The organism is Ectopseudomonas composti (assembly GCF_001567565.1).
Classification (GTDB): Bacteria; Pseudomonadota; Gammaproteobacteria; order Pseudomonadales; family Pseudomonadaceae; genus Aquipseudomonas; species Aquipseudomonas composti_A.
On record NZ_LSSW01000026.1, the window covers coordinates 1 to 54,430 of the forward strand.

Below are 54,430 nucleotides of genomic sequence, written 5' to 3' on the forward strand. Positions count from 1 at the left end.
GCACGTGGGCGACGAAGGCAAAGCGATCGCGGCTGAAGCCGCTCCTACGAGGTAGGTGGAGGGGTGCCGGGCCGCTGCAGTCATTTCCACAGAAGGCGTTGCCGGCTGTATTTGCGTAGCCCGGATGAAATCCGGGGGCGAGCGTCGAATCACTCTGGATCGCATGCGGTAGAGCTATCGCGGCTGAAGCGAAATGCCGCCCGGCCGCTTCAGCAGAGGTTCACCTGTCCCGTAGGAGCGGCTTCAGCCGCGATGCTTTTGGGTAGCCGCCGATGACCCCGGATTGCATCCGGCTACGAAGCAGGGGCTCATTCAGTGTCGATGACTTCGACCAGTTGATTCCGAAGAGGCATCCGGCTTGCTTGGTCGATGTCAAGAGCAATGCCGCTGCCCGCTTTTGTCGATTTCCTTTGCATTGATTCCTGTCAATTTGCTGACAAACAGCTCTAAAACGGGGCTGTGGTCTTTTGTCGCACCCCTGCGATTCTTTGCAGGGTTCTGCCGCAAAATGTTTCAAATCTTTGCGTAAATGTTTCGAAACATGTCGCGAGGGGGCTGTAAGTCCGCTCATAAGTAGGCCGCTAATGAATTGTATGAGGCTCTTCTAGCCGGCAACATCGGCGATTCCCACGGTTTTACCGCTTCGCTTGCATGGATGCTCAAGCTCTGAGTTTCCGCTGCCGGCCTTTTACTCGATGGGCCGCACGGCAACTGAAGCCGAATGTGGGACATCACTCAGTTGAAGGTCGTGACATGAAAGAAGAGAAATACCATCGTGGTGTGCGCTGGTTGCTGATGGCGATTGCCTGCTCAGCGCTCGGTGGATGTGACTGGGCACTGTTCAACTCGAAAGGGCAGATCGGTGTCGAGCAGGGCAATCTCATCCTGATCTCCATTGGCCTCATGCTGATCGTGGTGATCCCCGTGATCATCATGACGTTCTGGTTTGGCTGGCGTTATCGCGAGTCGAACGAGAAGGCCACCTACACCCCCGACTGGGCGCACTCGCACAAGGTCGAACTGGTCGTCTGGGGCGTGCCCCTGATCATCGTCGCGGTTCTGGCGGTGATCATCTGGAAAACCTCGCATTCGCTCGACCCCTATCGCCCGATCGAATCGGACAAGCCGGCGCTGAATATCGAGGTCGTCTCGCTCGACTGGAAATGGCTGTTCATCTACCCGGATCAAGGCGTGGCCGTGGTCAATGAGCTGGTGATTCCGGAGAAGACCCCGGTGACCTTCCACATCACCTCCGACACGGTGATGAACGCGCTGTCGATTCCGCAGCTCGGCGGGATGATCTACGCCATGGGCGGCCAGCGCACCCAGCTCAACCTGATCGCCAACGAGCAGGGCGAGTTCTTCGGCCAGTCCGGCAACTTCAGCGGTGCAGGCTTCTCGGCCATGCGCTTCACCACCCACTCAGTCAGCGACGACGCGTTCGCCAAGTGGGTCGACAAGGTCAAGCAGTCGCCCGAGGTCATGGACTTCGCCGCCTTCAAGCAGGTGGGCGAGCCGGGCGAGATGGTCAACCACCGCTACCCGATCTACCCGATTCGTTACTTCGGTCAGGTTGAACCCAACCTGTTCAACAAGGTACTCGGCCAGTACGTGACCCTGAAAGATTCCCACAGCACGGCCATGCGCGATTCAGCGGAGGTGCAGGAGTGAATATGTTTGGAAAACTGACTCTGGACGCGATTCCGTACCACGAGCCAATCATCATGATCACCCTGGCCATCGTGGCGCTGGGTGGTCTGGCCGTGTTTGCGGGCGTGACCTACTTCAAGAAGTGGGGCTACCTGTGGCGCGAGTGGCTCACCTCGGTGGACCACAAGAAAATCGGCGTGATGTACATCCTCGTCGGTCTGGTCATGCTGGTGCGCGGTTTCGCCGACGCCATCATGATGCGTACCCACCTGGCGATGGCCCATGGTGACGGCCAGGGCTACCTGCCGCCCGAGCACTACGACCAGATCTTCACCGCGCACGGCATCATCATGCTGATCTTCGTGGCCATGCCACTGGTCACCGGCCTGATGAACATCGTCGTGCCGCTGCAGATCGGCGCGCGTGACGTGGCCTTCCCCTACCTGAACTCGCTGAGCTTCTGGCTGTTCGTCGGTGGCGCGCTGCTGATCAACCTGTCGCTGGGCCTGGGCGAGTTCGCCAAGACCGGCTGGGTGGCTTATCCGCCGTTATCAGGGATTCAGTACAGTCCCGGCGTGGGGATGGATTACTACATATGGAGCATGCAGCTATCAGGCTTGGGGACGACCCTGACCGGGGTCAACTTCATCGCCACCATCCTCAAGATGCGTGCGCCGGGCATGAGCCTGATGAAGATGCCGATCTTCACCTGGACCATCCTGGTGACCTGCGTGCTGATCTGCGGCGCCTTCCCTCCGCTGACCGCCACCCTGGCGATGCTGTCGCTGGACCGCTACCTGGATTTCCACTTCTTCACCAATGAACTGGGCGGCAACCCGATGATGTACGCCAACCTGTTCTGGATCTGGGGTCACCCGGAGGTGTACATCCTGATCCTGCCGGCGTTCGGCGTGTTCTCCGAAGTGGTGGCGACCTTCTCGCGCAAGACCCTGTTCGGTTATGCCTCGATGGTCTGGGCGACTGCGGCCATCGGCATTCTGTCGTTCGTGGTGTGGCTGCACCACTTCTTCACCATGGGCTCGGGGGCCAACGTCAACGCCTTCTTCGGCATCATGACCTCGATCATCGCCATCCCCACCGGGGTGAAGATCTTCACCTGGCTGTTCACCATCTTCCGTGGCCGTCTGCAACTCAACGCCATGACCTGGATGACCCTGGGCTTTCTGGTGACCTTCTCCATCGGCGGCATGACCGGTGTGCTGATGGCGGTACCGGCGGCGGACTTCGTGCTGCACAACAGCCTGTTTTTGATCGCCCACTTCCACAACGTGATCATCGGTGGTGCGGTGTTCGGCTACCTGGCCGGCATCATCTACTGGTTCCCGAAAGCCTTCGGTTACAAGCTGATCGACCGCTTCGGCCGTTACTCCTTCTGGTGCTGGTTGCTCGGCTTCTACTTCGCCTTCATGCCGCTGTACGTGCTGGGCTTCATGGGCATGACCCGTCGTCTGAACCACTTCGACAACCCGGCCTGGGTGCCGTGGATTCAGGTGGCCGTGGTCGGCGCTGTGCTGATCGGTATCGGCATCGTGTTCACCGTGGTGCAGTTCGTCACCAGCTACATCAAGCGCAAGGAAAACCGCGATGTGAGCGGCGACCCCTGGGATGGCCGCACCCTGGAATGGGCGACTTCCTCGCCGCCTCCGTTCTACAACTTCGCGGTCATCCCGACGGCGGACAAGATCGACGCCTTCTACGAGGCGAAGAAGAACGGTGTGGAGCTGATGCCGGTGCCTGAGCACTACGAGCCGATCCACATGCCGAAGAACACCGGTAACGGTGTGGTGGTGGCAGGTTTCATCATCGCGTTCGGTTTCGCCATGATCTGGCACATCTGGTGGCTCGCCATCGTTGGCCTGGTCGGCGCCGTGGTCAGCTTCATCGTGCGTTCCTACGACGAAGACATCGACTACTACGTGCAGCCCGAAGAGATCGCGCGGATCGAGCAGGCGCATCACCAAACCAAAGCCACCGCAGTCGTACAGGCCTAACCATGACCGCTTACGAACCCCACTACTCACATGACGCTCATGGCCACGATGGCCATGAGCACCACCACGACACCAGTGGCATCAAGCTGTTCGGCTTCTGGGTTTACCTGATGACCGACCTGCTGATCTTCGCCACGGTGTTCGCCACCTTCGCGGTGCTGAGCAATTCCTTCGCCGGTGGTCCCACCGCCAAGGAAATGCTCAGGCCCGGCCTGCATCTGGTGCTGGTGGAAACCTTCGCCCTGCTGTTCTCCAGCATCACCTACGGCATGGCCATGCTCGCTACCTATCGGGGCGACAAGGCCGCCGTGCTGCGCTGGCTGGGCATCACCTTCCTGTTCGGGGTGAGCTTCATCAGCATCGAGCTGTACGAGTTCCGTCACCTGATCCATGAAGGTGCAGGCCCGCAGACCAGCGCCTACTGGTCGGCGTTCTTCACCCTGGTCGGCACCCACGGCCTGCACGTCAGTGCCGGCTTGCTGTGGATGCTGGTGCTGATGCTGCAGGTCGGTACTCGCGGCCTGACCGACACCAACAAGACGCGCGTGGGGCTGCTCAGCCTGTTCTGGCACTTCCTCGACGTGGTGTGGATCTGCGTGTTTACCGTCGTCTACCTGATGGGGGTGCTGTAAATGGCTCACCAAGACAATCACGCCGCCCACGCCGTGGGTTTCAAGGATTACCTGACCGGTTTCATCCTGTCGGTGATCCTCACCGTGATCCCTTTCATGCTGGTCATGCATCCTGACGTGCTGGGCCTGAGCCGTGGCGCGACCCTGATCACCGTGGTGCTGTTCGGCCTGGCGCAGGTGCTCGTCCACCTCGTGTACTTCCTGCACATGAAGACCGATGAAGAAGGCCGCTGGAACGTGATTTCGATGATCTTCACCGTGCTGGTCATCGCGTTCGTGGTCGGCCTGTCGGTCTGGATCATGTGGAGCATGCACTATCACATGATGATCAACTGATGCTGGCGCTCCTGAAGCAGTACCTCAACCTCGCCAAGCCGGGCATCGTCTTCGGGAATCTGATTTCCGTCACGGGCGGTTTCTTCCTGGCTTCGCGCGGCGATGCCGACCTGGCGCTGTTTTTCGCGACAGCGCTGGGCGTTTCACTGGTGATCGCCTCAGGCTGCGTGTTCAACAACTACATCGACAGAGACATCGACCAGAAGATGGAGCGGACCCGCAACCGGGTCCTGGCGCAGGGGCTGGTATCGCCTGCGCACGCCATCGTCTATGCCTGCGTGCTCGGGGTGGCGGGGGTGGCCGTGCTGTACGCCGCCACCAACCCCCTGGCGGTGATGCTGGTGCTGATGGGCTTCGTGGTCTACGTCGGCCTCTACAGCCTGTGGCTCAAGCGTGGCTCGGTGTACGGCACCCTGGTCGGCAGCCTGTCCGGGGCGGCTCCGCCCGTGGTCGGCTACTGCGCGGTGAGCAACGAGTTCGATGCCGGCGCCGCCATCCTGTTGTTGATCTTCAGCCTGTGGCAGATGCCGCATTCCTATGCCATCGCCATCTTCCGTTTCAATGACTACCAGGCCGCGAACATCCCGGTGCTGCCGGTCATCAAGGGCATCTCGGCTGCCAAGCGGCAGATCGTGCTGTACATCGCCGCCTTCGTGGTCGCGACCCTGATGCTGACCTTGAGCGGTTACGCCGGCTACAGCTACTTCGTGGTCGCCGCGCTGAGCGGTGCCTACTGGTTGTGGATGGGCGTGTCGGGCTACAAGGCCGTGGATGACCGAGTGTGGGCGCGCAAGCTGTTCACCTTCTCGATCGTCACCATCACCATGCTCAGCGTGATGATGTCGGTGGACTTCATCTCCTCGCCCGAGCAGGTATTGGTGACCTCCATCAATCACCTGTGCAGCCAGTTCGCCGATTCCGCGCAGGGCATCTGTGCGGTGGTCGCCGGTATCTGACCGGTTTTGTGGGAGAGGCGTAGGGTGGATGTCGCTCTTTACATCCACCCGCGGGTGGACATGTGGACATTTAGCCTGCCTGGTTAGAGCACTGCGAAACCCGGGTAATCCGCTCCCGGTTTTCGCTGCGCTCTACCCAGGCTACGCCAGCTTTGTAGGAGCGGCTTTCGGCTCTGGCATCCTGCTTCGCTCTACCTCCTGCATCCATGCAGTCGCAGCCGCGATTGTCGCCGCTGAAGCGCCTCCCACGGTGTTTGCACCGTCGGGTGGATCACGCTTCATCGATCCACCGGCTGGTGGATGAAAAAAGCGTCATCCACCCTACGGCAGCACCTTCAATTTCGGCCAGGTGGCCAGCCAGTTCTTGCTGCGCAATCGTTCCTGGTAGATCGGCTGTTTCTTGTCCTTGAACCTTCCGGCCGGGCGCACGATAAGGTTGAACAGATCCTCCAGGCCAAGTGGTGCGGCGACATGTATTCCATCCTGCTCGTCCAGCCGCACGGCCACCGCCGTCGCAGTCTCCGGCCAATGCCGCATCGCTTCGGTCGCCGAGGCGTAAGGCGCATCACCGTTGCGCAGATGCATGCGTGCCTGGTTCTTCACCGACCATTGCAGAGAGTCGTCCCGGTGGCGCAGCATCGCCTCCAGCTCCGCGTCGCGAGCAGGGGCGGTTTGGCTGCGCTCGAACCAGATCACGTCGATGTCTGTTGGCAGCGGCGAGCCTGAGCGTTGGTGCAGATGATCCCAGACCGCACTGCGCACGAAACCGGCGGCTACCCAGCAATCGGGCAGGTCCAGTTCGCGCACCTGTTGCAGGATGCGCAGGCGCCTTGGGTCGGTGCTGATGATGGTCCGGAGTCGAGCGGCGAGATTCATGTGCTCAGCCTATCAGTGGTGCCCACCGGCTGCCTGCTCAGTTGATCGGGTACATCAGCGTTGTTTCCGGTGTTGATCGCACGGCACCAATGCTGGCCTGGAAGGTCTCAAGCGCTTGGCGGCTGAGGGGCGTCTGTTTGTGTGCTCGTTCATGGCAAAACGGGCTGCATTGTTCCAAGCTCCGCAGCTGATTCAAATCTACATAGGGAACATGTGATGGAAATGAAAATACTGGCCAGCGGCATCGGCGCGGCCATCCCCAAGACCAGCATTGGCTTCAATCTATTCAGTGGCGTCTACATACAGATTCGGCGCTCACGTAGCGAGAAGCCTCAGGTGTTCGGTATCGCCACCGGGCCAGAGATCGGTGGCAACAGCGGTACGCTGATCGCCGGTCATATCGAGACCTCCTGGATGAATATCGACGCGAGCAAGCATGCCTGGTTGTGCAGTCGTTCGTCGCTGGTCGGCAAGCTGGGGGAAATCGAGCTCAAAGGGACGCTGCTGTTCGGTGGCAGCGTGGACGTCGCGTTCACCATCTATGACGCCAACAACGAAGCCAGTTTTTCGCTGAGCCGCGTGCAGGTCGAGTCGAGTGGTGGACAGCTGGCCGACACCAAGGTGCGCGGTGTGATCAAGGACATGATGGGGCAAACCCAGAATGGGAGCCTGCTCTGTGGCTAACCGTGATCCCGGTCGTTTCCCGCGCCTGAAAACGCTATGCAACCTGGCATTGCTGCTGCTGCAGCTGATCACTGTGGCAGCATACTGGGGCATGGTCGGCGCCAGGCCCAGCTATATGGCGATCAGCCAGGAGCTCTACCCGGGCAGCGAGCGACTGATGAACAGCTGGCTTGCCGACATGCTGGTCTCCATGCCAGCCATGTTGGTGGTAGGGGCCATCTTCGTGTCGAGTGTCGCCAAGGAGTTTGCCGGCCTGGGCAAAGTGCGGCGGATTCAACTCAATGGGCTGATCCTGGGCGCGCTGCTGGCCCTGCTGTATCTGGCTGCCTCGCCGCTCTACGTAGCAGCCGCCTGATCAGGCGGCTGCTCCACCGCGTAGGAGCGGCTTGAGCCGCGATTGTCGCCGCTCAAGCGCTTCCCACGGTTCAGATGCTGCGTTGATTGACCCGCTGCGACAGCGCCTCGGCCGATTCCTTGCGTTCGGAGTAGCGATCCACCAGCTCGGGGTGGTCGCGTAGCAGCCAGGTGAAGCGCACCAGCTCTTCCATCACGTCCACCAGGCGGTCGTAATAGGGCGAGGGCTGCATGCGGTCATCGTCGCCGAATTCGAGAAAAGCCTTGGGCACCGATGACTGGTTGGGGATGGTGAACATGCGCATCCAGCGGCCGAGCACGCGCAACTGATTGACCACGTTGAACGACTGCGAGCCGCCGCAGACCTGCATCACCGCCAGGGTCTTGCCCTGGGTCGGGCGCACCGCGCCCATGGCCAGCGGCACCCAGTCGATCTGCGCCTTGAACACCGCCGACATGGCGCCGTGGCGTTCCGGCGAACACCACACCTGGCCTTCGGACCACTGCATCAGATCGCGCAGTTCCTGCACTTTTGGGTGCTCCACGGGGGCGTCGTCCGGCAGCGGCAGGCCGGACGGGTCGAAGATGCGCGTCTCGCAGCCCAGATGCTGCAGCAGGCGCGCTGCTTCCTGCACCAGCAGGCGGCTGAATGAGCGCGGCCGGGTGGAGCCGTACAGCAGCAGGATGCGCGGCGCCGTGGCCGAGTCGTTAGGTTGGGCCGGCAGCAGGTCTAGGTCGAGATTGGGCAGGTCTTCATTCATGTGCGTGTCCTCACTCTTGGCCGATACGGTTGAGCGCCTGCTGCAGTTCGTCGCGGCTCATGTCCGCCAGGGGCAGGGCGAGGAAGGCGCGGCAGCGTGCTTCGATATGCGCCAGGGTGGCGTGAAAGGCGGCGTTGATGGTGGCCTCGTCGCCTTCCACGTGGGACGGATCTTCCAGGCCCCAGTGGGCTTTCAGCGCCGGGCCGAAGTACACCGGGCAAGCCTCGCCGGCCGCTTTGTCGCAGACGGTGATGACGATATCCGGCGGGCAGCCTTCGAAGGCGTCGTTGCCCTTGCTGCTCAGACCCTCGGTGGCGATGCCGGCTTCACGCAGGGTGACCAGGGTCCGCGGCAGCACCTCGCCGCGCGGAAAACTGCCGGAGCTCACCGCCTGGTGCTCGCTCGGCGCCAGGTGGTTGAACAGGGCTTCGGAGAGGATGCTGCGGCAACTGTTGGCCGTGCACATGAACAGGACTTTCATCTTGAAGGCTCCAGATTAGACGCTCAGGCGCAGAGCCAGGGCCGAAAGGGTGAGCAGCAGTACCGGCAGCGTGAGCACGATGCCGACCTTGAAGTAGTAACCCCAGGTCACGCGAATGCCTTTGCGCGCCAGCACATGCAGCCAGAGCAGGGTGGCCAGGCTGCCGATGGGGGTGATCTTCGGCCCCAGGTCGCAGCCGATCACGTTGGCGTAGATCATCGCCTCACGCACCGCGCCGCTGGCCTGGCTGGCGTCGATGGCCAGCGCCCCGATCAGCACGCTGGGCATGTTGTTCATCAAGGACGACAGCAGCGCGCTGAGCAGACCGGTGCCCAGCGCCGCGCCCCAGATGCCATAGCCGGCGAAGGCGTCGAGCAGGCGCGTCAGCTCGGCGGTCAGGCCGGCGTTACTGAGGCCGTAGACCACCAGGTACATGCCGAGGGAGAAGATCACCACCTGCCAGGGCGCCTCGCGCAGCACCTTGCCGGTGGCGATGCGTTTGCCCCGTGCAGCGACGGCGAACAGCAACGCGGCGCAGGCCGCGGCCACGGCGCTGATGGGGATGCCCAGCGGCTCCAGGGCGAACAGCCCGACCAGCAGCGCTAGCAGCACTGCCCAGCCGACCTTGAAGGTAGCGATGTCGCGGATCGCCTGGTTGGGCGCCTGCAGCGCCGCCACCTCGTAGCGCGCCGGAATGTCGCGACGGAAGAACAGCCACAGCACCAGCAGGGTGGCGGCGACACTGACCATATTCACCGGCACCATCACCGCCGCGTAGGCGCCAAAGCCGATGCCGAAGTAGTCGGCCGAGACGATGTTGACCAGGTTCGACACCACCAGCGGCAGGCTGGCGGTATCAGCGATAAAGCCGGCGGCCATGACGAAGGCCAGGGTCGAGGCCGGCGAGAAGCGCAGCGCCAGCAGCATGGAAATGACGATGGGGGTGAGGATCAGCGCCGCGCCGTCGTTGGCGAACAGTGCCGACACCGCCGCGCCGAGCAGGATGCTGAAGGCGAACAGGCGCGTGCCGCTGCCGTTTGCCCAGCGCGCTACATGCAGCGCCGCCCACTCGAAGAAGCCGGCTTCATCGAGCAGCAGGCTGATGATGATCACAGCGATGAAGGTCGCCGTGGCGTTCCACACGATGCCCCATACGGTGGGGATGTCGGCGAAGCTGACCACACCGGCAGCCAGGGCCAGCACGGCGCCGAGCGAGGCGCTCCAGCCGACGCCCAGGCCTCGCGGCTGCCAGATGACCAGAATCAGGGTGAACAGGAAGATGGCGACGGCGATCAGCATGCGGTGTTCTCAGCAGCAGGTGGCGAGGCGGGCAGGGCGCTCGCCCATGTTGGCGAGGCGGCTGGCGTCCTGCTCCAGCCAGGTGCGGTTGGCGGCCAGGGTGGCGGCCAGTACGTCGCGCACCCATTGCGGCAGGTCCGGCGCCAGGCGGTAGTAGACCCATTGGCCCTGACGACGGTCCTGCAACAGGCCGCTGGTGCGCAGCTGCGCCAGGTGGCGGGAGATCTTCGGCTGGCTGTCGCCCAGTGCGCAGACCAGCTCGCACACGCACAGCTCGCCCTGGTCGGCAATCAGCAGCACGGCGCGGGCGCGGGTTTCGTCGGCCAGGGATTTGAACAGCTCGGGTGGGGACAACGCGTCGGACATGGGGTGAGTCCATATATACGGATTGGCGAATATACGGATATCCATATGTATAAGGCAACCCTGTGGTGGTTGAGGGCTGCTTTGCACTAAAGTCCCCATGCCGGTTGCCGGGACGGATTTTCCCGGGCAGATAACTTCGAGGGAGGCGCTTGATGCGTTTACCGCGCATGCGCAACGTGATGGCCTGGACGCTGGTGGTGGTGTTGTTGATCGTGGTGGCCTTGCTCGGCATTCGTATCGCCGGGCTGGCATCCTTGCCCGAGCTGGAGCCCTGGCACCGGCTGGTGCCGCAGGAGCTGGAAGTCAGCGAGCTGGACGAGAGCGACTGGCAGGCCTATCTGGCCGCCGAGGCTACCTTGTTCGAACGCCTGCGGCGCGAGCTGATCGAGCCGGTCACGGCTTCCGGCAAGGCACCATACAGCCGTTACGCCAGCGTCAGCCCGGTGTACCCCGGTAACCTGGCACGCGACTGGAACCGCTCCTTCATCCTGCAGCCATCAGGCCCGCCACGCGGCGTGGTGGTGTTGCTGCATGGCCTGACCGACTCGCCCTACAGCCTGCGCCATATCGCCCAGCACCTGAGCGAGCAGGGCCTGCTTGCCGTGGTGCCGCGTATGCCCGGCCACGGCACGGTGCCGGCGGCGCTCACCGCTGCGCATTGGGAGCAATGGCTGGCAACCACGCGGCTGGCCGTGCGTGAAGCGCGGCGCCAGGTGCCGGACGGGCCTTTGTATCTGGTCGGCTACTCCAATGGCGGCGCGCTGGCGCTGCGCTACAGCCTGGCAGCACTGGAAGACGAACGCCTGGCCATGCCGCAACGCCTGGTACTGATTTCGCCGATGATCGGTGTCACCAGCTACGCCCGCTATGCCGGGCTGGCGGCTTTGCCGGCGGTGCTGCCGCCCTTCGCCAAGTCGGCCTGGATGAACGTGCTGCCGGAGTTCAATCCGTTCAAGTACAACTCCTTCCCAGTGCAGGCGGCGCGGCAGACCTACGAGCTGACCCGCGAGGTACAGAACGCCTTCGATGTTGCCGAGGCCGATGGCCGGCTGGCGCGACTGCCACCGGTGCTGGCCCTGCAATCACTGGCCGACAGCACCGTGAGCACGCCGGCAGTGGTGCGCCAGTTGTTCGCACGCCTGCCGGCCAACGGAAGCGAGCTGGTGGTGTTCGACATCAACCGGTCGCAGGCGGCCAGCTCCCTGCTGCGCACCGACATGAGCGGTTTGCTGGAACAGTTGCTGCCACCGGCCGCACGTGACTACGACCTGACCGTGGTCGGCGTGGCGCCGGAGCAGGGCCGCGCGGTCGAGGCCCGGCGCATCGCCCCTGGCGGCCAGCAGGTGCAGCGCGTGCCGCTGGGCGTGGATTATCCGGCGCAGCTGTTTTCGCTGTCGCACGTGGCCTTGCCATTCCCGCCCAGCGATCCGCTGTATGGCAGTGATCCGGTAGCGGGCGAAGACTACGGCGTGGCACTCGGCACCCTGGCGCCGCGCGGCGAGCACGGCGTATTGGTGGTGGGGTTGGACAGCCTGCAACGGGCGACGTCCAATCCCTTCTATGACTACCTGCTGCAGCGCATCGACGCGGATCTGCGCTGAGTCAGTGGACGGCCCTCGCGGCGCCTACCCCGACTACAGGCGGAAGCGGTTCACCAGCCCGTCCAGCTGGGTCGAGAGCGCCTGCAGATCGCTGCTGGCCTGGTTGAGCTGATCGGCGATATGGGTGGTGCCGACGGTCAGCTCGTTGATATCGACGATGTTGCGGTTGATGTCTTCGACCACACTGGACTGCTCCTCGGTGGCGGTGGCGACCTGGATGTTCTGATCGCTGATCTGGCCGATATGGCCGTTGATCTGCTCCAGTGCCGCCGAAGCCTTGCTCGCGTATTCCACCACCAGTGCGCTCTGCCGTTGGCCCTTGGCCATGGCCTCCACAGCCGAGCGTGATTCGTTCTGCAGGCGGTCGATGACCTGCTGGATTTCCTCGGTGGAGGCGCCGGAACGGCTGGCCAGGGTGCGTACCTCGTCGGCCACCACGGCGAAGCCGCGGCCCTGTTCACCGGCGCGAGCAGCCTCGATGGCGGCGTTGAGGGCCAGCAGGTTGGTCTGCTCGGAGATGCTGCGGATGGTGTTGAGCGTGGTGCTGATGGCGTCGGTCTGCGCAGCCAGAGCGCCAATGACTTTGGCGGCCTGTTCCAGCTCGCCGTTGAGGGCGTCGACCTGCTGCTGTGCCTGGCCGACTACCGTGCCGCCATCCTTGGCATGCTGGGTCGCTTCGCGGGCCACGTCGGCGGCATTCTCGGCATTGCGGGCGATCTCGTTGACGGTCGAACCCAGCTCGTTGATGGCGGTGGCCACCTGTACCGTGCGGTCGCTTTGCGCAGCGCAGTTGCTCTGGGTCAGGCGCGCGCGTTCGGCCACCTCGCGCGCCATGCCCGAGAGCTGGCGCGAGTTGTCGGCGAGCTGGCGCATGGCGCCGTGCACCTTGTCGATGAACTGGTTGAAGCTGCGGGCGATTTCGTTCAACTCGTCCTGGCCGGATAGATCGATGCGAGTGTCCAGCGCCAGGTTGTCGGCGGCCTGGCCCAGGCTGTTCTGCAGCACGGCAACGCGGCGGCGCAGCTGGATGACGATCAGCCAGGAAATGAAGATCGATACCAGCAGGCCGGTGGCGATGATGGTGATCTGGCGGGTCAGGCCCGCTTCGTAGCTCTGTGCACTGTGCAGGTTCTGCTGCTCGGCCTGTTGCAACAGGACGTCGAGCAGGTCATTGGCGCCCTGGCGCATCACCCCGTAGGTCTTGGCGTACTGGTCGCGATAGATCTGCTGGGCCTTGGCCATATCGCCGGCGTCGAAGGCGGCGAGCATCGGGGTCAGTTCGTTGCTGACCATCGCTTCGAACTGGTCGAGCAGTTTCTGCGCCTGGGCCTTGCGTTCCGGGTTGACCTGGGCGGCCACGGCCTGGCGCATCGCTTCGCGCATGCCGGGGATGTCTTCGTTGCGGGCGTCCTGCACGCGCGATTTCACGCCACGCTCGTCACGCAGCGGGGTTTCCTGCAGCAGCATCATGTCGATGCCCACGCGCATGCGCGGAATGCGCGAGGCGACCTCGGCCATGGCACGCATCGGTGCCGCGGTATTCAGATAGAGCACCTCCGTATTCCGGTGCAGGCTGGACATGCTGCTCAGGCTGGTAAGTGCCACCAGCAACAAGGCGATGCAGGGGATGGCGACCGCCACGATCAGGCGGGTTTTCAGGGAGAAGGCGTCGAGACGCATGGACAGGCTCCGGTTCGAGGACAGATGCGGCGCGCCAGCATGCCTGGCCGGCGTTACCGTTGCTATATCGGCAGCACCCACTCGGAGCATGAGGCGTGACCTCGCATAAATCCGCTGTATGCCTCGGGGCTTGTCGAACTCAGCACTCGTTCAGGCGGCAGCGGCATAGCGCGATTGCCGCAGCGTCATGCGCCGCAAGCGGGGGCTTGCGGCGCATTCCGTCTCAGGCTTGCAGCAGTGCATCCAACTTACCGCCACGTTCCAGTGCCGCCAGGTCATCGAAGCCACCGACGTGGCGTTCACCGATGAAGATCTGCGGCACGCTGCGGCGCTTGCTGCGCTGCAGCATTTCCGCCAGCCGCTGCGGTGAATGGCCCACGTCGACTTCCTCGAACGCGACGCCTTTGCGTGTCAGCAGGCTCTTGGCGTTGACGCAGTAGGGGCAATGCCCGGTGGTATAGAGGGTAACGGCTTGCATGGTGCACCTCCTGCGTCTTCAGACGGCTACCGGTGGAAAGTCGACAGCGGTTTCGGCCAGGTTGTTGAGGTAGTTGGTCAGCGTCATCAGGGCGACGTTGGCCACCACTTCGACGATCGCGGCCTCGCTCAACCCGGCCTCGCGTGCGGCCTGTAGCTGCGCATCGCTGAGGCGGCCGCGGCTGTCGATGATCTGCCGGCTCAGGCGCGCCACGGCATCCAACTCGCCGTCGCGGGCGCTGCGAATATCCGCTTCGCTCAGGCCAGCCTTGCCGGCGAACAGGGTGTGTGCGGCCAGGCAGTATTCGCAGCCGTTGACCTGCGAGCTGGCCAGCGCCACCACTTCGCGCGCCTTGGCATTCAGCGTGCCCTTGCCGAGGGCCTGGGACAGCGCCAGGTAGCCGCTCAGCGCGGCCGGGGCGTGGGCCAGGGTGGCGAAGGTGTTGGGAATGAAGCCGAGGCCCTTGCGGATGCCTTCCAGTTGCGCCTGGGCGCTGGCAGCGGTTTGTTCGAAGGGCAGTGCGGTGATGCGAGTCATGCTGATTCTCCAGTCTTGGGTGGGGGCTTGTCGTTCAAGCCTGGAGCCATGCTAGGGAAACGAACTGGCTTTTCGGATTCAGATCGTCGATGTTATGCGACAGATCGTCCAAGAGTGCCAGATGACCATGGATCGCCTGTCCAGCCTGTTGCATCACTTCAACCTGCATGCCAGTACCTTTCACCGGGGCGGGTTCTGCGGCACCAGCAGCCATGGCGAACATGAGCCGCATGGCTACATCCATCTGCTGCGTGCCGGGCGCATGAGCTTTCGCGAGGGCGATGGTCGTGAGCTGCGCCTGGAAGAACCGAGCCTGATGCTGGTGGCCAGGCCGCGCCTGCACCAGATGAGCGCCAGTGAGGCCGACGGCGCCGAGTTGGTCTGCGCCACGCTGGTCTTCGATGGCGGTATCGACAATCCGCTGTCGCGCTCACTGCCGGGCGCTATCGTCAAACCCCTGCGCGAGCTGCCGAGCCTGAGCGGCTGCCTGGACTGGCTGTTCGCCGAGGCGGCTGGGGAGGATTGCGGGCGCGAGCTGGTACTCAACCGCCTGTTCGAGTTGATGGTGATCCAGTTGTTGCGGCATTTGATGAGCAGTCGCGAGCTGGCCTCGGGGATGATGGCGGGCCTGGCCGAGCCACGCTTGGCGCGCGCGCTCAATCAACTGCACGAGAAGCCGCAGCATGGCTGGTCGGTGGCCGAGCTGGCGGCGCTGGCCGGTATGTCGCGCGCCAGTTTCGCCGCGCATTTTCACCAAGTGGTCGGTGCCACTCCGGCCGATTACCTGGTGGGCTGGCGCGTCAGCCTGGCGCAGAAGCGTTTACGTGAAGGCCGGCCCATGGCGTTGATCGCCGACGAGGTGGGCTATGAAAGCCCGTCGGCCCTGGCGCGCGCCTTTCGCCGCAAGGTGGGGGCGAGCCCCAGCGAGTGGCTACGCCAGGTCGCTCAGTAGGCGAAATGGGCGATGGCTTGCCTGACTCTGTTCAGCGCGTCTTCCAGTTGCGCCGCGTGGCGCTGGTTGGACACCTGGCGGGAGCTATGACAGCGCTTGTCCCTAGGGCACAGGCGATACGGATTCGTGCCGCATGGGCGAGCTGTCGTACCATCGCGCACTGACCCCGCTACGAGCTTTCGCGCATGTTCGAAATTCAAGCCATCGACCCGGTCCATTACCGTCAGCAGACTCGCCGCAGCACCGCCTTGATAGCGGTTATCTTCGTGGCACTGGCCATGCTCTGCGCCACGCTGAGCACGCAGGTGTTCGGCACGCCTGGTGGCGACAACTTCAAGTGGAACCTGCTCGGTGTGGCGGCGGGGCTGGGCTTGAGCATCGCCCTGGTGCGCCAGCAACTCTGGTCGCGGCCATTCATGGCTCCGGCGGTTTACGGTTGGCGGCTCAAGCGCAGCCTGATGCGCGTCACCAATGTCATGCATCACGTCAAGGCGGGCGTGACGCAGGGGGACGAAAGCGCGATGAAGCTGCTGCGCTTCTACCACCAGGGGGTGACCCAGATGCATCAGCTCGATGGCAACTCCAGCGAGCTGAGCCAGATGGTGCGCGAGATCGACAGCCATCGCGAGGCTATGGAGCAGCAGGGGCTGGACGTCGAGCAGACGCGGCTCGACCTGGCCTGGCTGGAGCGGGTGAAGGCGTTCAAAGAGGCCTGATCAGTCGCCCAGCGACAGCGCCACGGTCTGACCCTGCCAGATACCCTGGCGGCGCCGCGCGATCACCAGGCAGTCGCCTGTGCCGGTTGCGCTGACCACCAGTCGTCCGCCGGGCGCCCAGAACGCGCTGCGCCCTGCGCAGGCCCAACCGCCGGAAGGGCCGCCGTGGTTGGCCATCAATACCCCGAGGGCCAGTTCGCTGGCATAGCCTTTGAGTAGTTCGCTGTCGTGCGGGTAGCCGTTTTCGCTGATCAGCACGCTGGTCGCGTAGATCCCTGCGCCGTCCTCGGCCGCGGCCCGTGCATGGCTGGCGTGAGTGAAGTCTGCGCAGATCGACAGAGCAATACGTTCGTCGCCGATATGTAGCGGTGCACCGCCAGTGCCTGGGCTGAACACCTGTTCTTCACCCGCATGCAGATGCTGTTTGGTGTAGACCCTTTGTGCGCCATCGGCGCCGAACAGTAGGGCGCCGATCAGGATCGCGTCGCTGGCTTGCGTCCGCAGCGGCAGCCCGACCAGGGTGGTCATGCGCAATTGCCTGGCCAGTTCGCGCAGCGGCTGCAGCCTTGCAGCATCCACCGTTTGTGCCAGTCCCTGTGCCAGCGAAGGCTCGTAGCCGGTCAATGACAGCTCGGGGAACAGCAGAAAGTCGATGCGTTGCTCGGCAGCGAGCCGCATGACCTGCAGGTGGCGATCGAGGTTGGCGTCGAGGTCTCCGGCGATGGAGCAGTACTGGGCGGCGCAGATAGCGAGGTCTGTCATGGCGTCTGGTGTCCCGTGAGTGGCGCCAGTAGAGCATGGATTGCCGTCGCAAGGGCTCGAAGTGGCTCGCACTCGCGAGGTAGTGGCGATTTTGAGATGGACGTCTTGATGACCTGTCAGCGGCCTCTATAACCGCATTGGCCAGGATTGGCTGGTGGACAAGGGCTATACGCTGCATTGAGCAAGGTCGTGGCAGCGTCGCAGCTGCCCCGGTTTCGTGACATATGTACTGACACTTGCCCGGTTGTGCGTTCGCCGCTTAAAGGTTTTTGAAAGGTTCGCCTCTTAGCCTCCGCACGCGCCTTTCGCGTGCTTTACAAGAAAAAGAGGAGAAAGCGGTTTGTTGACCCTGATTGGCCTGTTGACCATCTGCAGCCTGGTTGTGCTGCTACTCATCGGGCGCATGTCGCCTGTTCTGCCGTTGATCGTGGTGCCACTGCTGGGTGCTCTGGCTGCGGGCTTTGGGCCTGAGGCCATATCCGGTTTCTTCACTGATGGCGTCGGCCGTGTGACGGCGATTGCCACCATGTTCGTTTTTGCCATTACCTTTTTCGGCGTGCTGCAGGACACCGGGCTGTTCCGCCCGCTGATCGGCGGCATGGTGCGGCTGACTCGCGGCAACGTGATTGCCGTGACCGTGGCCACGGCGGTGATCGGCATGCTGGCGCATCTCGACGGAGCCGGCGCCACCACCTTCCTGCTCACCGTTCCTGCCTTGCTGCCGCTGTACAAGCAACTGCGCATGAGCCCTTATCTGATGCTGCTCTTACTGGCGCTCGGTGCCGGCATCTTCAACATGCTGCCCTGGGCCGGTCCGCTGGGCCGTGCCTCGGCGGTGACCGGTATCGAGGTCACCGAGCTGTGGCGTCCGTTGATCACCATTCAGGGCATCGGCGTGGTGCTGCTGGTTGCGCTGGCGGCGCTGCTGGGCTGGCGTGAGCAGCGTCGTATCGCTGCCGGCAAGGCCGACGACGAGGGCGTGTTGGTGGAAACCAGCAGCGACCTGCACGAGCCGAGCGCCGAGGAACTCGCATTGGAGCGCCCGCGTCTGCTTTGGGCCAACGCCGCGCTGTTCCTGGGGGTGCTGGTGTCGCTGTTCTCCGGCGTACTGCCGGCGGGCTACATCTTCATGATCGGCCTGTGCCTGGCGCTGCTGATCAACTATCCGGGCGGCAAGGCGCAGATGCAGCGTATCTCGGCGCACGCTCCGGCGGCGCTGAGCATGGGCATGATTATCCTGGCCGCTGGTTCGATGCTCGGTATCTTCACCGGCACCGGCATGCTCACCTCTATCGCGCAAGATCTGGCTGGCGTGCTGCCGGCGTCGCTGGTAGGACAGATGCACATCGTGCTCGGCCTGTTCGGCCTGCCGATGGAGCTGATGCTGAGCACTGACGCCTACTACTTCGGCCTGCTGCCGGTGACGCTGGAAGTGGTCGGCGCCCAGGGTGTCGAGCCGGCCAGCGTGGTCTATGCACTGACCATCGGCAACATCATCGGTACCTTCATCAGCCCGTTCTCTCCAGCACTGTGGCTGGCGCTGGGCCTGGCCGGGCTGGACCTGGGTCGGCACATCCGCTACTCGCTGTGGTGGATGTGGGGCTTCTCGCTGGTGCTGTTCGGCGCGGCCTGGGCTCTGGGCTTGTTCTGACAGGCCCTGCCATCACCGCATCTCACGCCCGGGCTTGCCCGGGCGTGTTGCATCTGGGGCGTGCTTAGCTGATTTCCACCTGATAGCGGAAGTTCTGCGCGGCGGCGCGTGACAGGCGATATTCCAGCGGCGTGCGGTCGTAGCCCAATGCGGTACGTTCGATGATCACGCTCGGGCTGGCCTCGGTTACATCGAGAAGGGCCGCGAGTTCGGCATCGATGGCGGAGACGGTGAGGGTTTCCTGGGCCGAGGCGATGCGCTGGCCGCAGTGCTGCTCGTAGAAGGGGTAGAGCAGTGGCGGAAAGTCGGCGGGGGCGATCTCCAGCAGGGCGCCGAAGCGCTCGGCTGGCAGCCAGATTCGCTCATGGAACAGCGGGCGGCCGTCGATCAGGCGCAGGCGCTGGAGGAAGATGCAGGGTTCGCCTTCGTCCAGCTTCAGAGCCTGGCTGACGGCCGCATCGGCAGATACCTGGCGGCACTCGAGGATGCGGCTTTGTGGTACCTGGGACTGGCCGCTGGCGCTGACCTGGCGGAAGAAGCGAAACAGCGAGCCATCGAAGTTCGGCCGGCGCACGAAGGTGCCACGCCCCTGAGCGCGCAGCAGCAGGCCTTCCGCGACCAGCGTTTCCACGGCCTTGCGCACGGTGCCCACGGCCACGCCGTACTGGCGGGTCAGTTCCGCTTCGGTGGGGATGGCCTCGCCAGGCAGCCATTCGCCAGCGGCGATTTTCCCCAGCATTTCGTCGCGTAGCCGCTGATACAGCGGCAGGCGTTCGTCCTGTCCCAGAGCCGTGGTGCCCATAAACCTCAAATCCGCAATTCGACCGGCCGTCACTTTACCACTGGCTCGCAGATTGACAGCATCCGATCTCTGTAGATACAGTCATCCAATCATATATATGAATATATGTTTTATAAGAAGTAGCCGCCGTACTGGCCGGCTCGTACAAAAATCGACAGAGGTATCGCTTCGTGACGCCCATGCCTTATGCCGGAATCACCGGCATCGACACTCACGCGCACATCTTTCGCCAGGACCTGCCCATGGTTCCCGGACGCCGCTACAGCCCCAGCTATGACGCCACCGTGGAGCAGTATCTGGGCCACCTGGATGCGAGCGGTCTGTCCCACGGTGTACTGATCCAGCCCAGCTTTCTCGGCACCGACAACCACTACATGGTCGATGCGCTGCGCCGCTTCCCCGAGCGCCTGCGTGGCGTCGCGGTGGTCGATGCGCAGGTCAGCGACGCCGAACTGGACGAACTGGCCGCCGCTGGCGTGGTGGGGATACGCCTGAACCTGATCGGCAAGGTGCTGGAAGACTACGCCGGCAGCGCCTGGAATGACCTGTTCCGGCGCCTGGCGCGTCGCGGTTGGCAGGTGGAGATCCAGCGTGGCTTCGACGATCTGGCGCTGATCGTGCCGGCGATCCTCGAGTCCGGCGTCACCGTGGTGATCGACCACTTCGGCCTGCCGGCTGCGAGCGTGCAACTGGACGCTACCCAGCATGACGTCTTCTTCGACCTGCTCGGCCAGGCGCCGGTGTGGATCAAGCTTTCAGCGGCTTACCGCAGCCAGTCCGACCTGGCCCGCGCCCAGGCCATCGAAGCTCGCCTGCGCGAGGCCTGTGGTGGCGTAGGTCGCTTTCTCTGGGGCAGCGATTGGCCCAACACCCAGTTCGAGTCGCAGACCCGCTACGATCAGCAATTAGCGCTGCTCGAGGCCCTGCTGCCCAACCCCGAGGAGCGCCGTCGCGTTCTGGTGGAGAACCCTGCAACCCTGTTCGGTTTCGCCTCGGCGTAACCACTGCTCACATCAGAACAACAAAAGGAGTCAAACCATGATGAGCCTGCTCGTCGTCGCCGCGATCGTCCTCGCCGTCGCGCTGGGGTACACCACCAAGATCAATATCGGCCTGTTCGCCATTGCCTTTGCCTACCTGCTGGGCTGCTTCGGCATGGGCATGAGCCCGGGCGAAATCATCAACATGTGGCCGCTGAAGATCTTCTTCGTGATCTTCTCGGTCTGCCTGTTCTACAGCTTCGCCACCGTCAACGGCACCCTGGAAAAACTCGCCGGGCATCTGCTGTATCGCTGCCGTGGCGTGCCGCACCTGCTGCCGTACGCGATCTTCCTGACCTCGGGGCTGATCGCGGCCATGGGCGCGGGTTACTACACCGTACTGGCGTTCATGGCGCCACTGACCCTGCTGCTGTGCCAGCGTACCGGCATGAGCCTGATCCTGGGCGGCATGGCGGTGAACTACGGCGCGTTGGGTGGAGCGAACTTCGTTTCCAGTCAGAGCGGCATCATCTTCCGTGGCCTGATGACCAGCGCCGGTATGCCCGAGAGCGAGGCGTTCGTGAATGCCCTGGCAATCTTCGCCAGCACCGCAGTGATCCCGGTTCTGGTGATTTCGGCCTTCGTCTTCCTCGGTGGCCATGGCCGCAACCTGAAGAACGCGGTGATCAACGCTGACCTGCCGCAAGCCTTCAACCGCGAGCAGAAACTGACCCTGCTGCTGACCGTGCTGATGATGGTGCTGGTTCTGGCTGCGCCGCTGGCCCTGCTGGCCTTTCCGGACAATGCCACGGTCAAGTTCATCAACAGCAAGGTGGACATCGGCCTGATCGCCAGTGTGTTCTCGGTGATCGCGCTGCTGCTCAAGCTCGGTGACGAGCGCAAGGCCATCGCCTCGGTGCCCTGGTCCACGCTGATCATGATCTGCGGTGTCGGCATGCTGATCACCGTCGCGATCAAGGCCGGCACCATCGATGCCCTGGCATCCTGGATCAGTGGCAACATCCCGCCAGTGATGATTCCGGTGGCCTTCGGTGTGGTTGCTGCACTGATGTCGATCTTCGCCAGCACGCTCGGCGTGGTGACGCCGGCACTGTTCCCCATGGTGCTGCCGTTGTCGGCTTCGATGTCGATCGATCCGATGATCATCTTCATCGCCATCGTGGTGGGCGCACAGGCCACTTCGATCTCGCCGTTCTCCTCCGGCGGCAGCCTGTTGCTGGGGTCGTGCACCGACGAGAAGGTGCGCTCGACCCTGTTCTCGCAACTGCTGCTGCGCGCCGCGCCCATCGGCTTCGTCGCGGCGATGCTGTTCAACCTGGCGATGACGTTCCTGTTCTGATTAAAAAAGCCCCGACATCTTTCGATGCCGGGGCTTGGCCTTGCGGCTGCGTCTTACTTGGAGCATTTACCTTTGCGAGCCAGCTCCAGCTTCGCAACGTCTTGCTTGCCTTCCTTCTCGTCAACCAGCTCCAGGTTGGCGCCGCCGACGAATACACCCATCTTGATGTACTGCTTGATGAAGTAGTTCTTGCCGCTTTCGGTCTTGACCAGCAGATCGTTAGGGGAGAACTCGGATTCGGTGGAGATCTTGTGCTCCATGCCGCCCTTGACCTGCTCGTAGAAGAAGACCTTCGGTGCGGATTCGCCGATGCACTTGTCATCGACCCAGATGTCTTTCTTCAGTGAGCCGCCTACGCCCGAGTTGCGGTAGATGTACAGACCTGCATTGCCGGGGGCCGGTGCCGCAAACTGCTTGGCTTCGGCAGAGGCGGTCTTGTCTTCCATCGGGACCGACGCACAGCCGACGAGCAGCGATGAGGCAAAGGCGGCCAGGACCAATTTCTTCAGCATGATGACTCCGAATTTCCAGGAAAGATGTGCGCGGCAAGGTGGCAGAACGACTCTGTATGTTCTGCCGTGCGGGCTATCGGAAAGGGGGAAGGAGTTGCTCGAAGGAGGGACAGATTCTGTACGCAGCCTGCGCATGCTCGAATTCCATTTTCTTGATGGCCTGTTGCCATGCCGGTGCGAAAGATATCCCGCTGTACAGGCATGAGCAAGCGCCTTGGGCTATTTCAGTCGATAGCGTCGCAAGTCATCCTTGCTCAGCAGACGCAAGCGCCCTGGCGCGACCTGATAGATCGCTTCGGCCAGGCTTGCATCGACGCCCATGTCGCGAAAGTACTTGGCCGGGCTGAACGGCTGGCTGCCATGGACGGACTGCGCCAGTGCCGAGTCGCCAGCCGGGAAGGGCGGCCGGCGCAGGGCGACATGGCCGTTGACCGTGCGCTTGCTGCCGGCAGCCAGCAGGTAGATGCAGCTGCCCTCGCACATGCCGCCTGACGGCACCAGTGCTTCGAAGCCGGTTTCGCGCAGCAGGCGGCCCATGCGGATGGCCTCCGGGGCGCTGCCGCCGATGCTGTCGAGCAGCACGATCTTGCGCGTGTACTTGCCTGGATTGGTGCGCAAACCCTGCAGCAGCTTCTCGTAGTCGCCGGGAACAATCTCCGCCGAAACCTTCGCCGCCAGCATGCCGGCATTGGCCTCGATTTCGACCTGGGCGTGGGCGGTCAGAGCGGTGAACAGGGCGGTGCCGGTCAGGGCGAGTCGTAGACGCTGGGCAATCATCGGGCGGGGCACGCGACAGTGGCTCGGGAGGCAGACGATACCTGCCGGCGCACTATCTCGCACCTGTCAGATTGGCGCGCTCTTGTTTTGCACCTGCCATGCCCAGGCGAACAGCATCAGGCCGCCGATGGCTGTAGCCGCGCCGATATATCCGGTGATCGTCCAGCCCATGCCGGCGCTGATGGCCAGGCCGCCGAGCCAGGGGCCGAGGGCGTTGGCGACGTTGAAGGCGGCGTGGTTGGAGGCGGCCGCCAACGTCTGCGCGCCCGTGGCAACGTCCATCAGGTGGGTCTGCAGGGCCGGGCCGAGGGCGATCATGGTGCCGAGAGCGAAGATCGCCGGCAGGATGGTCCACAGGCTGTGCGCGGCGAAGGGGAAGACCAGCAGGACCAGGGTGCTCCAGGCCAGGATCCAGGCCACCGCGCGCAGGCGCAGGCGGTCGAACAGCCAGCCGCCGGCGCTGTTGCCGACGATGCAACCGGCACCGAACACGCCCATCGCCAGGGGAATCCAGCCTGGCCCGACCTGGGTGACGTGCAGCAGGGTCGGCGCCATGTAGCTGAACACGCAGAACATCCCGGCGAAACCGATCGAGCCAATGCCCAGGGCCAGCCAGATCGGCGCGCGGTTGAAGGCACGCAGCTCGCCAGCGGGGCTGCTGCGCTGTTCGTGCGGGTCGGCTGGCAGGAAGATCGCCACCATGGCGATGGTGGTGATGGCGATCACCCCGACCAGGGCGAAGGCATAGCGCCAGCTCATGAACTGGCCAAGCCAGGTGGCCAGCGGGTTGCCGATCAGAATCGCCACGGTCAGGCCGGCCAACACGCGGCTTACCGCCTTGGCGCGCTTGTGTGGCGGCGCCATGGACGCGGCAACCAGCATGGCGATACCGAAATAGGCACCATGCGGCAGGCCGGCGATGAAGCGGAAGATCAGCAGCGGCTCGTAGCTCGGCGCCAGGGCGCTGGCGAAGTTGCCAAGGGCGAAGCAGCCCATCAGCAGCAGAAGCAGGATGCGCCGTGGCAGGCGTGCGCCGAGCAGGGCCAACACAGGGGCACCGACCACCACGCCGAGGGCATAGGCGCTGATCACGTGGCCAACCTGCGGCTCGCTGACGCCAAGATCGGCTGCGACGTTGGGCATCAGGCCCATGATGGCGAACTCGCCGGTGCCGATGGCGAAGCCGCCGAGAGCCAGGGCGAGTTGAATGAGAAGGATCGCGCCCGGCGACAGGTTCGTCGCGGCGTCGGATGCAGAACTGTTCATGAGTGACCTGGAGGGGGAGAAGCAAGCGCGAAATTATAGTCGTCCAGCGCTCGATTTGGGCATTTGCAACCGCTCTATTTCGGTACTTAGAGACAAGTGGTTCGACATAGCCGGGGGCTTCGCCAGCGGATGGCTTCTGCATCCCGAGAAGCCGGCTGACGAGTGGGCGCTCGAACCGCTGTGCGACCCTTCACGTGCGTGTGCGGCAGGAGCCGTGGAACGGCTCCCGCAACCATCAGCCTCGTGCCGGGATGTTCAGACCGCGCTGCACCGCCGGGCGGGCGAGGAAGGTGTCGAGCACGCGGCGCACGTTGCCAAAGCGCTCGAACTGCACCAGTTCGTCAGCCTTGTAGAAGTCCACCAGGCAACGCACCCAGGGCAGTACGGCGATGTCGGCGATGCTGTACTGGCCCGCGATCCAGTCGCGGCCCTGCAGATGCTGGTCAAGCACACCCAGCAGGCGCGCGGATTCGGCGACGTAGCGATCACGCGGGCGCTTGTCCTCGTACTCGGCGCCGGCGAATTTGTGGAAGAAACCGAGCTGGCCGAACATCGGTCCCAGGCCGCCCATCTGCCACATCAGCCATTGAATCGTCTCGTAACGGGCCGCGGCGTCCTGTGGCAGCAATTTGCCGGTCTTTTCCGCCAGGTAGATCAGGATCGCCCCGGACTCGAACAGCGGCAGCGGGTGGCCATGGGGGCCGTCGGGATCGAGGATCGCCGGAATCTTGTTGTTCGGCGCCAGCGAAAGAAACTCGGGACTGAACTGGTCATTGCTGTCGAAGCTGACCAGGTGCGGCTCGTAGGGCAGGCCGATTTCCTCCAGCATGATCGAGACCTTGACCCCGTTGGGCGTGGGCAGCGAGTACAGCTGCAGGCGCTCGGGGTGCTGGGCGGGCCATTTGCGGGTGATGTGGAAGGGGCTGAGGTCGGTCATGTGGGGTTCCATGTCGAAAGGGCCTAAGAGCCTGTTCACGATCTGCTGCGCGTCGGCGCTACTGCGTTAAAAACAAGCAGGATCGCCAGCCCGGTCGGAATGCTCATGTACAAAAGTACAGTCGCCCGCGACCCCGGCCGTTCCTCGCTTGTTTTTGCGGGGCCGCCACCGGTGTTGTATCGCTCTAGCTCGCGAGATCCTGAACAGCCTCTATGAAAGGGGTGATCAGAACATGAGTGGCTGCGGCGCAGGAAATCGATCCAGCTGCTAGTAGTCATCGACTCGAGCAATCCTGCCTGGTTCCCTGCGTGCGAGCGAGGCGGTATGGTGCGGGTTTTCATCCACCCGGCACGGAGCCCATCGGCATGAGCCTGCACGGTACCTACGATTCCCAGAACATCTTCGCTCAGATCATTCGCGGCGACTTGCCCTGCTACAGACTCTACGAGGACGACGATGTACTGGCCTTCCTCGATCTGTTCCCGCAGTCGAAAGGTCACTGTCTGGTGATCCCCAAACGCGCTGCGGCGCGCAATATCCTGGAGATCGATGACGCCAACCTGGCCAAGGTCATGGCCGTTGTGAAGAAGGTCGCCCAGGCGGTGGTCGACGAACTGCAGCCGGCTGGCGTGCAGGTTGCGCAGTTCAACGGCGCGCCTGCCGGGCAGACGGTGTTCCATATCCACATGCACGTGATCCCGCGCTTCGAGGGCGAGGGCCTGGGCATTCACGCGGCCACCAAGGCCGACCCGGCCGAGCTGCAAGCGTTGCAGGCACGTCTGGTCAAACGCCTGCAGGGTTGAAACGGCATTGCCCCGGTCGCATGACGCGGCCGGGGCAGCAGTGATGACGCACAGCAGGCGTTGGGCGAATGCCTAGCCGTTCTGGCTGCTCTGTCCGCCCCATTCCATGAAGCGCACGGCGTGCACGTCGCCCTGGCTGTCGCGGTAGACCATCACGCTGGGTACCACACCGCTCTTGCGGCTGTTGTCGGTGCGTTGCAGTACCTGGTCGATATCCAGCTGCATGCCGTACTGGTAGTCCTGTACGTCAACTTTGGCGCTGGCGGGGGCTTTCTCGCTGGCGAAGGCCAGGGGCGCCAAAGCGGTGAGCAGGGTGGTGGTGATGGCTGCGAATTTCATGGCGATAGTCTCCGATCAGTTGCGCCGATTGGGGGGCGCTGGGTTCGAGAGCCATGAAAACACCGCGCCCTTTATTGCAGAAATCGATGCGTGTGCTAGCGAACATCGCTGCCATCGATACCTTGCCCGCGGGCTCGCCAAGCCCAATACTCAGGCGGCACTCATCCGCCCATGGAGGGCTTCATGCGTTCGATCCTCATCGCTCTACCGCTGTTGCTGCTGGCTGGCTGTTCGTCGTTTCGGGGAGATCCCGAGAACGTCAAGCCAGTGTCGGAAGATCGCTTGCTGGCATTTCAGGAGGCGCAGGCAAACGGCGCACAGATCGTGGTCAATCGCGACTTCGGGTTGATGGGCGGCGGTTGCTACGTGGCCATCGAAGTGGATCGCAAGGTCGCTGCACGCATCGGTGTGGGCGAGGTCGCAACCTTCCAGGTGCCGCCGGGTACCCGCGTGGTCGGCATCACGCCGGATCGCATGGACGACACCCTGTGCGGCATGGGCAGTCTGCTGCGTGAGGTAGCCGTGCCGGTGAAGAGCGGGGAAACCCAGCACCTGCGCATCGTCAGTCAGAACAAGGGTGGCTTCGATATCCGGCCGGACACGCCCTGAACGCTGTGCCGCTGTGCGTGCGTTCATATCGAGAGTCACGCGCGGCCGGTTAGTATTCCCTGCATCAAGACAGGGAGCAGCAACGTGAACGGATTGCCAATTGCGATAGTAGGAGCGGGTACCGCCGGGCTCGCCACGGCGATATTCCTCGCCCGCCAGGGTTATGCGGTGCGACTTCTGGAACGGGTCGAACGGTTGCAGCCAGTGGGCGCTGGCATCCTGTTGCAGCCTTCCGGTCTGGCCGTTCTGCAGCGGCTGGGACTGCTGGCCGAGTGCACTGCGCTGGGGGCAGCGGTGAGTCGCCTGTATGGCACCAGCTGTCAGGGGCGGGTGATCCTCGACACCCGTTATCACGACTGGCAGCCGGGCAGTTTTGGCCTGGGCATTCATCGCGGCGTACTGATGACGGCACTGCTCAATGCCGCCCAGCGGGCAGGTGTGCAGGTGGCAACTGGCGTGACGGTGAGCCGCTTCGAGCAGGCGAGCGGTCATGTGCGCCTGCTGCAAGACCATACCGATGGCAGTGAACAACCCCTGGGGGATTTCGCCGCGTTGATCCTGGCCGATGGCACGCGCTCGACCCTGCGCGCGCAGATGCAGGTGCGGCAGTGGTCGCGGCCCTATCCCTGGGGCGCGCTGTGGAGCATGTTGCCAACCTCATCCGCGACCGAGTCCGGTGAGCTGCGCCAGTGGTACCGCGGTTGCCGCGAAATGTTCGGGCTGATGCCGACCGGCTGCACCCATCAGGCGCGTGAGACGCCGCTGACCAGCCTGTTCTGGAGCTTGCCGCTCGCCGAGCACGAGAGGTGGCGCAGCAGCGGTCTGCAGGTTTGGAAAACCCGTGTGCGCAACCTCGCTGGCCAGGCTTCAGAGGCGTATCTGCAGCAGATCGACGACCCCGCGCAACTGACCCTGGCCGCCTATGCCGATGTGCGCATGCAACGCTGGAACGATGCTCGCGTGCTGGCCATCGGCGATTGCGCCCACGCCATGAGCCCGCAACTGGGGCAGGGCGCCAACATGGCGCTGGTCGATGCCGCCGCGCTGGCGGATGTGCTGGGTGACGCCACCGATGTGGCCCAGGAGACGCTCGACTGGAACGCGTTGTTCGCCAGTTACGGTGATGCCCGTCGTGACCACCTGCGTTACTACCGCCAGGCCAGCCGCCTGCTGACGCCGCTGTTTCAGTCCAACAGCAACACCCTGGCCGTGCTGCGCGATATCGCCCTGATGCTGGCACGGCACAACCGTTTGGGTCGCCAGCATGCCGTCAGCACCCTGGTCGGTGCGCGCGGCGGCTGGCTCTGGTCGGGCGCGCAGAAGCGCGCGTTGCATGCCTGGAAGGGTGAACGTGAGGCGTGGGAGTAAAGCTGCTCAGCTGCGCTGCATATCGAGCAGTGCCTTCTGACTCAGGTCCAGCCATTCCTTGTGCAGGGTGCTGTAATGCCGGGCGGAGCGGCGGGCGTGGGTCTGGATCTGCTGCAGCAGTTCGATGGCCTCGCGCTGACGTCCCAGTCGGCGCAGCAGCAGGGCATAGCGGTAGTTGGCTTCCGGGCTGGCGCTGTAGCTGGCGATTGCGCGGTATTCCTCTTCGGCCTTGAGGTCGTTGCCCTGGCCTTCCAGGGCGCGGGCATACAGCAGGTGGCCATCGGCGGAGCGAAAGTCGGGATTGTGGGCGATCAGTTGGTCGAGGCTTGCCTGGCAACCGGCGAAATCGCTCAGGGCGAAGCGTGCCCTGGCCAGGCCGAGGAGGATGTCCGGAGCGTCGCTGTGGATGCCGCGCAGGGCGGCCTGATAGTGCTGGGCGGCTTCTTCGGCCTGGCCCATGCGCAGCAGTTCATCGGCGAGCTTGACGCGGGTATCGCGGGTGTCGCGAATCTCCAGTTCGTCGCGCAGGGCGCGCAGGTGGCGCTCTGGGTCGATGCTGTCGTGCAGACGATTGAGCGTTTGACGACCGCGCCGGCTGCCGAGCAGATCCGGCAACATGATGCCGAGGAAGTAGATCAGGCAGCCGAGACCGGGCAGGGCGATGATCAGATACAGCCAGTAGCGTTCCTGGCCGCTGCGAACCACGTGGAGGCCGCAGGTGACTTGGCAGGCGATGACCAGCAGGGCGAGCAGAGGCATGGGGCGGTCCAGTCCTTTGGAGTGCGATAGGAGGCTTATCAGAGCATGGATCGGCCCTGTTGTCAGGTGACGCATGCACGGCTGTGGCCTGCGTCACGTGCTAGTCTGCGCGGCTGATTCCATGTCCATAAGGATGCGTGCATGCCGTCGTCGCTGGAGATTTTCGCCAACCTCTTCTATCTGGTTTCGGTTGTGCTGGCGGCGCGCAACTCGGTGCACACCTGGGGCGTCGGCCTGGTCGGTTGCGTCCTGTTCGGCTGGTTGTTCTTCAGTGTGCAGCTGTATGCCGACGTCACCTTGCAGGTCTTCTTCATCGCCACCAGCCTGCTGGGTTGGTGGAGCTGGCTACGCGGTCGCCAGGGTGGAGCGCTGCCGATCAGTCGCGCCGGTGCGGCCGGGCTTGGCCTGGCGCTGCTGCTCGCGGTTATCGTGGCCGGCGCATACGGCGCCTTGCTGCATCACTTCACCGACGCCTACGCGCCCTTCATCGATTCGCTGGTGCTGACCCTGAGCGTGCTGGCGCAACTGCTGCTGATGCGGCGCAAGCTGGAAACCTGGTATGGCTGGCTGCTGGTGAACACCCTCGCGGTGCCGCTGTTCGCTTCGCGCGAGCTGTACCTGACCGCATTCATCTATCTGCTGTTCTGGTGCAACGCCTGGTACGGCCTGTACTGCTGGCGCCGTGAACTGAACGCGCAGAGCGCCTGAGATGAGCAAGCGATTTGCCTGTGGGCTGGTGGTCGGCAAGTTCGCGCCGCTGCACCTGGGGCATGAGTGGTTGATCCGTCAGGCGCAGCAGCAGTGCGAACAGTTGGTGCTGCTCAGTTGGGCCCGCCCGGAGCTTGCCGGTTGTGAGCCTGAACGGCGGGCGAACTGGTTGCATGTGCGCTTTCCCGAGCTGCGCAGCTGGGTGGTGACGCCCGACTGGGTTGCCCAGCAGCGTGCACGAGGTGTGGCGCTGCCGGATCTTCCTCATGAATCCGAGCCCGATGCCGCGCAGCGCCAGTTCGTGGCTGACTTTTGTCTGGCCGTGCTCGGCCAGCCGGTCGATGCGGTGTTTACCAGCGAAGCCTATGGCGACGGCTTCGCTGCCCACCTGAGTCGGTGTTTCGGCCGGCCGGTGCAGCATGTCGAGATCGACCGTGCGCGCACTCAGGTAGCAGTGTCCGGTACACGTCTGCGCGCCGATATTCATGGCCTGCGGGACTACCTGGCGCCGCAGGTCTACGGCGATTTCGTCGAGCGCATCGCCTTGCTCGGCGGTGAGTCCACTGGCAAGAGCAGTCTTGCCCTGGCGCTGGCCGAGGCCCTGGGCACGCGCCACGCCGCCGAATATGGCCGAGAGTTGTGGGAGCAGCAGGGCGGTGCACTGGTCTATGACGACCTGCTGCGCATCGGTCGCACCCAGGTCGCCCGTGAGCAGAGCCTGGCCGGACAGTGCCAGCGTTATCTGGTCTGCGATACCACGCCGCTGACCACGCTGTTCTACTGCCGCGAGTTGTTCGGGCGTGCCGAGGCCGAGCTGGAGCAGTTGGCCGAGCGGCACTATCACCACCTGTTCCTGTGCGCCGATGACTTCCCCTTCGTGCAGGATGGCACGCGCCAGGACGAGACCTTTCGCCGTCGGCAGAACCAGTGGTACGAGCAGCAGCTGCAGCGCCGTGGCTGGGTTTTCACGCACCTGACGGGCTCGTTGGCGCAGCGGGTCGAGCAGGTGTTGCAGACGCTGACAGCATCCTCGAACCGCATCTAGTGATAGCGGGCCAGGATGTCATCGAACTCGCCGTCCTGCTTCATCTGCACCAACGCGCGCAGCAGCGCCTGCGTCGGCACGTCCGGTTGATCGCGAACGATGCAGGCGACCAGGTCAGAGCTGATTTCGCTCAGGGCATGCAGGCGTTGCCCGGCGCTGCGTTGGCGGTTGAACCAGGCCAATGTCAGTTGATTGCTGACTGCGTAGTTGTAGCGACCCACCTCGAGTTTCTCCAGCACCAGCTCCTGAGTTCTCGCATCCTCGCGCTGAACCTGGGCGCTGTCGAACAGTGCGTCCAGAGGCGGATAGCTGAAGCCCAGGACCGTTCCCAGGCGCTGGCCGCGAAGCTGCTCCAACCTGAAGCCGGGCTCGGCGGTACGCCCAACGATCAGGTCACGCTGAATCATGAAGGGCAGGCTCCAGATGTACTGGTGATGGGATTCCTGTAGCCAGTTCGGGTTGACGTAGCAGCGCACATCGATTTCGCCCCGAACCAGGGTGCGCTGCACACGCAGGCGCGGCATCACCAGCAAATCGGCGCGGCGGCCGACCTTCTGTGCCAGGCGCATCTGCAGGTCGTAGAGAATACCGCTGGTGGCACGGCCCTCGACGATCTGCATCATGGGCATGGCCCAGCTTTCGGTCACTGCGAAACGCAGTGGTCGTTGCTCCTGCGCGAAGGCGCTGAAGCTGAAGACGAGTAGCAGGGCGAACAGGCGGTGCATGGTTGTCACCTGGCCAGTGATGTGGAGTTGCCTTGAGCCGTCCGCCTGGTCATGCCGTTGTTCAGGCCGGCGCCGGCTCGAAACTGTCGGCGCGGGCCATGCGCCACATGCGCTGGTAGAACTCACCGCCAATTTCGCCACCGAGCAATTCGCCCGGCGCGAGCAATACATGCTGTTGGGCGAACAGTTTGATCTCGGTGGCCGACATGCGCTGTACCAGGTGCTTGGCGTCGATCTGCGAAGGGTGGTCGAGGCCGGCGGCTGCGAGCATTTCGGCCAGCGCCTTGAGCGTGTTGCGATGGAAGTTGTAGACGCGCTGGGCCTTGTCCTCGACCACCAGGGCGCGCTGGCGCAGTTGGTCCTGAGTGGCGACGCCGGTGGGGCACTTGTTGGTGTGGCAGCTTTGGCTCTGGATGCAGCCGATGGCGAACATGAAGCCGCGCGCCGAGTTGGCCCAGTCGGCGCCAATGGCCAGCACCCGGGCGATGTCGAAGGCGCTGACGATCTTGCCGCTGGCACCGAGCTTGATCTTGTCGCGCAGGTTGCTGCCGACCAGGGTGTTATGCACGAACAGCAGCCCTTCGCGCAGCGGCACGCCGAGGTGGTCGGTGAACTCCAGCGGTGCCGCTCCGGTACCGCCTTCCTTGCCGTCGACGACGATGAAATCCGGCAGTATGTCGGTCTCCAGCATCGCCTTGACGATGCCCATGAACTCCCAGGGGTGGCCCAGGCACAGTTTGAAACCCACCGGTTTGCCGCCGGATAGCTCGCGCAGTTGAGCGATGAACTGCAGCAGTTCGACCGGGGTGGAGAAGGCGCTGTGGCGTGACGGCGAGATGCAATCCTCGCCCATCGGCACGCCGCGGGTGCTGGCGATCTCCTCGGTGATCTTGTCCTTGGGCAGGATGCCGCCGTGGCCCGGTTTGGCGCCCTGGCTGAGCTTGATCTCGATCATCTTCACCTGCGCGGTATTGGCCTGCGCGGCGAAACGCTCGGGGTCGAAGCGACCATCGGCGGCGCGGCAGCCGAAGTAGCCGCTGCCCAGTTCCCAGACCAGATCTCCGCCGTGCTCGCGGTGGTAGGTACTGATGCTGCCTTCGCCGGTGTCGTGGTAGAAGTCGCCAAGCTTGGCGCCTTCATTCAATGCGCGAATGGCACTGGCGCTGAGTGAACCAAAGCTCATCGCCGAGATGTTGAACAGGGAGGCCGAATACGGCTGGCTGCATTGCGGCCCACCGATTTCCACGCGGAAACTGCCCGGATCGGTCAGTGGCGCCGGGCGCATGGAGTGGCTGATGAACTCAAAGCCATTCTGGTACACGTCGTTGAGGGTGCCGAAGGGCTTGTCGGCACCTTCGTTCTTGGCGCGGGCGTACACCAGCGAGCGTTGGGAGCGGGAGAACGGCAGCTGCTCGGCGTCGCCTTCGAGCAGGTATTGGCGAATCTCGGGGCGGATACCTTCGACCAGGTAGCGGATATTGCCCAGGACCGGATAGTTGCGCCTTACCGCATGGCGGGTCTGCAGCAAATCACCGATGCCGATCAGGCTGAGAACGCCGCTGAGCAGGGTGAACGGCCACATCCATTGGTGGCCAAGAAACGGCAGGCTGGCCAGGGTGAACAGCACGCAGAAGGCGAAAAAAGCGTAGCGGCTGAGCAGGGAGAGGTTCATGCAAGCTCCAGATACGTGGATCGAGATTAGACTTTAGACCAAATGGCTATATTGGGTCATGTTCTGTCCACTTGGACACTCTCAAGGGCTGAGGACGAACCCCATTACCCTGTGGCACACTCAGTGGCCAGGAGCCAACCATCGCAAGAGCTTGGCCCATGTCCCCCGATTTTCGGCCTGCGCCATTGTCGCCGGCCTACTGCCTGAGGCCGCCAGCGGCCGAGAAGAGGAATGACCGTGCATAACGTCGTGATCAGTGGTACCGGCCTCTACACCCCGGCCAACAGCATTTCCAACGACGAGCTGGTGGCATCCTTCAATGCCTACGTGCAGCAGTTCAACGCCGATAATGCCGAGGCCATCGCCCGTGGTGAAGTCGAGGCGCTGAGCGAATCCAGCAGTGGTTTCATCGAGAAGGCCTCCGGCATCAAGAGCCGCTTCGTCATCGACAAGGCCGGCATCCTCGATCCGCAGCGCATGCTGCCGCGTATCCCTGAGCGTTCCAACGAAGAGTGGGGCATCCTCTGCGAAATGGCCGTCGGCGCCGCCAAGCAAGCCCTTGAGCGCGCCGGCAAGACGGTCGCCGATATCGACGGGGTGATCGTCGCCTGCTCGAATCTGCAGCGCGCCTATCCGGCGGTAGCCATCGAAGTCCAGGCTGCACTGGGTATCGAAGGCTGGGGCTACGACATGAACGTGGCCTGTTCCTCGGCCACCTTCGGCATCCAGGCCGCGACCACCGCGATCCAGACTGGCCAGGCTCGCGCCATCCTCATGGTCAACCCGGAAATCTGCACCGGTCACCTCAACTTCCGTGACCGCGACAGCCACTTCATCTTCGGCGACGCCGCCACCGCGGTGATCATCGAGCGTGCCGACCTGGCCACCTCCAAGCACCAGTTCGACGTGGTCGGCACCAAGCTGCTGACCCAGTTCTCCAACAACATCCGCAACAACTTCGGCTTCCTCAACCGCGCGGCTGAAGAGGGCGTGGGTGCTCGCGACAAGCTGTTCGTCCAGGAGGGCCGCAAGGTGTTCAAGGACGTCTGCCCGATGGTCGCCGAGTTGATCGCCGCACACCTGGCGGAAAACCAGCTCAACGTCAGCGACGTCAAGCGCTTCTGGCTGCACCAGGCCAACCTCAACATGAACCTGCTGATCGCCCGCAAGCTGCTCGGCCGCGACGCCGAACCGCACGAGGCGCCGGTGATCCTCGATACCTATGCCAACACCAGTTCGGCCGGCTCGGTCATCGCCCTGCACAAGAACCAGGACGACCTGCCAGCCGGCAGCCTGGGTGTTCTAAGCTCCTTTGGTGCCGGTTATTCGATTGGCAGTGTAATTTTGCGCAAGCGTTGAACTCTCTAGCGGGCCGTTGAAAAACCCAGGTGAGGCAGGCAAGGCAGACAGTTTTTCAACAGCTTGCTACAGGATTGCCTGACGCGTGCGAGATTCACGCGTGCGCGCAGGCTTCATTGACGGGAGTTCTATGTCCGATTCCGAACTGTTGGTTCGCCTGCTCGGGGGTGAGCAGAAGGCCTATCGCGAGCTGGTCGCGCGCTATCAGGGCGCCATGCGCGCGGTGGCCTATGCCATCGTCGGCAGCCGCCACGCCGACGAAGTGGTGCAGGATGCCTGGCTCGCGGTGGTGCGTAGCCTCAGCGGCTTTCAGGAGCGCTCCAGTCTCAAGACCTGGCTGCTGACCATCACCGCCAACACCGCCAAGACCCGTCTCAAGCACAACCGCCGCGAGGTGCTGCTCGACGACCTGCCGGCGCCACATGGCACGGTGGGGGACGAGCGTTTCTCTGGCGACGGTCACTGGTTACTGGCGCCGCATGCCTGGCATCAGGACAGCCCCGAAGCCCTGCTGACCGAGGGCGAATTGCGCGAGTGCCTGGAGCATACGCTGGCCAGCCTCTCCGAATTGCAGAGCAGCGTGCTGGTGCTGCGCGAGCGTCAGGGCCTGGAATTGGAAGCGATCTGTAATCTTCTCGACATCTCCCTCTCCAATGCCCGTGTGCTGCTGCACCGGGCACGCCTGAAAGTCTTCGCCACTCTGGAACATTTCGAGGAGACAGGCCAATGCTGACCTGCAAGGAACTGGTCGCTCACTCCAGCGAATATCTCGACGGCCAACTGACGCTGCGCCAGCGCTTGGCCGTGCGCGCCCACCTGGCCATGTGCGGCAACTGCCGGCGCTTCATCCGCCAGATGAAACTGACCCAGGCGGTGATCCGGCAAATGCCCGAGGGCGAATTGCCTGAGCTCGACGCCCTGGCCGAGCGCCTGGCACAGGACCGGCGTAATCAGGAATAAACCGTGATCCGCGGGCTTTGCTGGTTTTCTGATGTTTATTCCAGGGTGTCGTGTTTTGTTCAAAGATATGGCGTCGCCCACCCAGGTGAGCACGGCGTAGGGTGGATCGGGGCGCGTAGCCGACGCTTTTTCATCCACCGTTTGTGGCGGCTGTCCGGACTACTTGCTAGCGTCCCGCAGCTAAGTTACCGCTTTTAGCGAATTGTTCCTTAAGGCCAATCTTCAACCACAAACTACCACCGGACTGTATTGAAAGCGCTTTCATCTTTTTTGCCTTGCGCTTCAATATGGATGGCTTCTCGTAATATCCAAATCTTCGCTTGTACCAGCGCCGATCTGTCTCATGCTTTACCTTCTTCTTGAGCTTGCGCAATGCAACCTCAATGGACTCACCATCTTCTACGTTGACTGTCACTGTCATTCTTTGTGTTTTAAGGACTGACGCCTGTCCATCTTTGGTTTCTGAAGTTTGGTTAAGGGGCGTTGGGCCGTTCCGAGTGAGCGAGGCGAGCGATTTGAACTTGTTAGGCTATATAGTTATAGCTGGGTGTTAGCTTTTTTTGTATTACAATTCAACGCCGTCTTCCGAGTCATTGTGCCAATGAATAAACGCAGGTGGCGTTTGCTGCGTTTGGAAAAAATGCAGAGCGTGCTCAATTACATCAATAGGGTAGGCCCACGATGCGGGGTGTTCGTCATGCTGGCCATTATTGAGCCGATATTCAATAGTTGATTCTGCCGCCCCTTGGTAATTAATGTTGCGTGAGCTAAAGCCCGTGTCCCCGTTATACCTTAGGTACATCAGCCATCCCCACTCATCGTTGATAAGTGCGCACATGGACTGGCCGTCTGGGATCTCGATCCACACTTCCCGGAATGGTGATTTTTCCATTATGAATGCCTAACGCCTCGCACACGGGCCGAGCGTAGTGAGGTCCAGGCCCAAAGGGCCAAACGTGCTGCGACTTATTATGTGTTTTAGCTGGTAGGCGATTGAACCCATTTTATTTGCTCTTTTATGAAAGTGCCTAGCCATTTTGTATGCCCATTTTCTTGAGCGCACTCTACTTCAAAGGTCTCACCATTGTTATGAACTATTACAACCGCACCTAAATCACCGACTTCTGCTTCAGGCACTTCTGAATTTTCAGAAATTACTTTTATAACGTCATGCACTTTTATGCTTTTAAAACACCCTAAGCATAACGCTTCATTTCTCTGTTCTTTAAGCTTCAGCTCTTGGAATGCATCATTTGAGGTGATTCTCAAATGGAACTCCTCTCCACACCTGGTACATTTGGTATATGCCATGATCTCTACTTACACATAACAGTGATTAGATAGTCCTCCGTACTAATACAATAGCAGGGAAGGCGGTATAGCTCCGAAAAATGGCAGGGCTAAAAATCAGAGAAATTTAAATATTTCAATGGTTTAGAAGGCAAGGCGTGCACTAACGTGTACTCGTGTGACTTCCACATTTCACGCTTTCATTGTTACTGGATAGGTATACACAAAGGCACTGGAAAGGTGCAAGGCACGTGAGGACCGTGTCGAAATCAACGCTCAACACCGAGCTGCAGCGCGTAGGGTGGATGACGCTTTTCTTATCCACCGTTTGCGCTGGCCGTTCGGGCTACTGGCTATCGAAAGCCTCGCCGCTGAAGCGCCTCCCACGCTGCGGTGGATGTTTCTGTATCTGTGGAAGGGGCTTTCGGCTCTGGCAACCTGCTTCGCTCTACCTCCTGCATCCATGCGGTCGTAGCCGCGACGGGTAGCGGGCAAAGCTCCCCGGATTTCATCCGGGCTACGAAAAATTTCAGCCTCGCTGTAACGCCCGCATCTCTGCCTCGTCAATTGCTGCGAGGACGCCAATCCGGCGCCGCATTCGAAACCGATGGAGAGATGCCATGAAACAACTCAATACCCTGACCGCTACCCTGGGCGCCGCACTGCTGACTTCCGTGGCCTTCACCGCCCATGCCGCAGGCAATCCGTTTGCCGCGCAGGAACTGGCCAGCGGTTACAGCCTGGCCGCCGCCGAGAAAGCGCAGGAAGGTTCCTGTGGCGAAGGCAAATGCGGCGGCGAGATGAAGGCCGACAAGGAAGGCAAATGTGGCGAGGGCAAATGTGGCGCCGAGAAGAAGGCTGATGCCGAGGGTAAATGCGGCGAAGGCAAGTGCGGCGGCGAGAAGAGCGAGTAAGGGCGCAGGGGAGGACGGATCATGCAACTCGCACACCTCACCGGCGCCGGCCTCGGCTTACGTCGCGGGCTACTCGCCGAGCTGATCGGTGATGACGCCAGCGGCGCGGATTTTCTCGAAGTGGCGCCGGAGAACTGGATCGGTGTCGGCGGTCGGCTGGGCAAGCAATTGCGTGCCCTGAGCGAACGTCGGCCACTGTTGTGCCATGGTCTGTCCCTCAACCTTGGCGGCTTCGCGCCGCTGAATCTGGAGTTGCTACACGCCATCAAGGGCTTTCTCGACGCGCATGGTGTGCTGGCCTACAGCGAGCATCTGTCCGCCTGTGCCGACGAGGGTCAGCTGTATGACCTGATGCCGCTGCCGTTCTGCGAAGAGTCGGTAGTGCGCATCGCCGAGCGCGTGCGCATCGTTCAGGACGTGCTGGAGCGGCCGCTGATCATCGAGAACGTCTCGGCCTACGCGCGCCTGCCAGGCGAACTGGACGAGGTGGATTTCGTCCGCGCGGTGCTGGAGCGAGCCGACTGCCAGCTGTTGCTGGACGTCAACAACGTCTACGTCAACAGCCTCAACTTCGGCTTCGATGCCGATGCCTATATTGCCGCGATGCCCAGTGAGCGCATCGCCTATTTGCACGTCGCCGGTCATTACGATCAGGCGGCGGATCTGAAGATCGACACCCACGGTGCGCCGGTGATCGACCCGGTGTGGGCACTGCTGAGTAGCGCTTACGCACGGCATGGCGTACGCCCGACCCTGCTGGAGCGAGACTTCAATTTCCCGCCACTGGCCGAGCTGTATGCCGAGTTGGCGCATATCCGCAGCCTGCAACAGGCCACGCAACCGCTGAGCAGGTACGGCACATGAGCAGTATCCAGCAGCAGCGCGATTTCGCCGCACGTATCCGCCAACCCGAGGCACAGCCGCTATTGCCGGGCATCACCCGCGAGCGCATGGCGATCTACGAGGAGCTGTTCTTCAACAACGTCGCCAGCCTGGTGAGTGGTGCCTTCCCGGTGCTGCGCGCTGTGCTGGGCGCTGAGCGTTGGCAGAGTCTGCTGCGCAGTTTTCTTGCCGAGCACCGTGCAGCCACCCCCTATTTCCTGGAAATCAGCCAAGAGTTCATCGCCTGGCTGCAGCAGGGCTATCGTGCTGAGCCGCAGGATCCGCCGTTCATGCTGGAGCTGGCGCACTACGAGTGGGTCGAGCTGGCGCTGGATGTCAGTGACGCGCAGTTGCCCGAGCGCGGCTGGTCGCCACTGGCCTGGCCGCTGGCTTATCGCTGGCCGGTGCAGATGATCGGTGCCGATCACTGCCCCGCGCAGCCTCCGACTGAGCCGACCTGTCTGCTGGTCTGGCGCGACCGCCAGGATCAGGTGCGCTTCATGCAACTGGCGCCTTTCGCCTACCAGCTGGCGCTACGCCTGCAGACCGGCGAGTCGCCAGTGCGGGCGCAGCTCGAGCTGGCTGCGGCTCACGGCCTGGCCGCTGATCGCGGCTATTTCGACAACGCCCGCGCGCTGCTGGATGACTGGCAGGCGCGCGATATCTGGTTTCCGCATCCCGAGGACTGACCGTCATGATCGCTTTGCTCAATCGCTTGCAGGATGCGCTGGACGCTTCCCGCCGCCTGGATTTCTTTGGCCCTTTGCTACTGCGCCTGTATCTGGTGCCGGTGTTCTGGATGGCCGGCATGCAGAAGCTGTCGGATATCGAGGCCACCGCCGCCTGGTTCGGCAACCCGGACTGGGGCCTTGGCCTGCCGTTTCCCGAATTGCTGGCCTGGGCGGCGGCGCTGACCGAGGCCGGTGGCGCCATCCTGCTGCTGTTCGGCTTGGCTGTTCGCTGGATCAGCATTCCCTTGATCGTCACCATGCTGGTGGCCATCGTCACCGTGCATTGGCCCTATGGCTGGCAGGCAATTGCCGACCCATCGGCTCCCTTTGCCAACGAGCGAGTGCTGGCTGCAGCGGATAAGCTCGAGCGGGCGCGGAGCATCCTGCGTGAGCACGGCAACTACGACTGGCTGACCGGCAGCGGCAAGTTCGTCGTGCTGAACAACGGCATCGAATTCGCCGCGACCTATCTGGTGATGCTGGTTGTGCTGTTTTTCAGCGGAGCCGGGCGCTGGTTGAGCATCGATTACTGGCTGGCGCGGCGTTTCAGGCCGCGCCGTGAGGTGATCTAGCCCAGCGGATTATCCCGACGCCGGCTTTCGCGAAACTCGCCCGGCGTCTGTCCGGTCCAGCTCTTGAAGCTGCGGTGGAACGAGCGTGATTCGGTGAAGCCCAGGTAGCAGGCGATGTCCTGAATCGCCAGATCGCTGCGCAGCAGGTAGTGCTCGGCCAGTTCCTGGCGCAGCTCATCGAGTATCTGCTGGTAGCTGGTGCCGGCCTGCTGCAGGTGACGTTGCAGGGTGCGCACGGTCATGTCGAACTTCTCCGCTACCCGTTCCTTGCGCGGCAGGCCGTCCTTGAGCAGCAGGCGCAGGGCGTTCTTCACCCGGCGTGGCAACGGCTCGTCGTCGTCCAGCCCGGCCATCAGGGTCAGGGCATGTTCTTCCAGCGTGCGCAGCAGGTTGGCATCAGCCTGGCGCAGCGGCACGCCGAGGTAGTCCAGCGGCACCAGCAGGGCGTTGCAGGGCTGCTCGAACAACACCGGGCAGCCGAACAGCTGTTGGTACTCGGTCAGCTCGGTGGTCGCCGGTTGCGCGTGTTCGAACCAGACCTCGCGCGGCGAATGTTCGGAGTCAGCGATCCAGCGCGCGTACAGCAGCCAGGAGGCGAGCACGTTCTCCACCATATGACGGCGCACCTGCGGCGCCTGATGACGGCAGCTCCAGATCAGCCGCACATGATCTTCGGCCGCCTCGATACGGCTGGTGCCCATGTCGCCTACCAGTTTTTCGTACGGCACGATGCGGCCCATGGCTTCGCCCAGGGTGGCGCAGTTCATGGCGATGTAGCCGAGCACGCTCCACGAGCCGGGCTGGACGAAACGCGCAGCATGCAGGCCGAATAGCGAGTCGCCGGACACCTCGATCAGATGCGCCAGCAGGCGCTCATGCACCTCGCTGGGCATGCGCTTGCCATTGTCGGCCAGGTCCTGCGCGCCAATACCGGCGGCGGCCAGAGCGCGGTCGATGTCCAGGCCGAGCTGTTCGGCGTGACGCAGGTACTTGAGCAGGGCGGGAACCGAGGTATAGCCGAGGTTTTCCATGGATTCTTCTTGTTCTGGGGTGCCTGTCTTGATTGGCGATAGCGCCTGTCCCGATTCGACAGTGACGGAAATCGGCGGCTGGCTAGTATAGGCAGCCATAAGTGCTGATCGGAATGGGGGATGCGATGCGACGCTGGAACGGATGGGGTGACGAGGCAACCGAAGTGGAACTGCCGGCCCATGGCGAGGCTTTTCTCGCTGAACTGGTCGGGCCTGGCCAGCGTCTGGCCGATGCCAGCCTGCAGGACGTACTGGCGCGGGTGCCGGCCTCGCGCCTGGCACCGCATCCGCTGATCAGCGTTGATGCCGAGGTGCGCGTGCGCCACGCCCGTGGTCAGAGCCTGCCGGATTGGCTGGCGATGCGCTCCGGTGACTTCGGCCTGTTTCCCGATGGCGTCGCCTGCCCGGAAAGCGCCGCGCAGATTCGTGACCTGCTGGCCTGGGCGCAGCAGCACGACGTGACCCTGATTCCCTACGGCGGCGGCACTTCGGTGGCCGGCCATATCAACCCGCAGGCCGGCCAGCGCCCGGTGTTGACCCTGTCGCTGGAGCGCATGACGCGCCTGCTGGAGATCGACGAGGACAGCCTGATCGCCACCTTCGGCCCCGGCGCCAATGGCCCGCAGGTGGAAAGCCAGCTGCGCGCCCGTGGCTACACCCTGGGGCATTTTCCGCAGTCCTGGGAGCTGTCGACCCTCGGTGGCTGGGTCGCCAGTCGCTCCAGCGGCCAGCAGTCGCTGCGCTACGGGCGGATCGAGCAATTGTTCGCCGGCGGCAAGCTGGAAACCTTCGCCGGTACCCTGGAGATTCCAACCTTCCCGGCGTCGGCCGCCGGGCCCGACCTGCGCGAGCTGGTGATGGGCTCGGAAGGACGCTTCGGGGTGATCTCCGAGGTGCGCGTGCGCATCAGTCGTCTGGCCGAGCAGGAGCGCTTCTACGCTGTGTTCCTGCCTGACTGGCAGCAGGCGCTGAGCGCTATTCGCAGCCTGGCCCAGGCGCGCGTGCCGCTGTCGATGCTGCGCCTGTCCAACGCCATCGAAACCCGCACCCAGCTGGCGCTGGCTGGTCACCCGCAACAGATCGCCCTGTTGGAAAAATACCTGGCCCTGCGCGGCGCCCGTGACGGCAAGTGCATGCTGACCTTCGGCGTTACCGGCAGCCGGGTGCAGAACGCCGCCTCGCTGAAACAGGCGCGGCGCCTGCTGAAAGGTTTTGGCGGTGTATTTACCGGTACCCTGCTGGGCAAGAAGTGGGAGCACAACCGCTTCCGTTTCCCTTACCTGCGTCATGGCTTGTGGGAGCGCGGCTACCTGGTGGACACCCTGGAAACCGCTACCGACTGGTCCAACGTCGACAACCTGCTGAACAAGGTCGAGGCCAGCCTGCGTAACGAGCTGGCCGGTGATGGCGAGCGGGTGCACGTGTTCACCCACCTGTCGCACGTCTACGGCGAAGGTTCGAGCATCTACACCACCTACGTGTTCCGCCCCGGCAGCGACTACGCCGAGGCCATGGCGCGCTGGCAACGGCTCAAGGCGGCGGCCAGCCGCACCATCGCCGAGAATCGCGGCACCATCAGCCACCAGCACGGCGTCGGCCGCGACCACGCGCCCTACCTGGTGGCGGAGAAGGGCGAGCTGGGCATGGCCACGCTGCGCAGCCTGGCCACGCATTTCGACCCCGACCAGCGCCTGGCGCCTGGCGTATTGCTGCAGGACTGAGCATGGAATCCTGGAACGCCACCTGGCGCACGCGCGCACTGCCTGAACTGGCTGCGCGCGATTGGGATCTGCTGGTGATCGGCGGCGGTATCTGCGGCGCCGGCATCCTGCGTGAGGCAGCGCGGCGGGGCTGGCGTTGCCTGTTGCTGGAGCAGCGCGACTTCGCCTGGGGCACCTCCAGTCGCTCGTCGAAGATGGTGCACGGCGGCCTGCGTTACGTTGCCAAGGGGCAGCTGGGGCTGACCCGCGACTCGGTGCGCGAGCGCCAGCGCTTGCTCGGTGAGGCGCCGGGGCTGGTGGAGCCACTGAGCTTTTTCATGCCGCACTACCGCGGGGGCTTTCCCGGGCCGAAAGTTTTTGGCGGCCTGCTCAGCCTGTACGACGCCCTTGCCGGTAAGCGCAATCATCTGTTCTACCCATTGCAGCAACTGCGTTACCTGGCGCCGGGTATTCGCGAGGACGGCCTGCTTGGCGGCACACGGTTCTTCGATGCGGTGACCGACGACGCGCGTCTGGTGCAGCGCGTGCTGGGCGAGGCGCGCGCCGAAGGCGGCGAGGCGGTCAATGGCATGCGCGTGGTCGAGTTGTTGCGTGAAGCCGGGCAGGTGGTCGGCGTACTGGCCGAGGATGTGGAAACGGGCATTCAGTACCGCCTGCGCAGCCGCGCCGTGGCGCAAGCCACCGGTGCCTGGGCCGATCGCCTGCGCCAGTCCGGCAATGGTCGCATCCGTCCGCTGCGCGGCAGCCACCTGTTGCTGCCGAGCTGGCGCCTGCCAGTGGCGCATGCCTTCAGCTTCATGCACGAAAGAGATGGGCGACCGGTGTTCGTCTTCCCCTGGGAAGGCGCGACGGTGATCGGCACCACCGATCTGGATCATGCTGACGAGCTCGATCATGAAGCCGCCATCAGCGCCGAGGAGGTCGATTACCTGTTGGCCGCTTGTGCCCAGCAATTTCCCACTGCGCAGGTGAGTCGCGCCGACGTTCTGTCGACCTGGGCGGGCGTGCGCCCTGTGGTGAGCGATGGTGGCGGCGCACTGAAACCCTCCGACGAGAAGCGCGAGCATGCGCTGTGGATCGAGCCGGGCAGCGTGGCTCTCGCTGGCGGCAAGCTCACCACCTTCCGCCTGCTGGCGCTGGAGGTGCTGCGTGCCTGTGCCGGATTCGTCGGCAAAGCGGTGGACGATCAGGGCGGCGCGGTTTTCGCTGCGAATATGCCGACACCGATGCCGACCTTGAGCCCGGCGCAGCAACGCCGCCTGGCTGGGCGCCACGGCCGTCAGCTGTCGGAGGTGCTGCGCCTGATCGAGGAGATTGGCAGCGATTGCGTCGCGGGTACCGACACCCTGTGGGCCGAACTGGCCTGGGCTGCCGAAGGTGAGCTGGTGCTGCATCTGGACGATCTGCTGCTGCGGCGCACGCGCCTGGGCCTGCTGTTGGCTGAAGGCGCCCGCGCCGAACTGCCGCGTATCCGCGCCCTGTGCCAGCCACGACTGGGTTGGAACGATGCGCGCTGGCAGCAGGAAGAGGCGGATTACCTCACCTTGTGGCAACGCTGTTACAGCCTTCCGGAGACTGCATGATGGCGCTGCCGACTTTCCGTAGGACGTCCGCCCCGGCAACCCGCTCGCCGATCCAGACTTGCTGTAGCCCGGATGACATCCGGGACTGAACCAACAGGCAGTTCCCGGATTTCATCCGGGCTACGCATGGCCAAATGCATGACATGAAGGACCACACCTTGAGCGAACCAAGCTATCTGCTGAGCATCGACAATGGCACCCAGAGCGTGCGTGCGCTGCTGTTCGATACCCACGGCAATCTGCTCGCCAAGGGCAAGGTCGAGCTCGATCCCTATTTCTCCAGCCAGCCGGGCTGGGCCGAGCAGGATCCCGAGTACTACTGGGCCAGTCTCGGCGAGGCCTGCCGCCTGCTGTGGCAGCAGGTGGATATCGACCGCAGCCTGATCCGGGGCGTCGCGCTGACCACCCAGCGTGGCAGCATCATTCATGTCGATCAGCAGGGCGCGCCGCTGCGCCCGGCGATCCTCTGGCTCGATCAGCGTCGTGCTGAGGTGGGCGGGCGTATAAAGGGGCTGTGGGGCTGGCTGTTCAAGCTGGTACGCGCCGAGGAGGCGGTCGATCATTTTCGGGGGCAGGCCGAGGTCAACTGGGTCGCCCAGCAGCAGCCGGACATCGCTGCACATGCGCACAAGGTGCTGTTGCTCTCGGGTTTTCTCACTCATCGCCTGTGCGGCCGCTTCGTCGATTCGACCAGCAGCTGCGTGGCCTACCTGCCGTTCGATTACAAGCGCCTGCGTTGGGCTGCGCCCGGCGACTGGAAGTGGCAGGCGCTGAAGGTGCGCCGTGAGCAACTGCCCGAGCTGTTCAAGCCGGGCGAGCGACTGGGCCAGATCACCGCCTTCGCCAGTCGTCACACCGGTATTCCCGAGGGCCTGCCGCTGATCGCCGCCGGCGCCGACAAAGCCTGCGAAGTCATGGGGTCCGGTGTGCTAGAGCCCGACACCGCGTGCCTCTCGTACGGCACCACGGCCACCATCAACACCACGCGCAGCCGTTATCTGGAGACGATCCCGCTGATTCCGCCCTATCCGGCAGCGCTGCCGGATCACTTCAATACCGAGGTGATGATCTACCGCGGCTTCTGGATGGTCAGCTGGTTCAAGCGCGAGTTTGGCCTGCGCGAGATGCAGCGCGCCGAGGCCCTGGGTGTGCCACCCGAGGAGTTGTTCGATGAGCTGGTCAACGCCGTGCCGCCCGGCTCCATGGGCCTCATGCTGCAACCTTACTGGACACCGGGCATCCGCGAGCCGGGGCTGGAGGCCAAGGGCTCGATCATCGGTTTCGGCGATGTGCACACCCGTGCGCATATCTATCGCGCCATCCTCGAGGGGCTGGCCTATGCCCTGCGTCAGGGCAAGGAGCGCATCGAGAAGCGCTCCGGCACCCGCATCGAACGCCTGCGCGTGTCCGGTGGTGGTTCGCAGAGCGATGCGGCAATGCAGTTGACGGCTGACATCTTCGGCTTGCCGGCCGAACGCCCGCATCTGTACGAGACCAGTGGCTTGGGCGCGGCGATCAACTGCGCGGTGGGTTTGGGGCTGCACGCCGATTATCCGGCGGCCATCGCTGCCATGACGCGCGTCGGCCAGGTGTTTCAGCCCAACCCGGCCGCGCAGCGCACCTACGAGCAGCTTTACGGACAGGTCTATCAGCGCATGTACCGCCAGCTCAAACCGCTGTACCAGCGCATTCGCAAGATCACCGGCTACCCGGCGTAGAGCTCTACCCGTAGCCCGGATGAAATCCGGGAAAGTTGAGCGGCCCCGGATTTCATCCGGGCTACTTTCCACAGAAACCAGTCGCCCTCCGAAATGGAGGGCGATGGTTTGTGCATCAGGCGGCATCCACCAGCACGATCTCGCTATCTTCCTGTGCTTCGACGCGGATCACCTCGACATCCGCAACAGCCACGCCGTCACGTGCCTTGGCAGCCACGCCGTTGACGCTGAAGGTACCGGTAGCACCGACCAGATAGGCCTTGCGCCCCGGTTGCAGTGCGTATTCGGCACTTTCTCCGGCCCTGATCGTGGCGGCCACCAGGCGCGCATCGGTGCGGATACGCAGGGCGTCGACATCTTCCTCGTATCCGCTGGCCAACGTGACGAAGGCTCCCGAGCGGTCGCCTTTGGGGAACGGCTTGGCGCCCCAGGAGGGCGGCAGCCCGGCTTGGTTCGGCTGAATCCAGATCTGGAAGATCTTGGTGGTTTCATCCTCCAGGTTGTACTCGCTGTGGGCGATACCAGTACCGGCGCTCATCACCTGTACGTCGCCGGCCTCGGTACGGCCCTTGTTGCCGAGGTTGTCCTCATGGCTGATGGCACCTTCGCGAACGTAGGTGATGATCTCCATGTCGCGGTGCGGGTGCGGCGGGAAGCCTGAATGCGGCGCGATCTCGTCGTCGTTCCAGACGCGCAGGCGGCCCCAGTTCATCCGCTCGGGGTCATGGTATTCGGCGAAGGAAAAGTGGTGGCGGGCGTTGAGCCAGCCGTGGTGAGCACCACCGAGTTGTTCGAACGGACGTACATCGATCATGGTCAATTCTCCAGTCGTGCGCGAGGTCAGTCCCGCGCAGCGTCGATGGCGGTATCATCTGTTTCGATGAGTAGATTTAAAAGCGCAATATATGCAGCATTAACATCTATTAATTTGATTAAAATTCGCGAGAGCCAGGTATTAGGCTTTCGCAGATTCCTTCAAGGAGGAGCGCAATGCGCGAACGCAAAGCCTGGTTGATCCTGCATGGCAAGCAGGCGCTGAACGAAGAGGTGAGGGCTGCGGTCGAGGGCCTGCGTGAGCGCGGCTGGGATCTGGCCGTGCGCCTGACTTGGGAAGGCGGCGACGCCGAGCGTCTGGTCGCGGAGGGGCTGGCGGCCGGTTACCCGACGCTGATCTCCGGCGGCGGCGATGGCACCCTGCGTGATGTGGTCGAGGCCTTGGTCAAGGCGCAGAGCGATGCCAGTCTGGTGCTGCTGCCATTGGGCACTGCCAATGACTTTGCTCATGCCGCCGGCATTCCGCTAACACCTGCTGCCGCATTGGCGCTGCTGGAGGTCGAACCCGTGGCCGTGGACGTGGGCATGGCCGGTGAACGTGCCTTCCTCAATATGGCCACGGGCGGTTTTGGCTCCAACGTAACCGCCAACACCCCGGAAGAGCTTAAGAGAGTCCTCGGTGGCGCCGCCTATCTGCTCACCGGGCTCAGTCGCTTCTCCGAAGTGCGCGCGGCGACCGGTCGTTTTCACGGGCCGGACTTCGAGTGGCAGGGAGAGTTTCTGGCCTTGGGCATCGGTAACGGTCGCCAGGCTGGAGGCGGGCATCTACTCTGCCCGAATGCGACCATCAATGATGGATTGCTGGATGTCAGCATCGTGCCCGCAGCGCAAGATGTGGTGAGCACCCTGGGCACGCTGCTCTCGGGCGGTATGCATGGATTGCAGAGCGTCGCGATCAATGCACGACTGCCCTGGCTGGAGGTGGAAGCGCAGGAAGGGCTGGACCTGAACCTCGACGGTGAGCCGATGGAAAGCAAAGGCTTGCGTTTCAGCGCACAACCTGGCGCTTTACGTCTGCATCTGCCTGGGCATTCGCCGCTGCTCGCTGGTCAGGCGTCTGGGGCTGAGGCATGATGGCTGCGAGCCAGCAAGGCTTCAGTCTGCCGGCAGTCCGCCGATATCCCAATGGCAGACTAGACTCAACTTATATACCTCGGAGCGCATGATGGCTGGCATCCTCGATTCAGTAGATCAACGCACGCAACTGGTCGGCGAGAACCGCCTGGAAATTCTCATGTTCCGCCTGGCCGGTCGGCAGTTGTTCGCCATCAACGTGTTCAAGGTGCAGGAAGTCCTGCAGATGCCCAAGCTGACGCTGATGCCACAGCGTCATCGCTTCGTCTGTGGCGTGGTCAACCTGCGTGGCCAGACCCTGCCGGTGATCGATCTGTCCCAGGCCATCGGCATGCGCCCACTGGTGCCGGATGAGCGCAGTACCATCATCGTCACCGAGTACAACCGCTCCGTGCAGGCGTTTCTGGTTGGTAGCGTCGATCGCATCCTCAACCTCAACTGGGAGTCGATCCAGCCGCCGCCCGGTGGCGCCGGTCGTCAGCACTACCTGACCGCGATCACCAAGGTCGACGAGCAGATCGTCGAGGTCATCGACGTGGAAAAGGTGCTGGCCGAGATCGTGCCGATGAGTACCAAGGTTTCCGAAGAAAAGCTCGCCGACCCGCTGCTGGAAAAGGCGCGCGGTCGCGAAGTGTTGCTGGTGGACGATTCCAGCGTAGCGCTGAGCCAACTGCGCGATACCCTCACGCAGCTGGGTATGCGTCTGCACATGGCGGGCGACGGCCTGAAGGCCCTGAATCTACTGAAGAAGTGGGCTGACACCGGCGAAGTGATGACCGACAAACTGCTGATGATCTTCACCGATGCCGAGATGCCGGAAATGGACGGCTATCGCCTGACCAGCGAAATTCGCAACGATCCGCGTCTCAAGGACCTCTACGTCGTGCTGCACACCTCGCTGTCCGGCAGCTTCAACGAGGCCATGGTGAAGAAGGTCGGTTGTGACAACTTCCTCTCCAAGTTCCAGCCGGACAAGCTCGTCGACGTGGTTCGTCAACGTCTCGAGCTGGACGAACCCCGCTAGCGTTGGCGCAGTGCGGGGAGACCCGCCGAGCGCTGATGGCTGGTCGTGCCATAACCCAGCTTCGCTGACCTGCAAATTTTCCCGAGTCCTGCTGCTTGTGAGCAGCGCCGTCAGCTCGTATAACGGCGTTTTGCCAACAGGAGTCTGACCCATGCTGAGTCTTTCGGGGCTGTACCGTTATCCGCTCAAGTCCGGTCGCGGCGAAGTGTTGCAGCGTAGCGCGGTCGACGGCCTCGGTGTGCAGGGTGATCGGCGCTGGATGCTGGTCGACGCCGACAATGGCCGCTTTATCACCCAACGCCTGCTACCGCAGATGAGCCAGCTAAGCGCCCTTTACGATGCGCGCGGCGGCCTGACCCTGAGTGCGCCTGGGCGTGACGATCTGTCCGTGGCGCTGCCTGATCCCGAACAGGACCTGCGCGGCGTCATCGTCTGGCGTGACAGCCTGCGCGTGCCGGATGCTGGCGATGAAGCGGCGGCCTGGCTCAGCGATTTGCTCGGCAAGCCCTGCCGTCTGGTGCAAGTGCCGGAGGGACGTACGCGCCAGGTCGATACCGCCTATGCGCAGCCGGGTGATTGCGTGGCCTTTGCCGATGGTTTTCCGCTGCTGCTGATTGGCCAGGCGTCGCTGGACGATCTTTCCCTGCGCGTCGGGCAGCCACTTTCCATGCTGCGTTTCCGCCCCAATCTGGTCGTCACCGGCAGCGAGGCCTATGCCGAAGACAGCTGGAAGCGCATCCGCATCGGTGAGGTGGAGTTCGAGGTGGCCAAGGGGTGTTCGCGCTGCATTCTCACCACCATCGACCCGCAGACGGGCGAGCGCAATGCCCAGCGCGAGCCATTGGCCACGCTCAAGACCTACCGCGAGCGTGATGGCGACGTGTACTTCGGTCAGAACCTGTTGCCACGCGGCATCGGTGAGCTGCAGGTCGGGATGACGGTCGAAGTGCTGGAGTAGCAAGAACCGAACGCCATGCGCCACTGAAATGACGCGCCCTGGAGCCTCGCTGCAGGAAATGACAAGCCCCGATCTGACCCTGGTCCGATCGGGGCTTTTTCCTTTACTGATCGTCGAAGAAACGCTCGTTCCACGCTACCAGTGGGTGCGGCGCGTTGAGTTTCTGGCCGTAGATCACCGAGTAGGACAATACGTTCTGCACGTACTGGCGGGTTTCGTCGAACGGGATGTTCTCCACCCAGACGTCATAACTGAGGTGATTGGCGCCGCGCAGCCACTGGCGCACTCGGCCAGGGCCGGCATTGTAGGCCGCCGAGGCGAGCACGCGGTTGCCATTGAACTGGCCGTACACCTGGCTCAGGTAAGCCGCGCCCAGCTGGATGTTGGTGTCCGGGTTGAGCGCCTGCTGTGGCGATGCCAGGGGGATACCGAACTTGCGTGCGGTGTCCCTGGCGGTGCCGGGCATCAGTTGCATCAGGCCCATGGCGCCTGCGTGGGAGCGGGCGTCGGCCATGAAGGCGCTTTCCTGGCGGGTGATGGCGAATACCCAGCTCGAGTGCAGGTCACGGCGCTTGGCCTCGCGCACCAGTTCGCTGCGGTGGGCCATGGGGAAGCGCACTTCCAGGTCGTCCCAGTACTTGGCCTGGCTGATGGTGCGGATGGCCGGGAAGTACCACTCCATTTCGTAGGCGAGGCGCGCCTGGGCCACCAGCTCGTCACGGCTGAACAGGCGACTGACGTGATACCACTCGCGGCGACCGTCGACGATCTGACCGCGTTCATGGAATTCCATGGCGCGCTTGACGCCAGCGGTGTTGCGCACTTTCTGCACCACCTTCGGGTCGAGTGCCAACGGCTGGTTGTTCAGGGCGTAAGGTGCCTTGACCTGATCTGCCGCCATGAAGCCATAGAAGTCACGCTCCTTGGCCAGTGCCTGGAACAGCACCGCAGGTTGCTGGCTGTTGGGCTGCGCCAGTTGCAGGCTGCGCGCATTCCAGTAGCGCCAGCGGTTGCTGCTGGCCAGGTCGGATGGCATGCGTTGGGTCAGCTGATACGCCTCTTCCCAGCGGCCGTGGCGCAGCAACAGGCGCGCACGCCATTCGCTGACGGTGTTGTCGCGCAGCTGTGGGTCGTACTTGCTCATCACCTGCAGGCCGCGCAGGTCGAAGCGTTGCGCCAGGCGCAGTCCGATCTGGCGGGCGATGGCGACCTGTTCGTCCGAGGAAAACTTCATGCGCTGGGCATAGCCCTCGAGCAGGTCCAGGGCATCTTCAGGATTTTGCCGGGCCAGGCGGCGCAGGCCGAGGCCGACCACGTCGCTCATGGCCTCATCTGCTGGGGCGAAGCGTGCGGTGTTCTTCAACAGTTGCGGCTTCTGCGCCACTTCGACCATCAGCTTGCCGCGCTCGCCGAGTGTCGGCATGCCTTTGATCAGGAAGTTGGCCAGGCCGTAGTTGCCGCTTTCCACCGCCAGCTTGGTGCGCTGCCAGCGTCGCTGCTCGGTGAGCTGGCCATTGGCAGCCCAGCGTTCGAACAGCGGATCGCAAGCGTTGGGCTGCGACTTGCCCACCAGCCAGAGTTTCTCGGCGGTGGCGTTGCCTTCAGCGGTCAGGCCGTGGCTCATCTGGTACTGGCCGTACAGGCAGTCCAGCTCGGTGAAGTTGAGCGCCGGGTCGTAATGATCGAGGAAGGGCTTCCAGTCGCCACGTTCGGCCAGCCAGCGCAACCAGCGCAGTTTCATCCAGTTGGCCTGGGGCAGGTCGCCGTGCTCGGCGAGGAATTTCTCGATCTCGGCATTGCTTGCCGACTTGAGGCGACTGGTCAGCTCGTCATAGGTGAGGTAGGGCGTCAGCGGGTAATCGCGCAGGGCGCTGGCGTACTGGCGATAGGGGCCGCTGTCGCCCTTGGCCAGGGCGCGCTTGGCTTCATCGTAGTACTGGCGCTGCTGGGTGAGGCTGGCGGCTTCGACACTGGCGACACCAGTGGCGGTGAGAATCAGACAGGAAACTACAGAGAAAAAGCGACTGCGCATGGCATTTCCAGGGGGAAGCAGAGGTATGGGGCAACACGGTCCGTGTCGTTGCATACCCCTAGCTTAGCGTTTCATGGGGGCGCGGTGAATGCCGCCGGGCCGGATGGACACATACAGCAAAAATGCGCGGAGCCGGCGCCGACGGATGCGCGGGAATTGCGTCTTGCATCTTGGTGGAAACGGCAACGGCCGGCGGGCAACTCGGGTAGAATGCGCCGCCTGTTTCTGGAGATGCCCATGACCCTGCTCAAGTTTGCCGACGTATCCCTCGCCTATGGCGCCATGCCCCTGCTCGACGGGGTGTCCTGGCAGATCGCGCGAGGTGAGCGGGTGTGCATCATCGGCCGCAACGGCACCGGCAAATCGAGCATGCTGCGCCTGGTCAAGGGCGACCAGATGCCCGATGACGGCGAGATCTGGCGTGCGCCTGGGCTGAAGATCGGCGAGTTGCCACAGGAGTTGCCGCGAGCCGACGAGCGTACGGTGTTCGATGTGGTCGCCGAAGGCCTGGCCGGCGTTGGTGAGTTGCTGGCGCGCTATCACCACCTGGCGCAGAACATCCAGGGTGATGACGACCTCGAGCAACTGATGCACGTGCAGCAGGAGTTGGAAGCCAAAGATGGCTGGCGTCTGCAGCAACTGGTCGACAGCACCCTGAGCCGCCTGCAGCTGCCGGCGGACAAGACCCTGGCCGAGCTTTCCGGTGGCTGGCGCCGTCGCGTGCTGCTGGCCCAGGCGCTGGTCTCCGAACCCGATCTGCTGCTGCTCGACGAGCCGACCAACCACCTGGACATTGGCGCCATCGCCTGGCTGGAAGAGGCGCTCAAGGATTTTGGCGGCGCCGTGCTGTTCATCACCCACGACCGTTCCTTCCTGCAGAACCTGGCCACGCGCATTCTCGAGTTGGATCGTGGCGGCCTGATCGACTGGAACGGTGATTACGCCAGCTTCCTGGTACACAAGGAGCAGCAGCTCGCCGCCGAAGAAACCGCCAACGCGCTGTTCGACAAGCGTCTGGCCCAGGAGGAAGTGTGGATTCGCCAGGGCATCAAGGCCCGTCGTACCCGTAACGAGGGGCGCGTGCGTGCGCTCAAAGCGATGCGCGCGGAGCGTAGTGAGCGACGTGAGCGCCAGGGCAAGGCGAATATCCAGCTCGATACGGCGGACAAGTCCGGCAAGCAGGTGATGGTGGCTGAGAATGTCAGCTTCGCGCACAGCGGTGGCCCGTTCCTGGTCAAGGATTTTTCCATGGTCCTGCAGCGCGGTGACCGTATCGGTCTGCTCGGCGCCAACGGCACCGGCAAGACCACGCTACTCAAGCTGCTGCTCAGTGACCTGCAGCCGAGCAGCGGCAAGATCGAGGTGGGTACCAAACTGGAAGTGGCGTATTTCGACCAATTGCGTCACCAGCTCGAACCGGAAAAGACGGTGATCGACAACGTAGCCGAAGGTCGTGACTTCATCACCATCGATGGCCAGAGCCGCCATGTACTGAGCTATCTGGGCGACTTCCTGTTCAGCCCACAACGCGCCCGTACCCCGGTGAAGGCGCTCTCAGGGGGTGAACGGGCACGACTATTGCTCGCCAAGTTGTTCAGCAAACCGGCCAACCTGCTGGTGCTCGATGAACCGACCAACGACCTGGACGTGGAAACCCTGGAACTGCTCGAAGAAGTCCTGCTCAATTTCCCTGGCACCGTGCTGATGGTCAGCCACGACCGTGCCTTCCTCGATAACGTCGTGACCAGCACCCTGGTATTCGAGGGTGAGGGCAAGGTGCGCGAATACGTCGGTGGTTACCAGGACTGGCTGCGCCAGGGTGGTTCGCCGCGCCTGCTTGGTGTGGGTGAAAGCAAGTCGGGCAAGGCCGAGCTGGCCACGGCCATCGTCGAAACACCGACTCCCGCCGCCACGGCGCCGGTGCAGGAGAGCGCCGAGCCGGCGAAGAAGAAACTCAGTTACAAGCTACAGCGCGAGCTGGAGGCGATTCCGGGGCAGATCGATGCTCTGGAGCAGGAAATGGCGGCTGTGCAGGAGCAGGTCTCTGATCCTGCCTTCTATCAACAGCCGGTGCAGATCACCACCGAAGTATTGGCGCGTCTCGACGACCTGCAGAAGGAAATGGACAGGTTGCTCGAGCGCTGGGCAGAACTGGAAGGCTGACGAAGGAACGAACGGGCAATGGCCATCGAGTACCGCATTACTCTCGACGACAATCATCAGTTCAGCTATCGGATCGAACTGAACCGCGAATATGACCCCGTAGAGGCGCAGCAGGCGCCGGCCTGGACCCGGCTCGGG

Annotated in this window: 57 protein-coding genes (1 of these 57 cut by a window edge); 33 read left to right on the forward strand and 24 right to left on the reverse strand. The window is 63.2% G+C overall.

Going from position 1 to position 54,430, the window contains the following annotated elements; genetic code table 11:
* Positions 1-753: 753 nt before the first annotated feature.
* Genes cyoA through cyoE form a run of 5 tightly spaced genes read left to right on the forward strand, consistent with a single transcriptional unit; the run spans position 754 to position 5,586 of the window.
* Positions 754-1,671 carry a ubiquinol oxidase subunit II gene (gene cyoA, locus PCLY_RS13925; protein ID WP_061240251.1) on the forward strand — a complete coding sequence of 306 codons (918 nt, stop codon included), beginning with the start codon at positions 754-756 and terminating at the stop codon, positions 1,669-1,671.
* Between the two features lie 2 nt (positions 1,672-1,673).
* A complete protein-coding gene (gene cyoB / locus PCLY_RS13930; protein WP_061240252.1) occupies positions 1,674-3,662 on the forward strand; it encodes a cytochrome o ubiquinol oxidase subunit I in 1,989 nt (662 codons plus the stop codon).
* 2 nt (positions 3,663-3,664) lie between these two features.
* Positions 3,665-4,294 carry a cytochrome o ubiquinol oxidase subunit III gene (cyoC, locus tag PCLY_RS13935; protein ID WP_061240253.1) on the forward strand — a complete coding sequence of 210 codons (630 nt, stop codon included), beginning with the start codon at positions 3,665-3,667 and terminating at the stop codon, positions 4,292-4,294.
* Positions 4,295-4,630 (forward strand): cytochrome o ubiquinol oxidase subunit IV, encoded by a 336-nt coding sequence (cyoD, locus tag PCLY_RS13940; RefSeq protein WP_061240254.1) that lies wholly within the window; start codon positions 4,295-4,297, stop codon positions 4,628-4,630.
* Positions 4,630-5,586 (forward strand): heme o synthase, encoded by a 957-nt coding sequence (gene cyoE, locus PCLY_RS13945; RefSeq protein ID WP_061240255.1) that lies wholly within the window; start codon positions 4,630-4,632, stop codon positions 5,584-5,586. The genes cyoD and cyoE overlap by 1 nt, the downstream gene beginning before the upstream one ends.
* A gap of 321 nt (positions 5,587-5,907) precedes the next feature.
* Here cyoE and PCLY_RS13950 read toward each other — a convergent pair whose 3' ends face one another.
* A complete protein-coding gene (locus PCLY_RS13950; protein ID WP_061240256.1) occupies positions 5,908-6,462 on the reverse strand; it encodes a nucleotidyltransferase family protein in 555 nt (184 codons plus the stop codon).
* Between the two features lie 216 nt (positions 6,463-6,678).
* Between PCLY_RS13950 and PCLY_RS13955 the strand changes: the two genes are divergently transcribed.
* Together PCLY_RS13955 and PCLY_RS13960 are read left to right on the forward strand one after the other, a co-directional pair.
* Positions 6,679-7,146, forward strand: a complete 468-nt coding sequence (locus PCLY_RS13955) for a hypothetical protein (RefSeq protein ID WP_061240257.1) — start codon at positions 6,679-6,681, stop codon at positions 7,144-7,146.
* On the forward strand, positions 7,139-7,501 hold the full coding sequence (locus PCLY_RS13960) for a hypothetical protein (RefSeq protein WP_061240258.1): 363 nt from the start codon (positions 7,139-7,141) through the stop codon (positions 7,499-7,501). Before PCLY_RS13955 ends, PCLY_RS13960 begins: the two co-directional genes overlap by 8 nt.
* Positions 7,502-7,571: 70 nt before the next feature.
* On the opposite strand, the gene arsH is transcribed toward PCLY_RS13960, so the two are convergent.
* Genes arsH through PCLY_RS13980 form a run of 4 tightly spaced genes read right to left on the reverse strand, consistent with a single transcriptional unit; the run spans position 7,572 to position 10,407 of the window.
* A complete protein-coding gene (arsH, locus tag PCLY_RS13965; RefSeq protein WP_061240259.1) occupies positions 7,572-8,261 on the reverse strand; it encodes an arsenical resistance protein ArsH in 690 nt (229 codons plus the stop codon).
* A 10-nt stretch (positions 8,262-8,271) separates the two neighbouring features.
* Positions 8,272-8,742 carry an arsenate reductase ArsC gene (locus PCLY_RS13970; RefSeq protein ID WP_061240260.1) on the reverse strand — a complete coding sequence of 157 codons (471 nt, stop codon included), beginning with the start codon at positions 8,740-8,742 and terminating at the stop codon, positions 8,272-8,274.
* Positions 8,743-8,757: 15 nt separating this feature from the next.
* Positions 8,758-10,041, reverse strand: coding sequence for an arsenic transporter (locus PCLY_RS13975; RefSeq protein ID WP_061240261.1), 1,284 nt, complete (start codon positions 10,039-10,041; stop codon positions 8,758-8,760).
* Between the two features lie 9 nt (positions 10,042-10,050).
* Positions 10,051-10,407, reverse strand: a complete 357-nt coding sequence (locus PCLY_RS13980; RefSeq protein WP_061240262.1) for a metalloregulator ArsR/SmtB family transcription factor — start codon at positions 10,405-10,407, stop codon at positions 10,051-10,053.
* A gap of 152 nt (positions 10,408-10,559) precedes the next feature.
* On the opposite strand from PCLY_RS13980, the gene PCLY_RS13985 reads away from it, so the two are divergent.
* Positions 10,560-12,008, forward strand: a complete 1,449-nt coding sequence (locus PCLY_RS13985) for an alpha/beta hydrolase (protein WP_061240263.1) — start codon at positions 10,560-10,562, stop codon at positions 12,006-12,008.
* A 33-nt stretch (positions 12,009-12,041) separates the two neighbouring features.
* On the opposite strand, the gene PCLY_RS13990 is transcribed toward PCLY_RS13985, so the two are convergent.
* From PCLY_RS13990 to PCLY_RS14000, 3 genes are all read right to left on the reverse strand, one after another.
* Positions 12,042-13,688: a methyl-accepting chemotaxis protein gene (locus tag PCLY_RS13990; RefSeq protein WP_061240264.1), complete on the reverse strand. Its 1,647-nt coding sequence runs from the start codon at positions 13,686-13,688 to the stop codon at positions 12,042-12,044.
* Between the two features lie 223 nt (positions 13,689-13,911).
* Positions 13,912-14,166: a glutaredoxin 3 gene (gene grxC / locus PCLY_RS13995; RefSeq protein WP_061240265.1), complete on the reverse strand. Its 255-nt coding sequence runs from the start codon at positions 14,164-14,166 to the stop codon at positions 13,912-13,914.
* An 18-nt stretch (positions 14,167-14,184) separates the two neighbouring features.
* Positions 14,185-14,703 carry a carboxymuconolactone decarboxylase family protein gene (locus tag PCLY_RS14000; RefSeq protein ID WP_061240266.1) on the reverse strand — a complete coding sequence of 173 codons (519 nt, stop codon included), beginning with the start codon at positions 14,701-14,703 and terminating at the stop codon, positions 14,185-14,187.
* Positions 14,704-14,824: 121 nt separating this feature from the next.
* Between PCLY_RS14000 and PCLY_RS14005 the strand changes: the two genes are divergently transcribed.
* Together PCLY_RS14005 and PCLY_RS14010 are read left to right on the forward strand one after the other, a co-directional pair.
* Positions 14,825-15,655: an AraC family transcriptional regulator gene (locus tag PCLY_RS14005; protein ID WP_061240267.1), complete on the forward strand. Its 831-nt coding sequence runs from the start codon at positions 14,825-14,827 to the stop codon at positions 15,653-15,655.
* A 185-nt stretch (positions 15,656-15,840) separates the two neighbouring features.
* The gene (locus PCLY_RS14010) at positions 15,841-16,371 is read left to right on the forward strand and encodes a DUF3087 domain-containing protein (protein ID WP_061240268.1); all 531 of its coding nucleotides are present in this window, start codon (positions 15,841-15,843) and stop codon (positions 16,369-16,371) included.
* On the opposite strand, the gene PCLY_RS14015 is transcribed toward PCLY_RS14010, so the two are convergent.
* Positions 16,372-17,133, reverse strand: coding sequence for a carbon-nitrogen hydrolase family protein (locus tag PCLY_RS14015; RefSeq protein ID WP_061240269.1), 762 nt, complete (start codon positions 17,131-17,133; stop codon positions 16,372-16,374).
* 340 nt (positions 17,134-17,473) lie between these two features.
* Between PCLY_RS14015 and PCLY_RS14020 the strand changes: the two genes are divergently transcribed.
* A complete protein-coding gene (locus tag PCLY_RS14020; protein WP_061240270.1) occupies positions 17,474-18,784 on the forward strand; it encodes a CitMHS family transporter in 1,311 nt (436 codons plus the stop codon).
* 64 nt (positions 18,785-18,848) lie between these two features.
* On the opposite strand, the gene PCLY_RS14025 is transcribed toward PCLY_RS14020, so the two are convergent.
* A complete protein-coding gene (locus PCLY_RS14025) occupies positions 18,849-19,586 on the reverse strand; it encodes a GntR family transcriptional regulator (RefSeq protein ID WP_061240271.1) in 738 nt (245 codons plus the stop codon).
* A gap of 179 nt (positions 19,587-19,765) precedes the next feature.
* Between PCLY_RS14025 and PCLY_RS14030 the strand changes: the two genes are divergently transcribed.
* Positions 19,766-20,587, forward strand: a complete 822-nt coding sequence (locus tag PCLY_RS14030; RefSeq protein ID WP_197432186.1) for an amidohydrolase family protein — start codon at positions 19,766-19,768, stop codon at positions 20,585-20,587.
* Positions 20,588-20,624: 37 nt separating this feature from the next.
* Complete coding sequence (locus tag PCLY_RS14035; RefSeq protein ID WP_061240273.1) at positions 20,625-21,926, forward strand: SLC13 family permease; 1,302 nt, start codon at positions 20,625-20,627, stop codon at positions 21,924-21,926.
* 53 nt (positions 21,927-21,979) lie between these two features.
* On the opposite strand, the gene PCLY_RS14040 is transcribed toward PCLY_RS14035, so the two are convergent.
* From PCLY_RS14040 to PCLY_RS14055, 4 genes are all read right to left on the reverse strand, one after another.
* Positions 21,980-22,438, reverse strand: coding sequence for a DUF2846 domain-containing protein (locus tag PCLY_RS14040; protein WP_061240274.1), 459 nt, complete (start codon positions 22,436-22,438; stop codon positions 21,980-21,982).
* 219 nt (positions 22,439-22,657) lie between these two features.
* On the reverse strand, positions 22,658-23,215 hold the full coding sequence (locus tag PCLY_RS14045) for a COG3904 family protein (protein ID WP_061240275.1): 558 nt from the start codon (positions 23,213-23,215) through the stop codon (positions 22,658-22,660).
* Between the two features lie 66 nt (positions 23,216-23,281).
* Entirely contained in the window at positions 23,282-24,481 is a 1,200-nt protein-coding gene (locus PCLY_RS14050; protein WP_061240276.1) for an MFS transporter, read from the reverse strand.
* A gap of 235 nt (positions 24,482-24,716) precedes the next feature.
* A complete protein-coding gene (locus tag PCLY_RS14055; RefSeq protein WP_061240277.1) occupies positions 24,717-25,418 on the reverse strand; it encodes a glutathione S-transferase N-terminal domain-containing protein in 702 nt (233 codons plus the stop codon).
* Between the two features lie 365 nt (positions 25,419-25,783).
* Between PCLY_RS14055 and PCLY_RS14060 the strand changes: the two genes are divergently transcribed.
* The gene (locus PCLY_RS14060) at positions 25,784-26,221 is read left to right on the forward strand and encodes an HIT family protein (protein WP_061240278.1); all 438 of its coding nucleotides are present in this window, start codon (positions 25,784-25,786) and stop codon (positions 26,219-26,221) included.
* A gap of 72 nt (positions 26,222-26,293) precedes the next feature.
* Here the strand turns inward: PCLY_RS14060 and PCLY_RS14065 are convergent, their stop codons facing one another.
* Positions 26,294-26,560 carry a DUF2790 domain-containing protein gene (locus PCLY_RS14065; protein WP_061240279.1) on the reverse strand — a complete coding sequence of 89 codons (267 nt, stop codon included), beginning with the start codon at positions 26,558-26,560 and terminating at the stop codon, positions 26,294-26,296.
* A gap of 183 nt (positions 26,561-26,743) precedes the next feature.
* On the opposite strand from PCLY_RS14065, the gene PCLY_RS14070 reads away from it, so the two are divergent.
* On the forward strand, positions 26,744-27,169 hold the full coding sequence (locus PCLY_RS14070) for a hypothetical protein (RefSeq protein ID WP_061240280.1): 426 nt from the start codon (positions 26,744-26,746) through the stop codon (positions 27,167-27,169).
* Between the two features lie 84 nt (positions 27,170-27,253).
* A complete protein-coding gene (locus tag PCLY_RS14075) occupies positions 27,254-28,537 on the forward strand; it encodes an FAD-dependent oxidoreductase (protein WP_061240281.1) in 1,284 nt (427 codons plus the stop codon).
* A gap of 6 nt (positions 28,538-28,543) precedes the next feature.
* Here the strand turns inward: PCLY_RS14075 and PCLY_RS14080 are convergent, their stop codons facing one another.
* Positions 28,544-29,296 (reverse strand): tetratricopeptide repeat protein, encoded by a 753-nt coding sequence (locus PCLY_RS14080; RefSeq protein ID WP_061240282.1) that lies wholly within the window; start codon positions 29,294-29,296, stop codon positions 28,544-28,546.
* Between the two features lie 141 nt (positions 29,297-29,437).
* On the opposite strand from PCLY_RS14080, the gene pnuC reads away from it, so the two are divergent.
* Together pnuC and PCLY_RS14090 are read left to right on the forward strand one after the other, a co-directional pair.
* Positions 29,438-30,004, forward strand: coding sequence for a nicotinamide riboside transporter PnuC (gene pnuC, locus PCLY_RS14085; RefSeq protein ID WP_061240283.1), 567 nt, complete (start codon positions 29,438-29,440; stop codon positions 30,002-30,004).
* A gap of 1 nt (position 30,005) precedes the next feature.
* Positions 30,006-31,049 carry an AAA family ATPase gene (locus PCLY_RS14090; protein WP_061240284.1) on the forward strand — a complete coding sequence of 348 codons (1,044 nt, stop codon included), beginning with the start codon at positions 30,006-30,008 and terminating at the stop codon, positions 31,047-31,049.
* On the opposite strand, the gene PCLY_RS14095 is transcribed toward PCLY_RS14090, so the two are convergent.
* Both PCLY_RS14095 and PCLY_RS14100 read right to left on the reverse strand, forming a co-directional pair.
* Positions 31,046-31,774, reverse strand: coding sequence for a substrate-binding periplasmic protein (locus tag PCLY_RS14095; protein ID WP_061240285.1), 729 nt, complete (start codon positions 31,772-31,774; stop codon positions 31,046-31,048). The two genes, PCLY_RS14090 and PCLY_RS14095, sit on opposite strands and share 4 nt — an antisense overlap.
* Positions 31,775-31,835: 61 nt before the next feature.
* The gene (locus PCLY_RS14100) at positions 31,836-33,446 is read right to left on the reverse strand and encodes an FMN-binding glutamate synthase family protein (protein ID WP_061240286.1); all 1,611 of its coding nucleotides are present in this window, start codon (positions 33,444-33,446) and stop codon (positions 31,836-31,838) included.
* Between the two features lie 237 nt (positions 33,447-33,683).
* Here PCLY_RS14100 and PCLY_RS14105 point away from each other — a divergent pair, with 237 nt between their 5' ends.
* The 3 genes from PCLY_RS14105 to PCLY_RS14115 all read left to right on the forward strand — a co-directional run bounded on the left by PCLY_RS14105 (position 33,684) and on the right by PCLY_RS14115 (position 35,765).
* The gene (locus tag PCLY_RS14105) at positions 33,684-34,805 is read left to right on the forward strand and encodes a beta-ketoacyl-ACP synthase III (protein WP_061240404.1); all 1,122 of its coding nucleotides are present in this window, start codon (positions 33,684-33,686) and stop codon (positions 34,803-34,805) included.
* A 130-nt stretch (positions 34,806-34,935) separates the two neighbouring features.
* Positions 34,936-35,538 carry an RNA polymerase sigma factor gene (locus PCLY_RS14110; RefSeq protein ID WP_061240287.1) on the forward strand — a complete coding sequence of 201 codons (603 nt, stop codon included), beginning with the start codon at positions 34,936-34,938 and terminating at the stop codon, positions 35,536-35,538.
* Complete coding sequence (locus PCLY_RS14115) at positions 35,532-35,765, forward strand: anti-sigma factor family protein (protein ID WP_061240288.1); 234 nt, start codon at positions 35,532-35,534, stop codon at positions 35,763-35,765. Before PCLY_RS14110 ends, PCLY_RS14115 begins: the two co-directional genes overlap by 7 nt.
* A 166-nt stretch (positions 35,766-35,931) precedes the next feature.
* Here PCLY_RS14115 and rpsU read toward each other — a convergent pair whose 3' ends face one another.
* From rpsU to PCLY_RS24865, 3 genes are all read right to left on the reverse strand, one after another.
* On the reverse strand, positions 35,932-36,180 hold the full coding sequence (gene rpsU, locus PCLY_RS14120; protein ID WP_231740164.1) for a 30S ribosomal protein S21: 249 nt from the start codon (positions 36,178-36,180) through the stop codon (positions 35,932-35,934).
* A gap of 150 nt (positions 36,181-36,330) precedes the next feature.
* Positions 36,331-36,657, reverse strand: coding sequence for an Imm1 family immunity protein (locus PCLY_RS14125; RefSeq protein WP_061240290.1), 327 nt, complete (start codon positions 36,655-36,657; stop codon positions 36,331-36,333).
* An 86-nt stretch (positions 36,658-36,743) separates the two neighbouring features.
* Entirely contained in the window at positions 36,744-37,034 is a 291-nt protein-coding gene (locus PCLY_RS24865; RefSeq protein ID WP_197432187.1) for a hypothetical protein, read from the reverse strand.
* Between the two features lie 641 nt (positions 37,035-37,675).
* On the opposite strand from PCLY_RS24865, the gene PCLY_RS14130 reads away from it, so the two are divergent.
* From PCLY_RS14130 to PCLY_RS14145, 4 genes are read left to right on the forward strand one after another with little or no spacing between them, the layout of a single operon-like run.
* Entirely contained in the window at positions 37,676-37,969 is a 294-nt protein-coding gene (locus tag PCLY_RS14130) for an HvfA family oxazolone/thioamide-modified RiPP metallophore (RefSeq protein ID WP_061240291.1), read from the forward strand.
* A gap of 21 nt (positions 37,970-37,990) precedes the next feature.
* Positions 37,991-38,833 carry an HvfB family MNIO-type RiPP peptide maturase gene (locus PCLY_RS14135; RefSeq protein ID WP_061240292.1) on the forward strand — a complete coding sequence of 281 codons (843 nt, stop codon included), beginning with the start codon at positions 37,991-37,993 and terminating at the stop codon, positions 38,831-38,833.
* Positions 38,830-39,540, forward strand: coding sequence for an HvfC family RiPP maturation protein (locus PCLY_RS14140; RefSeq protein ID WP_061240293.1), 711 nt, complete (start codon positions 38,830-38,832; stop codon positions 39,538-39,540). The genes PCLY_RS14135 and PCLY_RS14140 overlap by 4 nt, the downstream gene beginning before the upstream one ends.
* Positions 39,541-39,545: 5 nt before the next feature.
* Positions 39,546-40,154, forward strand: coding sequence for an HvfX family Cu-binding RiPP maturation protein (locus PCLY_RS14145; RefSeq protein ID WP_061240294.1), 609 nt, complete (start codon positions 39,546-39,548; stop codon positions 40,152-40,154).
* Here the strand turns inward: PCLY_RS14145 and gliR are convergent.
* Positions 40,151-41,185 carry an AraC family transcriptional regulator GliR gene (gliR, locus tag PCLY_RS14150; protein ID WP_061240295.1) on the reverse strand — a complete coding sequence of 345 codons (1,035 nt, stop codon included), beginning with the start codon at positions 41,183-41,185 and terminating at the stop codon, positions 40,151-40,153. The two genes, PCLY_RS14145 and gliR, sit on opposite strands and share 4 nt — an antisense overlap.
* Positions 41,186-41,310: 125 nt before the next feature.
* On the opposite strand from gliR, the gene PCLY_RS14155 reads away from it, so the two are divergent.
* The 3 genes from PCLY_RS14155 (at position 41,311) to PCLY_RS14165 (ending at position 46,207) form a co-directional block, all read left to right on the forward strand.
* Positions 41,311-42,906 (forward strand): FAD-binding oxidoreductase, encoded by a 1,596-nt coding sequence (locus PCLY_RS14155; protein WP_061240296.1) that lies wholly within the window; start codon positions 41,311-41,313, stop codon positions 42,904-42,906.
* 2 nt (positions 42,907-42,908) lie between these two features.
* Positions 42,909-44,489 (forward strand): glycerol-3-phosphate dehydrogenase/oxidase, encoded by a 1,581-nt coding sequence (locus PCLY_RS14160; protein ID WP_061240297.1) that lies wholly within the window; start codon positions 42,909-42,911, stop codon positions 44,487-44,489.
* A gap of 143 nt (positions 44,490-44,632) precedes the next feature.
* The gene (locus PCLY_RS14165) at positions 44,633-46,207 is read left to right on the forward strand and encodes an FGGY-family carbohydrate kinase (protein WP_394326853.1); all 1,575 of its coding nucleotides are present in this window, start codon (positions 44,633-44,635) and stop codon (positions 46,205-46,207) included.
* Between the two features lie 115 nt (positions 46,208-46,322).
* Here the strand turns inward: PCLY_RS14165 and PCLY_RS14170 are convergent, their stop codons facing one another.
* On the reverse strand, positions 46,323-47,021 hold the full coding sequence (locus PCLY_RS14170) for a pirin family protein (protein ID WP_061240298.1): 699 nt from the start codon (positions 47,019-47,021) through the stop codon (positions 46,323-46,325).
* A 176-nt stretch (positions 47,022-47,197) separates the two neighbouring features.
* Here PCLY_RS14170 and yegS point away from each other — a divergent pair, with 176 nt between their 5' ends.
* The 3 genes from yegS to PCLY_RS14185 all read left to right on the forward strand — a co-directional run bounded on the left by yegS (position 47,198) and on the right by PCLY_RS14185 (position 50,097).
* A complete protein-coding gene (gene yegS, locus PCLY_RS14175; RefSeq protein WP_061240299.1) occupies positions 47,198-48,115 on the forward strand; it encodes a lipid kinase YegS in 918 nt (305 codons plus the stop codon).
* A 91-nt stretch (positions 48,116-48,206) separates the two neighbouring features.
* Entirely contained in the window at positions 48,207-49,139 is a 933-nt protein-coding gene (locus PCLY_RS14180; RefSeq protein WP_013714761.1) for a chemotaxis protein CheV, read from the forward strand.
* A 151-nt stretch (positions 49,140-49,290) separates the two neighbouring features.
* Positions 49,291-50,097, forward strand: coding sequence for an MOSC domain-containing protein (locus PCLY_RS14185; RefSeq protein ID WP_061240300.1), 807 nt, complete (start codon positions 49,291-49,293; stop codon positions 50,095-50,097).
* Positions 50,098-50,200: 103 nt separating this feature from the next.
* Here PCLY_RS14185 and PCLY_RS14190 read toward each other — a convergent pair whose 3' ends face one another.
* A complete protein-coding gene (locus PCLY_RS14190; protein ID WP_061240301.1) occupies positions 50,201-52,129 on the reverse strand; it encodes a transglycosylase SLT domain-containing protein in 1,929 nt (642 codons plus the stop codon).
* A 237-nt stretch (positions 52,130-52,366) separates the two neighbouring features.
* Between PCLY_RS14190 and PCLY_RS14195 the strand changes: the two genes are divergently transcribed.
* Both PCLY_RS14195 and PCLY_RS14200 read left to right on the forward strand, forming a co-directional pair.
* Positions 52,367-54,292: an ATP-binding cassette domain-containing protein gene (locus PCLY_RS14195; RefSeq protein ID WP_061240406.1), complete on the forward strand. Its 1,926-nt coding sequence runs from the start codon at positions 52,367-52,369 to the stop codon at positions 54,290-54,292.
* Positions 54,293-54,310: 18 nt separating this feature from the next.
* Positions 54,311-54,430, forward strand: the beginning of a protein-coding gene (locus PCLY_RS14200; RefSeq protein ID WP_061240302.1) for a DUF6901 family protein. Its footprint extends 567 nt past the window's final position; 120 of the gene's 687 nt are visible here — the first part of the coding sequence; it begins with the start codon at positions 54,311-54,313; the stop codon falls past the right edge of the window.

Bases quoted from the DNA above. Each gene is read 5' to 3' on its own strand.
- PCLY_RS14115 (WP_061240288.1), top strand. From the start codon at position 35,532: ATGCTGACCTGCAAGGAACTGGTCGCTCACTCCAGCGAATATCTCGAC.
- PCLY_RS14010 (WP_061240268.1), top strand. From the start codon at position 15,841: ATGTTCGAAATTCAAGCCATCGACCCGGTCCATTACCGTCAGCAGACT.
- PCLY_RS14170 (WP_061240298.1), bottom strand. From the start codon at position 47,021: ATGATCGATGTACGTCCGTTCGAACAACTCGGTGGTGCTCACCACGGC.
- PCLY_RS14135 (WP_061240292.1), top strand. From the start codon at position 37,991: ATGCAACTCGCACACCTCACCGGCGCCGGCCTCGGCTTACGTCGCGGG.
- PCLY_RS14040 (WP_061240274.1), bottom strand. From the start codon at position 22,438: ATGCTGAAGAAATTGGTCCTGGCCGCCTTTGCCTCATCGCTGCTCGTC.
- PCLY_RS14145 (WP_061240294.1), top strand. From the start codon at position 39,546: ATGATCGCTTTGCTCAATCGCTTGCAGGATGCGCTGGACGCTTCCCGC.
- PCLY_RS14070 (WP_061240280.1), top strand. From the start codon at position 26,744: ATGCGTTCGATCCTCATCGCTCTACCGCTGTTGCTGCTGGCTGGCTGT.
- PCLY_RS14190 (WP_061240301.1), bottom strand. From the start codon at position 52,129: ATGCGCAGTCGCTTTTTCTCTGTAGTTTCCTGTCTGATTCTCACCGCC.
- PCLY_RS13950 (WP_061240256.1), bottom strand. From the start codon at position 6,462: ATGAATCTCGCCGCTCGACTCCGGACCATCATCAGCACCGACCCAAGG.
- PCLY_RS14130 (WP_061240291.1), top strand. From the start codon at position 37,676: ATGAAACAACTCAATACCCTGACCGCTACCCTGGGCGCCGCACTGCTG.
- PCLY_RS14180 (WP_013714761.1), top strand. From the start codon at position 48,207: ATGGCTGGCATCCTCGATTCAGTAGATCAACGCACGCAACTGGTCGGC.
- PCLY_RS14015 (WP_061240269.1), bottom strand. From the start codon at position 17,133: ATGACAGACCTCGCTATCTGCGCCGCCCAGTACTGCTCCATCGCCGGA.
- PCLY_RS14050 (WP_061240276.1), bottom strand. From the start codon at position 24,481: ATGAACAGTTCTGCATCCGACGCCGCGACGAACCTGTCGCCGGGCGCG.
- cyoA (WP_061240251.1), top strand. From the start codon at position 754: ATGAAAGAAGAGAAATACCATCGTGGTGTGCGCTGGTTGCTGATGGCG.
- PCLY_RS13975 (WP_061240261.1), bottom strand. From the start codon at position 10,041: ATGCTGATCGCCGTCGCCATCTTCCTGTTCACCCTGATTCTGGTCATC.
- arsH (WP_061240259.1), bottom strand. From the start codon at position 8,261: ATGAATGAAGACCTGCCCAATCTCGACCTAGACCTGCTGCCGGCCCAA.
- PCLY_RS14165 (WP_394326853.1), top strand. From the start codon at position 44,633: ATGAAGGACCACACCTTGAGCGAACCAAGCTATCTGCTGAGCATCGAC.
- PCLY_RS13980 (WP_061240262.1), bottom strand. From the start codon at position 10,407: ATGTCCGACGCGTTGTCCCCACCCGAGCTGTTCAAATCCCTGGCCGAC.
- PCLY_RS14045 (WP_061240275.1), bottom strand. From the start codon at position 23,215: ATGATTGCCCAGCGTCTACGACTCGCCCTGACCGGCACCGCCCTGTTC.
- PCLY_RS14025 (WP_061240271.1), bottom strand. From the start codon at position 19,586: ATGGGCACCACGGCTCTGGGACAGGACGAACGCCTGCCGCTGTATCAG.
- PCLY_RS14005 (WP_061240267.1), top strand. From the start codon at position 14,825: ATGACCATGGATCGCCTGTCCAGCCTGTTGCATCACTTCAACCTGCAT.
- cyoB (WP_061240252.1), top strand. From the start codon at position 1,674: ATGTTTGGAAAACTGACTCTGGACGCGATTCCGTACCACGAGCCAATC.
- PCLY_RS14100 (WP_061240286.1), bottom strand. From the start codon at position 33,446: ATGAACCTCTCCCTGCTCAGCCGCTACGCTTTTTTCGCCTTCTGCGTG.
- PCLY_RS14125 (WP_061240290.1), bottom strand. From the start codon at position 36,657: ATGGAAAAATCACCATTCCGGGAAGTGTGGATCGAGATCCCAGACGGC.
- PCLY_RS14090 (WP_061240284.1), top strand. From the start codon at position 30,006: ATGAGCAAGCGATTTGCCTGTGGGCTGGTGGTCGGCAAGTTCGCGCCG.
- PCLY_RS14195 (WP_061240406.1), top strand. From the start codon at position 52,367: ATGACCCTGCTCAAGTTTGCCGACGTATCCCTCGCCTATGGCGCCATG.
- cyoE (WP_061240255.1), top strand. From the start codon at position 4,630: ATGCTGGCGCTCCTGAAGCAGTACCTCAACCTCGCCAAGCCGGGCATC.
- PCLY_RS14035 (WP_061240273.1), top strand. From the start codon at position 20,625: ATGATGAGCCTGCTCGTCGTCGCCGCGATCGTCCTCGCCGTCGCGCTG.
- PCLY_RS14185 (WP_061240300.1), top strand. From the start codon at position 49,291: ATGCTGAGTCTTTCGGGGCTGTACCGTTATCCGCTCAAGTCCGGTCGC.
- PCLY_RS13970 (WP_061240260.1), bottom strand. From the start codon at position 8,742: ATGAAAGTCCTGTTCATGTGCACGGCCAACAGTTGCCGCAGCATCCTC.
- cyoC (WP_061240253.1), top strand. From the start codon at position 3,665: ATGACCGCTTACGAACCCCACTACTCACATGACGCTCATGGCCACGAT.
- cyoD (WP_061240254.1), top strand. From the start codon at position 4,295: ATGGCTCACCAAGACAATCACGCCGCCCACGCCGTGGGTTTCAAGGAT.
- PCLY_RS14000 (WP_061240266.1), bottom strand. From the start codon at position 14,703: ATGACTCGCATCACCGCACTGCCCTTCGAACAAACCGCTGCCAGCGCC.
- PCLY_RS14065 (WP_061240279.1), bottom strand. From the start codon at position 26,560: ATGAAATTCGCAGCCATCACCACCACCCTGCTCACCGCTTTGGCGCCC.
- yegS (WP_061240299.1), top strand. From the start codon at position 47,198: ATGCGCGAACGCAAAGCCTGGTTGATCCTGCATGGCAAGCAGGCGCTG.
- PCLY_RS14080 (WP_061240282.1), bottom strand. From the start codon at position 29,296: ATGCCTCTGCTCGCCCTGCTGGTCATCGCCTGCCAAGTCACCTGCGGC.
- PCLY_RS14155 (WP_061240296.1), top strand. From the start codon at position 41,311: ATGCGACGCTGGAACGGATGGGGTGACGAGGCAACCGAAGTGGAACTG.
- PCLY_RS14055 (WP_061240277.1), bottom strand. From the start codon at position 25,418: ATGACCGACCTCAGCCCCTTCCACATCACCCGCAAATGGCCCGCCCAG.
- grxC (WP_061240265.1), bottom strand. From the start codon at position 14,166: ATGCAAGCCGTTACCCTCTATACCACCGGGCATTGCCCCTACTGCGTC.
- gliR (WP_061240295.1), bottom strand. From the start codon at position 41,185: ATGGAAAACCTCGGCTATACCTCGGTTCCCGCCCTGCTCAAGTACCTG.
- pnuC (WP_061240283.1), top strand. From the start codon at position 29,438: ATGCCGTCGTCGCTGGAGATTTTCGCCAACCTCTTCTATCTGGTTTCG.
- PCLY_RS14140 (WP_061240293.1), top strand. From the start codon at position 38,830: ATGAGCAGTATCCAGCAGCAGCGCGATTTCGCCGCACGTATCCGCCAA.
- PCLY_RS14160 (WP_061240297.1), top strand. From the start codon at position 42,909: ATGGAATCCTGGAACGCCACCTGGCGCACGCGCGCACTGCCTGAACTG.
- PCLY_RS13955 (WP_061240257.1), top strand. From the start codon at position 6,679: ATGGAAATGAAAATACTGGCCAGCGGCATCGGCGCGGCCATCCCCAAG.
- PCLY_RS14060 (WP_061240278.1), top strand. From the start codon at position 25,784: ATGAGCCTGCACGGTACCTACGATTCCCAGAACATCTTCGCTCAGATC.
- PCLY_RS14030 (WP_197432186.1), top strand. From the start codon at position 19,766: ATGCCTTATGCCGGAATCACCGGCATCGACACTCACGCGCACATCTTT.
- PCLY_RS14095 (WP_061240285.1), bottom strand. From the start codon at position 31,774: ATGCACCGCCTGTTCGCCCTGCTACTCGTCTTCAGCTTCAGCGCCTTC.
- PCLY_RS13990 (WP_061240264.1), bottom strand. From the start codon at position 13,688: ATGCGTCTCGACGCCTTCTCCCTGAAAACCCGCCTGATCGTGGCGGTC.
- PCLY_RS14110 (WP_061240287.1), top strand. From the start codon at position 34,936: ATGTCCGATTCCGAACTGTTGGTTCGCCTGCTCGGGGGTGAGCAGAAG.
- PCLY_RS13985 (WP_061240263.1), top strand. From the start codon at position 10,560: ATGCGTTTACCGCGCATGCGCAACGTGATGGCCTGGACGCTGGTGGTG.